At 39.6% G+C, this 57,671-nt stretch carries 57 protein-coding genes, 2 tRNA genes, 1 pseudogene and 1 riboswitch (2 of these 61 running past the window's edge); of the genes and pseudogenes, 30 read left to right on the top strand and 30 right to left on the bottom strand.

Going from position 1 to position 57,671, the window contains the following annotated elements:
* Positions 1–569: the 3' portion of a TorF family putative porin gene (locus tag AS4_RS20430; protein WP_004816545.1), read on the top strand. The gene continues 202 nt to the left of window position 1, outside the view; only the last 569 of its 771 coding nucleotides appear in the window; its start codon lies off the left edge, out of view; its stop codon occupies positions 567–569.
* A 64-nt stretch (positions 570–633) separates the two neighbouring features.
* Here AS4_RS20430 and AS4_RS20425 read toward each other — a convergent pair.
* The 3 genes and pseudogenes from AS4_RS20425 to AS4_RS20415 form a co-directional block, all read right to left on the bottom strand.
* Positions 634–1,142 (bottom strand): annotated as a pseudogene (locus AS4_RS20425) (GNAT family N-acetyltransferase).
* Between the two features lie 33 nt (positions 1,143–1,175).
* Entirely contained in the window at positions 1,176–2,663 is a 1,488-nt protein-coding gene (locus AS4_RS20420) for a YifB family Mg chelatase-like AAA ATPase (protein WP_096735325.1), read from the bottom strand.
* Between the two features lie 71 nt (positions 2,664–2,734).
* The gene (locus AS4_RS20415) at positions 2,735–2,962 is read right to left on the bottom strand and encodes an accessory factor UbiK family protein (RefSeq protein WP_004725282.1); all 228 of its coding nucleotides are present in this window, start codon (positions 2,960–2,962) and stop codon (positions 2,735–2,737) included.
* Between the two features lie 291 nt (positions 2,963–3,253).
* On the opposite strand from AS4_RS20415, the gene glnK reads away from it, so the two are divergent.
* The 9 genes from glnK (at position 3,254) to ftsW (ending at position 12,354) form a co-directional block, all read left to right on the top strand.
* The gene (glnK, locus tag AS4_RS20410) at positions 3,254–3,592 is read left to right on the top strand and encodes a P-II family nitrogen regulator (RefSeq protein ID WP_004725283.1); all 339 of its coding nucleotides are present in this window, start codon (positions 3,254–3,256) and stop codon (positions 3,590–3,592) included.
* Positions 3,593–3,659: 67 nt separating this feature from the next.
* A complete protein-coding gene (locus AS4_RS20405; protein ID WP_004816553.1) occupies positions 3,660–5,066 on the top strand; it encodes an ammonium transporter in 1,407 nt (468 codons plus the stop codon).
* A 144-nt stretch (positions 5,067–5,210) separates the two neighbouring features.
* Positions 5,211–5,675 (top strand): transcriptional regulator NrdR, encoded by a 465-nt coding sequence (gene nrdR / locus AS4_RS20400; protein WP_004725286.1) that lies wholly within the window; start codon positions 5,211–5,213, stop codon positions 5,673–5,675.
* Positions 5,676–5,708: 33 nt separating this feature from the next.
* The gene (ribD, locus tag AS4_RS20395; RefSeq protein ID WP_004725287.1) at positions 5,709–6,821 is read left to right on the top strand and encodes a bifunctional diaminohydroxyphosphoribosylaminopyrimidine deaminase/5-amino-6-(5-phosphoribosylamino)uracil reductase RibD; all 1,113 of its coding nucleotides are present in this window, start codon (positions 5,709–5,711) and stop codon (positions 6,819–6,821) included.
* Positions 6,818–8,122, top strand: a complete 1,305-nt coding sequence (locus AS4_RS20390; protein ID WP_004725289.1) for a DNA adenine methylase — start codon at positions 6,818–6,820, stop codon at positions 8,120–8,122. The genes ribD and AS4_RS20390 overlap by 4 nt, the downstream gene beginning before the upstream one ends.
* Before the next feature lie 91 nt (positions 8,123–8,213).
* Entirely contained in the window at positions 8,214–8,873 is a 660-nt protein-coding gene (locus AS4_RS20385; RefSeq protein WP_096735324.1) for a riboflavin synthase, read from the top strand.
* A gap of 109 nt (positions 8,874–8,982) precedes the next feature.
* Positions 8,983–9,528 (top strand): VTT domain-containing protein, encoded by a 546-nt coding sequence (locus tag AS4_RS20380; protein WP_004725292.1) that lies wholly within the window; start codon positions 8,983–8,985, stop codon positions 9,526–9,528.
* A gap of 259 nt (positions 9,529–9,787) precedes the next feature.
* A complete protein-coding gene (murD, locus tag AS4_RS20375) occupies positions 9,788–11,134 on the top strand; it encodes a UDP-N-acetylmuramoyl-L-alanine--D-glutamate ligase (RefSeq protein WP_096735323.1) in 1,347 nt (448 codons plus the stop codon).
* Positions 11,135–11,157: 23 nt separating this feature from the next.
* Entirely contained in the window at positions 11,158–12,354 is a 1,197-nt protein-coding gene (gene ftsW / locus AS4_RS20370) for a putative lipid II flippase FtsW (RefSeq protein WP_004725295.1), read from the top strand.
* A gap of 61 nt (positions 12,355–12,415) precedes the next feature.
* Here ftsW and AS4_RS20365 read toward each other — a convergent pair whose 3' ends face one another.
* The 8 genes from AS4_RS20365 to AS4_RS20330 form a co-directional block, all read right to left on the bottom strand.
* Positions 12,416–12,841, bottom strand: coding sequence for a hypothetical protein (locus AS4_RS20365; RefSeq protein ID WP_096735322.1), 426 nt, complete (start codon positions 12,839–12,841; stop codon positions 12,416–12,418).
* 55 nt (positions 12,842–12,896) lie between these two features.
* Positions 12,897–13,811 carry a tRNA glutamyl-Q(34) synthetase GluQRS gene (gene gluQRS / locus AS4_RS20360; RefSeq protein WP_096735321.1) on the bottom strand — a complete coding sequence of 305 codons (915 nt, stop codon included), beginning with the start codon at positions 13,809–13,811 and terminating at the stop codon, positions 12,897–12,899.
* A gap of 4 nt (positions 13,812–13,815) precedes the next feature.
* Positions 13,816–14,343, bottom strand: a complete 528-nt coding sequence (gene dksA, locus AS4_RS20355; protein WP_004725300.1) for an RNA polymerase-binding protein DksA — start codon at positions 14,341–14,343, stop codon at positions 13,816–13,818.
* 208 nt (positions 14,344–14,551) lie between these two features.
* Positions 14,552–15,361 (bottom strand): 3',5'-cyclic-AMP phosphodiesterase, encoded by an 810-nt coding sequence (gene cpdA, locus AS4_RS20350; RefSeq protein ID WP_004816563.1) that lies wholly within the window; start codon positions 15,359–15,361, stop codon positions 14,552–14,554.
* Between the two features lie 9 nt (positions 15,362–15,370).
* Positions 15,371–15,991, bottom strand: coding sequence for an NUDIX domain-containing protein (locus AS4_RS20345; protein ID WP_096735320.1), 621 nt, complete (start codon positions 15,989–15,991; stop codon positions 15,371–15,373).
* Between the two features lie 75 nt (positions 15,992–16,066).
* Positions 16,067–17,962, bottom strand: coding sequence for a phosphomethylpyrimidine synthase ThiC (gene thiC, locus AS4_RS20340; protein WP_034612636.1), 1,896 nt, complete (start codon positions 17,960–17,962; stop codon positions 16,067–16,069).
* Positions 17,963–18,097: 135 nt separating this feature from the next.
* Positions 18,098–18,231: riboswitch (TPP riboswitch) on the bottom strand.
* Between the two features lie 53 nt (positions 18,232–18,284).
* On the bottom strand, positions 18,285–19,337 hold the full coding sequence (locus AS4_RS20335; protein WP_096735319.1) for a hypothetical protein: 1,053 nt from the start codon (positions 19,335–19,337) through the stop codon (positions 18,285–18,287).
* A 65-nt stretch (positions 19,338–19,402) separates the two neighbouring features.
* The gene (locus AS4_RS20330; protein ID WP_096735318.1) at positions 19,403–20,608 is read right to left on the bottom strand and encodes a hypothetical protein; all 1,206 of its coding nucleotides are present in this window, start codon (positions 20,606–20,608) and stop codon (positions 19,403–19,405) included.
* Between the two features lie 262 nt (positions 20,609–20,870).
* Between AS4_RS20330 and phoU the strand changes: the two genes are divergently transcribed.
* Positions 20,871–21,593, top strand: coding sequence for a phosphate signaling complex protein PhoU (gene phoU / locus AS4_RS20325; protein ID WP_004725313.1), 723 nt, complete (start codon positions 20,871–20,873; stop codon positions 21,591–21,593).
* A 74-nt stretch (positions 21,594–21,667) separates the two neighbouring features.
* Here phoU and AS4_RS20320 read toward each other — a convergent pair whose 3' ends face one another.
* A complete protein-coding gene (locus tag AS4_RS20320; protein WP_004725315.1) occupies positions 21,668–22,945 on the bottom strand; it encodes an O-acetylhomoserine aminocarboxypropyltransferase/cysteine synthase family protein in 1,278 nt (425 codons plus the stop codon).
* Positions 22,946–23,186: 241 nt separating this feature from the next.
* Here AS4_RS20320 and AS4_RS20315 point away from each other — a divergent pair, with 241 nt between their 5' ends.
* From AS4_RS20315 to ettA, 3 genes are all read left to right on the top strand, one after another.
* Positions 23,187–24,761, top strand: coding sequence for an esterase-like activity of phytase family protein (locus AS4_RS20315; RefSeq protein ID WP_096735317.1), 1,575 nt, complete (start codon positions 23,187–23,189; stop codon positions 24,759–24,761).
* Between the two features lie 69 nt (positions 24,762–24,830).
* Positions 24,831–25,703 (top strand): hypothetical protein, encoded by an 873-nt coding sequence (locus tag AS4_RS20310; protein WP_096735316.1) that lies wholly within the window; start codon positions 24,831–24,833, stop codon positions 25,701–25,703.
* Positions 25,704–25,883: 180 nt separating this feature from the next.
* Positions 25,884–27,545, top strand: coding sequence for an energy-dependent translational throttle protein EttA (gene ettA, locus AS4_RS20305; protein WP_004816581.1), 1,662 nt, complete (start codon positions 25,884–25,886; stop codon positions 27,543–27,545).
* Positions 27,546–27,588: 43 nt separating this feature from the next.
* Here the strand turns inward: ettA and AS4_RS20300 are convergent, their stop codons facing one another.
* Complete coding sequence (locus AS4_RS20300) at positions 27,589–27,903, bottom strand: tetratricopeptide repeat protein (protein ID WP_227504220.1); 315 nt, start codon at positions 27,901–27,903, stop codon at positions 27,589–27,591.
* A 451-nt stretch (positions 27,904–28,354) separates the two neighbouring features.
* The gene (gene hisF, locus AS4_RS20295; protein ID WP_004725324.1) at positions 28,355–29,113 is read right to left on the bottom strand and encodes an imidazole glycerol phosphate synthase subunit HisF; all 759 of its coding nucleotides are present in this window, start codon (positions 29,111–29,113) and stop codon (positions 28,355–28,357) included.
* Between the two features lie 113 nt (positions 29,114–29,226).
* Between hisF and AS4_RS20290 the strand changes: the two genes are divergently transcribed.
* The 3 genes from AS4_RS20290 to AS4_RS20280 are packed head-to-tail and all read left to right on the top strand — an operon-like array spanning position 29,227 to position 31,261.
* Positions 29,227–30,177, top strand: coding sequence for a homoserine kinase (locus tag AS4_RS20290; protein WP_096735314.1), 951 nt, complete (start codon positions 29,227–29,229; stop codon positions 30,175–30,177).
* A gap of 21 nt (positions 30,178–30,198) precedes the next feature.
* The gene (locus tag AS4_RS20285; RefSeq protein WP_004816587.1) at positions 30,199–30,837 is read left to right on the top strand and encodes a DUF1294 domain-containing protein; all 639 of its coding nucleotides are present in this window, start codon (positions 30,199–30,201) and stop codon (positions 30,835–30,837) included.
* Between the two features lie 31 nt (positions 30,838–30,868).
* On the top strand, positions 30,869–31,261 hold the full coding sequence (locus AS4_RS20280; RefSeq protein WP_096735313.1) for a DUF4870 family protein: 393 nt from the start codon (positions 30,869–30,871) through the stop codon (positions 31,259–31,261).
* An 83-nt stretch (positions 31,262–31,344) separates the two neighbouring features.
* Here the strand turns inward: AS4_RS20280 and AS4_RS20275 are convergent, their stop codons facing one another.
* Positions 31,345–32,280, bottom strand: a complete 936-nt coding sequence (locus AS4_RS20275; RefSeq protein WP_096735312.1) for a DMT family transporter — start codon at positions 32,278–32,280, stop codon at positions 31,345–31,347.
* A 152-nt stretch (positions 32,281–32,432) separates the two neighbouring features.
* Between AS4_RS20275 and AS4_RS20270 the strand changes: the two genes are divergently transcribed.
* Positions 32,433–32,726 (top strand): antibiotic biosynthesis monooxygenase family protein, encoded by a 294-nt coding sequence (locus AS4_RS20270; RefSeq protein ID WP_096735311.1) that lies wholly within the window; start codon positions 32,433–32,435, stop codon positions 32,724–32,726.
* A gap of 89 nt (positions 32,727–32,815) precedes the next feature.
* On the opposite strand, the gene hisA is transcribed toward AS4_RS20270, so the two are convergent.
* Both hisA and AS4_RS20260 read right to left on the bottom strand, forming a co-directional pair.
* Positions 32,816–33,547, bottom strand: coding sequence for a 1-(5-phosphoribosyl)-5-[(5-phosphoribosylamino)methylideneamino]imidazole-4-carboxamide isomerase (hisA, locus tag AS4_RS20265; RefSeq protein ID WP_004725338.1), 732 nt, complete (start codon positions 33,545–33,547; stop codon positions 32,816–32,818).
* Positions 33,548–33,624: 77 nt separating this feature from the next.
* Complete coding sequence (locus AS4_RS20260; RefSeq protein ID WP_096735310.1) at positions 33,625–34,287, bottom strand: 3'-5' exonuclease; 663 nt, start codon at positions 34,285–34,287, stop codon at positions 33,625–33,627.
* A 124-nt stretch (positions 34,288–34,411) separates the two neighbouring features.
* Here AS4_RS20260 and AS4_RS20255 point away from each other — a divergent pair, with 124 nt between their 5' ends.
* Positions 34,412–34,813: a transcriptional regulator gene (locus tag AS4_RS20255; RefSeq protein ID WP_096735309.1), complete on the top strand. Its 402-nt coding sequence runs from the start codon at positions 34,412–34,414 to the stop codon at positions 34,811–34,813.
* A gap of 41 nt (positions 34,814–34,854) precedes the next feature.
* On the opposite strand, the gene AS4_RS20250 is transcribed toward AS4_RS20255, so the two are convergent.
* The 3 genes from AS4_RS20250 to hisB form a co-directional block, all read right to left on the bottom strand.
* Positions 34,855–35,391 carry a DUF805 domain-containing protein gene (locus tag AS4_RS20250; RefSeq protein WP_096735308.1) on the bottom strand — a complete coding sequence of 179 codons (537 nt, stop codon included), beginning with the start codon at positions 35,389–35,391 and terminating at the stop codon, positions 34,855–34,857.
* 193 nt (positions 35,392–35,584) lie between these two features.
* Positions 35,585–36,202, bottom strand: coding sequence for an imidazole glycerol phosphate synthase subunit HisH (gene hisH, locus AS4_RS20245; protein WP_096735307.1), 618 nt, complete (start codon positions 36,200–36,202; stop codon positions 35,585–35,587).
* Complete coding sequence (hisB, locus tag AS4_RS20240) at positions 36,202–36,795, bottom strand: imidazoleglycerol-phosphate dehydratase HisB (protein WP_004725347.1); 594 nt, start codon at positions 36,793–36,795, stop codon at positions 36,202–36,204. Before hisB ends, hisH begins: the two co-directional genes overlap by 1 nt.
* A gap of 102 nt (positions 36,796–36,897) precedes the next feature.
* On the opposite strand from hisB, the gene AS4_RS20235 reads away from it, so the two are divergent.
* From AS4_RS20235 to AS4_RS20215, 5 genes are all read left to right on the top strand, one after another.
* Positions 36,898–37,275 carry a GNAT family N-acetyltransferase gene (locus AS4_RS20235; protein ID WP_004816597.1) on the top strand — a complete coding sequence of 126 codons (378 nt, stop codon included), beginning with the start codon at positions 36,898–36,900 and terminating at the stop codon, positions 37,273–37,275.
* A gap of 349 nt (positions 37,276–37,624) precedes the next feature.
* A tRNA-Phe gene (locus AS4_RS20230) sits at positions 37,625–37,700 on the top strand.
* A 132-nt stretch (positions 37,701–37,832) separates the two neighbouring features.
* Positions 37,833–37,908 (top strand) — tRNA-Phe (locus tag AS4_RS20225).
* A gap of 201 nt (positions 37,909–38,109) precedes the next feature.
* Positions 38,110–38,871, top strand: a complete 762-nt coding sequence (locus AS4_RS20220; protein WP_096735306.1) for a class I SAM-dependent methyltransferase — start codon at positions 38,110–38,112, stop codon at positions 38,869–38,871.
* Positions 38,872–38,956: 85 nt separating this feature from the next.
* The gene (locus tag AS4_RS20215; RefSeq protein WP_096735305.1) at positions 38,957–40,228 is read left to right on the top strand and encodes an OmpP1/FadL family transporter; all 1,272 of its coding nucleotides are present in this window, start codon (positions 38,957–38,959) and stop codon (positions 40,226–40,228) included.
* Between the two features lie 45 nt (positions 40,229–40,273).
* On the opposite strand, the gene AS4_RS20210 is transcribed toward AS4_RS20215, so the two are convergent.
* Entirely contained in the window at positions 40,274–40,693 is a 420-nt protein-coding gene (locus tag AS4_RS20210; protein ID WP_004725355.1) for a GNAT family acetyltransferase, read from the bottom strand.
* A gap of 213 nt (positions 40,694–40,906) precedes the next feature.
* Between AS4_RS20210 and AS4_RS20205 the strand changes: the two genes are divergently transcribed.
* Positions 40,907–42,553: a GMC family oxidoreductase gene (locus tag AS4_RS20205; RefSeq protein ID WP_034616844.1), complete on the top strand. Its 1,647-nt coding sequence runs from the start codon at positions 40,907–40,909 to the stop codon at positions 42,551–42,553.
* 107 nt (positions 42,554–42,660) lie between these two features.
* On the opposite strand, the gene AS4_RS20200 is transcribed toward AS4_RS20205, so the two are convergent.
* From AS4_RS20200 to ompR, 3 genes are all read right to left on the bottom strand, one after another.
* Entirely contained in the window at positions 42,661–44,184 is a 1,524-nt protein-coding gene (locus AS4_RS20200; protein WP_004816606.1) for an acetyl-CoA hydrolase/transferase family protein, read from the bottom strand.
* A 205-nt stretch (positions 44,185–44,389) separates the two neighbouring features.
* On the bottom strand, positions 44,390–45,850 hold the full coding sequence (locus tag AS4_RS20195; RefSeq protein ID WP_004816608.1) for an ATP-binding protein: 1,461 nt from the start codon (positions 45,848–45,850) through the stop codon (positions 44,390–44,392).
* 378 nt (positions 45,851–46,228) lie between these two features.
* A complete protein-coding gene (ompR, locus tag AS4_RS20190) occupies positions 46,229–46,993 on the bottom strand; it encodes an osmolarity response regulator transcription factor OmpR (RefSeq protein WP_004725363.1) in 765 nt (254 codons plus the stop codon).
* Between the two features lie 183 nt (positions 46,994–47,176).
* On the opposite strand from ompR, the gene AS4_RS20185 reads away from it, so the two are divergent.
* Positions 47,177–47,596: a hypothetical protein gene (locus AS4_RS20185; protein ID WP_096735304.1), complete on the top strand. Its 420-nt coding sequence runs from the start codon at positions 47,177–47,179 to the stop codon at positions 47,594–47,596.
* A gap of 108 nt (positions 47,597–47,704) precedes the next feature.
* Positions 47,705–50,077 carry a Tex family protein gene (locus AS4_RS20180; RefSeq protein WP_096735303.1) on the top strand — a complete coding sequence of 791 codons (2,373 nt, stop codon included), beginning with the start codon at positions 47,705–47,707 and terminating at the stop codon, positions 50,075–50,077.
* Positions 50,078–50,122: 45 nt separating this feature from the next.
* Here AS4_RS20180 and AS4_RS20175 read toward each other — a convergent pair whose 3' ends face one another.
* Positions 50,123–50,500 (bottom strand): MerR family transcriptional regulator, encoded by a 378-nt coding sequence (locus AS4_RS20175; RefSeq protein WP_004725368.1) that lies wholly within the window; start codon positions 50,498–50,500, stop codon positions 50,123–50,125.
* Positions 50,501–50,599: 99 nt separating this feature from the next.
* Here AS4_RS20175 and AS4_RS20170 point away from each other — a divergent pair, with 99 nt between their 5' ends.
* On the top strand, positions 50,600–51,691 hold the full coding sequence (locus tag AS4_RS20170; RefSeq protein WP_096735302.1) for an SDR family oxidoreductase: 1,092 nt from the start codon (positions 50,600–50,602) through the stop codon (positions 51,689–51,691).
* Between the two features lie 38 nt (positions 51,692–51,729).
* Here the strand turns inward: AS4_RS20170 and AS4_RS20165 are convergent, their stop codons facing one another.
* Positions 51,730–52,485 carry an SDR family oxidoreductase gene (locus tag AS4_RS20165; RefSeq protein ID WP_004816617.1) on the bottom strand — a complete coding sequence of 252 codons (756 nt, stop codon included), beginning with the start codon at positions 52,483–52,485 and terminating at the stop codon, positions 51,730–51,732.
* A gap of 105 nt (positions 52,486–52,590) precedes the next feature.
* Here AS4_RS20165 and AS4_RS20160 point away from each other — a divergent pair, with 105 nt between their 5' ends.
* Positions 52,591–53,508, top strand: coding sequence for a LysR family transcriptional regulator (locus AS4_RS20160; protein WP_096735301.1), 918 nt, complete (start codon positions 52,591–52,593; stop codon positions 53,506–53,508).
* Positions 53,509–53,537: 29 nt separating this feature from the next.
* Here AS4_RS20160 and AS4_RS20155 read toward each other — a convergent pair whose 3' ends face one another.
* The 4 genes from AS4_RS20155 to AS4_RS20140 form a co-directional block, all read right to left on the bottom strand.
* On the bottom strand, positions 53,538–54,281 hold the full coding sequence (locus AS4_RS20155; RefSeq protein WP_096735300.1) for a hypothetical protein: 744 nt from the start codon (positions 54,279–54,281) through the stop codon (positions 53,538–53,540).
* A complete protein-coding gene (locus AS4_RS20150; protein WP_096735299.1) occupies positions 54,281–55,207 on the bottom strand; it encodes a DUF2167 domain-containing protein in 927 nt (308 codons plus the stop codon). The genes AS4_RS20155 and AS4_RS20150 overlap by 1 nt, the downstream gene beginning before the upstream one ends.
* Before the next feature lie 212 nt (positions 55,208–55,419).
* The gene (locus AS4_RS20145; RefSeq protein ID WP_034616823.1) at positions 55,420–56,307 is read right to left on the bottom strand and encodes an SDR family NAD(P)-dependent oxidoreductase; all 888 of its coding nucleotides are present in this window, start codon (positions 56,305–56,307) and stop codon (positions 55,420–55,422) included.
* 357 nt (positions 56,308–56,664) lie between these two features.
* On the bottom strand, positions 56,665–57,018 hold the full coding sequence (locus AS4_RS20140) for an SEL1-like repeat protein (protein ID WP_004816626.1): 354 nt from the start codon (positions 57,016–57,018) through the stop codon (positions 56,665–56,667).
* A 267-nt stretch (positions 57,019–57,285) separates the two neighbouring features.
* Here AS4_RS20140 and AS4_RS20135 point away from each other — a divergent pair, with 267 nt between their 5' ends.
* A protein-coding gene (locus AS4_RS20135; protein WP_096735298.1) for a cation transporter crosses the window boundary here: on the top strand, positions 57,286–57,671 show its 5' portion. It continues 91 nt past the right edge of the window; only the first 386 of its 477 coding nucleotides appear in the window; its start codon is at positions 57,286–57,288; the stop codon falls past the right edge of the window.

The following is a 57,671-nucleotide window of genomic DNA, read 5'->3' as shown; positions in this document are numbered from 1 at the left end:
CAGGTTTATATGCGGCTCTTTGGGGTTCAAATGTAAATTTTGGTGAGGCAGATCCACATTTAGAATTAGATCCATCTATTGGTTATACAACAGCATTGGCATTATCTCCAACCTTTAAACCGACTTTGGATGTTGGTGTTGTTGAATATAATTATCCAAGTGCAAGCAGTGATTTTAACTGGACTGAGTTTTATGCAAAATTAATATTTGCCGATGTCTTGGTTAAAGGCAGTAGTTTATTGACCAATGTGAACTATACCAATGACTGGGCAGCAGTTGGTGGGAACAGTTGGAATTTTAACGTTGGTTATTCAGCGCCATTTGGTGATACAGGGTTTGGCGGGCTTGCCAATGTTGGTTATACCACAATGGATAAAAAAGCATTACCTGATGGTAAAGACAATTATGTCGACTGGAAAGTTGGGGTGAACTATGCAGTTAAATCTATTCCAGGAGTAACAGCGGAACTTGCAGCAGTCGGAACCAATATTGATACTGATGGATTCACTAATTCTGGGAAACGTGGTGTTGAAACAGGTGCGGTGTTTACTTTAACTAAAGCGTTCTAAGCGCAAATTAAAATCTATAAAGGTGACCTTGAGTCACCTTTATTTTTTGCGATTTGGAAATAAATTAGGCTTTCACTTCAAATGCTGGATGATATTTTACCGTTCCTTGTGGAATGCTTTGATTAAAGCTAAGGGCTTGAAAATATTCAGCAGACACACCTTCAAGGATCAAACTGTCATGTGGCTGAAAGCCAAATTTTGAATAATAGGCAGGATCTCCAAGCACCACACATCCTGCGACATTGAATTGTTGTAACTGCTGTAATGCGTGGTGGATTAAAGCTTTGCCAACCCCTTGTTGTTGATATTCTGGTGCAACTGAAATTGGACCTAAACCATACCAATGTTGTGCACCAGAAGAAATCTCCACAGGTGAAATTGCCACATGCCAATAATCTGCTGATCCAATTCAGCAACAACTGAAATGGTTAATTGATTTGCCTCTCTGAGTGCATTGACGATCAAGTGTTCTGTATGGTCGGTATGCGCTGCATTTAGAAAAGCCAATTGAGTGAGATTGAAAATATTTTCAATGTCGTCTGCATGTTCGTTGCGTAGGGTTAGATTTAGCATGCTATTTATCTTCTATACGTCATAGTTTGGATTCTAAGATTGAGTTCCCCGATATGACAAGGCTTCGGTTAAATGGGCACTTTGGATTTGCTCACTTTGAGCCAAATCTGCAATGGTCCTTGAAACACGTAAAATTCGATGATATGCCCGCGCAGATAAATTTAAACGTTGTTGTGCCATTTCCAGCATTCGCTTGGATGTTTCATCTAAAATCACATATTTTTCTAAGTCTTTTGGCGATAAGTTGTGATTTAAATAGCCTTGTCTTTGAATTTGAAAATCGCACGCATCAATCACCCGTTCCCGTACTGTTGCTGAATCTTCGACAGGCGTTTGATCCTGTAATTCTTGGGCTTTTAATGGTGGCACATCGATATGTAAATCAATGCGATCCAATAATGGACCTGAAATTCGGTTTTGATAGCGTTTAATTGCTTCAGCCGAACATTGGCAGCGACTGTCTTGGTTAAATGCATAACCACAAGGGCAGGGGTTCATTGCTGCAATCAATTGAAAGTTGGCGGGAAATGTAATTTGGCGTGATGCTCTAGAAATAACGATTTCTTTAGATTCGAGAGGTTGCCTTAAAACTTCGAGCACTTTTTTGTCAAACTCAGGCAGCTCGTCTAAAAATAGTACCCCTAAGTGCGCAAGCGTAATCTCTCCGGGTTTTGGATTTGAACCGCCACCGACAAGAGCGATTGCAGATGCAGTATGGTGCGGGGCGCGAAATGGGCGCTGTCCAAAATGGTGTTTGGTCTTGGCAATTGAATAAATACTGGCAACTTCAAGATTTTCTTGTGGATTTAAGGCTGGCAGAATACTCGGTAAGCGTGACGCTAACAGGGTTTTACCTGTACCCGGTGGGCCTTTAAATAAAAGGGAATGTCCACCTGCTGCTGAAATTTCTAAAGCGCGTCGTGGGCGTAATTGCCCTTTGACATCTGCCAAATCAAATTTGTAGGTATTGTCTTGCGGTATTTTTTGCCGAGCAGTTGCATCAATTTTTTGTAGATTTAAGAAATGCTCACAGACTTGTTTTAAGTGCTGTGCAGCAAATACCTGAAACTCAGGCAATTGCGCTGCTTCAGCGGCATTTTCCTGCGGCAACATCAATTGATGCTTGGCCATTTGACATGCCATTGCAATGGTTAAGGTCCCTGTAATTGGTCTTAAGTGTCCATCCAGTGCTAATTCACCAATAAACTCAAAATGATCTGTGACATTTTCAGGAAGTTGCCCTGTGGCAATCAAGATACCGAGTGCAATGGGCAGATCTAAACGAGAGCCATCTTTGGGCAGATCCGCAGGTGCGAGATTGATGGTTAAGCGTTTGCTTGGGAATTGATAACCACTGTTAATGATGGCAGATCGAACGCGATCTTTACTTTCACGAACTGCAGCTTCAGCTAAGCCAACAATTGTTAAAGAAGGCAGCCCTGCACTAACATGGACCTCCACTTCAATTAAAGGTGCATGCAGCCCGAGCAAACCTCGGGTATAAATTTTGGCTAAAGACATTGTTGTTTTCCACTTGTGCTTTATTTTTAATCATTATTATATTTTTTGCACCAATAATGTGCAAATTTAGTTTATTTTTTATCCTGAATCAGCACCTCAAGTGCTTTGACCTGTTCTTGTAAATCGGTCAAACGTAAATTGGCATTATTTAGTGCAGTCTTTTGACGTTCAATTTCGTCTTTTGAAACGATATCCATTTTAGAAATGGCTTCATTCAGCAAGGCGCGTAAATTATGTTCTATGTCTTTCTTAGGCTGATCAACCTGTTCCAAAATTGCTTGTAATAATGTTTCAATCATGAGGAATCCAAATGAGTAATGTTCTTTGCCTAGTGTAACATCGCGTATTGATTTTATTTAAGTAATTTTTTATCCGATGCGTAAAGCATGATGTCTCCTATAATTTAGCAATGAAATCTAAAAAAACACGCAATATTATGTGTTTTTTAAAGTTGCAACTTCACCTAAGTATATACAATAGGTTATAAAGGCAATGCATGTTGATTGAATTAATCACCCCAACCATTAATAAGATTGGCATGAAAATTGAACATAAAACCTTACTGGTGAAATAAGCCGAAGGAAAACAATATGAAGCTCGTAACTGCAATTGTAAAACCGTTTAAATTAGATGACGTGCGTGAAGCACTGTCTGATATAGGCGTTCAAGGGATTACCGTAACTGAAGTTAAAGGTTTTGGTCGTCAAAAGGGGCATACTGAACTTTATCGTGGCGCTGAGTATGTTGTTGATTTTCTGCCTAAAGTGAAAATCGAAATCGCAATCAGTGATGACATGGTAGATTCAGTGATTGAATCTATTACACGCGTTGCTAGCACTGGCAAAATTGGTGATGGAAAAATTTTCGTGACTAATTTAGAGCAAGTAATTCGTATTCGTACAGGTGAAACAGGTCCAGACGCTGTTTAATTTGGCACGAAGATTGCTGGTTATGTATATCAATACATAACTCACAAAATTAGGTTGGGGGATACGAATGAAAAAAATGCTATTAGCGCTCAGCCTGTCTGGCGCACTTCTTGGCGGATCAGTTGCGTGGGCAGAAGAAAACGTAGCTGAGCCTGCATCTACAGCTGTTGCAACGGCAAGTGATGTGACTGCAACAGTCGCCGATACATCGGCAACCGTTGCGCCTGAAACGGTGACTGCCACAGCTGCGCCAGCAGCAGAAGCAGAAAAACCAACTTTAAATACAGGTGATACAGCGTGGATTCTTGTATCTACAGCACTTGTATTGCTAATGACAATTCCCGGTTTAGCATTGTTCTACGGCGGTATGGTTCGTAAGAAAAATGTGCTTGCCACCATGGCGCAAAGCTTTACTGCCGCAGCAGTGGTCAGCATCGTATGGGTGGTCATTGGTTATTCACTTGCATTTGGTTCTGGTAATGCTTTTATTGGTGGTTTCGATAAAATCATGTTATCTGGAATTACAACAGATGCGCTGAGTGGCACAATTCCAGAAATTCTTTTCGTTATTTTCCAAATGACTTTTGCGATCATTACCGTTGCCATCATCAGTGGTTCTGTGGCTGATCGTATGAAATTTAGTGCTTGGATCACATTCATTACGATTTGGGTCATTATTGTTTATGCACCGATTGCACACTGGGTATGGGGTGGTGGCTGGTTAATGAATGATGGCGCGCTTGATTTTGCTGGTGGTACGGTTGTTCATATTAACTCGGGTGTTGCCGGTTTAGTTGCTGCGTATTTACTGGGTAAACGTATGGGCTTAGGCAAAGAATCTATGGCACCACATAACTTAACCTTAACTGTATTGGGTGCAAGCTTGGTATGGGTCGGTTGGTTTGGTTTCAATGGTGGTTCTGCTTTAGGTGCCAATGGTTCAGCAGCGTATGCTTTGGTCACAACTCAAATCGCAGCCGCAGCGGCAGCAATTGCTTGGTTAGTGGTTGAAAAAATTGTTCGTGGTAAAGGTTCAGTATTGGGTGCAGCATCGGGTGCAGTTGCTGGTCTGGTTGTGATTACGCCAGCGGCAGGTTTTGTGACAGTAAGCGGTGCGTTGATCATGGGCTTAATCGGTGGTGTAGTGTGCTTCTGGGGGATCTCTGGTCTTAAACGTATCCTTAAAGCAGATGATTCATTGGATGCATTTGGTTTACATGGTGTAGGTGGTATTGTTGGTGCGATTTTAACAGCAGTATTTGCCAGCTCATTCATTATGGGCGACAAAGCACCGACAGATGTTATGCATCAATTATGGGTACAAGTTGAAGGTGTGTTAGCAACAATCGCATACTCAGCAGTTGTGACCTTTATCCTACTTAAAATTATCGATGTTGTGATTGGGATCCGTGTTGAATCTGATGATGAGCGTATGGGTCTCGATTTAAGCCAACATGGCGAACGTATCGAATAATCAATCTAATTAGAATAATAACTATATATAGTATAAAACAGTCCGTAAGGGCTGTTTTTTTTCCATATCTTGCGAAAGGCTCAACAAAATCAGGTTTTTTTGCTACACTAGCTGAAATCATGAATTTTGTTCAATAAAACCACTATGCATTGTCCATTTTGCAACGCTGCAGATAGTAAAGTAATCGACTCTCGTTTGGCCGCTGAAGGTAGCCAGATTCGTCGACGTCGTGAATGTATCAGTTGTGGCGAACGTTTTACGACATTTGAGAGTTATGAAGTGGTCATGCCACGCGTGACCAAGTCAGATGGTAAAAATGAACCGTTTGACGAAGCAAAATTACGACGTTCTTTAATGCACGCTTTACAAAAAAGACCCGTGACTCAAGAACAGATTGAAACCGTCATTAGTGATATTCAATTGCAAATTCGCCGCCTCGGTGAACGTGATGTACGTTCACGCACCATTGGTGAAATTGTCATGAAATCGTTGTTTGCATTGGATCATGTGGCTTATGTGCGTTTTGCATCGGTGTATCAAGATTTCCAAGATATTGATGCGTTTCGTCATCAAATTGAACAAATGCAAGATCGTGGGCAAGACCACTAATTTTATTTTTGAACGTTATTGATTAGGAATTTTATGTCTGAGTTTGATTCAAATTCTAAACCCGAAGATTATGTCAACATAGATCAGGTTTGGATGCAGAAAGCAATTGAGCTCGCGAAGCTTGGACAATATTCCACACGACCAAACCCGAACGTCGGTTGTGTCATTGTAAAAGATGGGCAATGGGTGGGAGAGGGTTTTCATCCTAGAGCTGGTCAGCCACACGCCGAAGTTTTTGCCATGCGTCAAGCAGGCGAGTCTGCCAAGGGCGCAACAGCGTATGTCACTTTGGAACCTTGTGCGCATTATGGCCGTACACCACCTTGTGCTAAAGGCTTGGTTGAAGCGGGTGTCAGCAAAGTTGTTATTGCATGTGCTGATCCAAATCCTTTGGTGGCGGGAAAAGGCGTGGATATTTTACGCCAGGCAGGGATTGAGGTTGAAACAGGGGTTTGTGAGCAACAAGCGGCTCAACTCAATCAAGGCTTTTTAAAAGCAATGGCAACGGGTGTGCCTTATGTGCGGTTAAAGGTTGCGTCAAGTTTAGATGGCCGTACAGCAATGGCGTCTGGTGAGTCTAAATGGATCACTGGGGCTGAATCACGTCAAGATGTTCAGCATTGGCGGGCTATTTCAGGTGCAGTGATTACCGGGATCGATACCATTTTGGCAGATGACCCTCAATTAAATGTGCGTTCATTGGGTGATATTGATATTGCAACGATTGTCCAGCCTAAGCGGGTGATTTTAGACCGACAAGGGCGTTTGCCACTCAATGCTCAAATTCTTAGCGCGCCTGAAACAGTGATGGTCATGGGACCATTTCGTCAAGAACTTGCCAAGCTGGGCGTGGTACAATTAGAAGTACAATCTTTAAAAGATTTGCTTACGACTTTAAAAGATTTCCAAATTTACGATGTGTTGGTTGAAGCAGGTGCGACATTATCCACTGCATTTTTGCAGGAAAAACTGGTGGATGAATTAATCAGTTATGTTGCGCCAACCTTTTTAGGACAATCAGCACGTGCCATGTTCAATGCCGAATTTGAAACGATGGCACAACAATTACGTTTTAAGTTACAAGATGTTCATCAGTTTGGTGATGACATTCGCTTAAGACTTATCCCTTCACAAGAGTCAGTATGAATCCAGAGTCAACATCATCGGTTTACCATAAACGTCGTCATGCTGCGCGTACAACAGATGAATATCTTTTTCATCAGTTGGTTCCCTATCTGGGAAACAAACGTCGTTTGTTGCATCTGATTCTTGAAGCGCTTGAAATCACAGGTACTTTGAATCCTAAGGGTAAACGCGCCCCGATTTTTGCCGATTTTTTTGCAGGCAGTGGGGTGGTTTCACGTTTAGCACGTCAAAATGGCTATCGGGTGATTGCCAATGATTGGGAACCGTATAGCCATGCATTAAATCATGCCATTTTGGCATGCACAGATGCACCTGCATTTAAAGAATTGGGTGGGTATCAAAAAGCCATCGATTATTTAAACCGCTTGCCTGAAGTGAAAGGATGGGTTACGCATAACCTTTGTCCGCGGAATGATGAAATTTATGACCCTGCACGAGACCGTTTGTTTTTTAAACGCCGTAATGGGATGCGTATAGATGCAATTCGCCAGCAAATTGCCACTTGGCAAGCACAGGGTGCAATTGACGATGTAGAAATGAGTGCGTTATTGGCACCTTTGCTCTATTCAGCAAGTTTTGTCAGTAATACCAGCGGTGTATTTAAAAGCTTCCATCACGGTTGGGGTGGTAAAACCCAAACTGCGTTGGAACGGATTGAGTCTTTATTATGGCTTACACCGAGTCGCTTTAGTGAAGTCGGGCAAAATAAGCAGAAAACCCCGATGGCAGAAGTGTGGTGTGTAGATGCACAGCACTTGGCAAATCAAATGAGTGGTTTTGAAGTCGATGTGGCTTATTTAGATCCGCCGTATAACCAACATGCCTATAGTAGTAATTATCATGTACTCAACTCGTTAACACTGTGGGATCAAGTTGATTTACCGACACCAGATACCAAAGGTTTTAAAAGTGGGATTGACCGTGCGTGGCGTAAAGAACGTCCAAGTCCTTATAATTCTTCTAAGCATGCACAAGAAGCTTATGAGAATTTGTTGGAAACTATTAATGCACGTTATATTCTCACCAGTTACTCAACCGATGGAAATATTGAGGCCAAAGACTTATTGGCGGCCAATCTGAAACGTGGCAAAGTCACCTTATTGACTCAGGATGTGCCTCGTTATCGTGTCAGTAAACAGCGTCAGTCTGAACGCGCACGTGTGCTTGAGTTTATTGTGATCACTGATACCCATGCCAAGTCTGGACCACCATTGCGTCAGCTGTTGGGACAACTTTATCATTTTGCGGAATTGGGTGGTGTGGATACTTCGGGTGTAAGTACACAACTGGCCTTATGGTAACAACTCGCCTTTACCATTAAAATATGGGGCGAGTGCAAATAAACACGATTGAACTTCATCAGTTCCTCTCACTGCAGCAGTAGGTAGAATTATGTTCACAGGTATCATTGAAAGTTTGGGTAAAGTCGAGAGTTTACAAAATGTAGGCGGTGATGTGCGCTTACGCATTCAGACAGACTTGGATATGTCTGATGTACATTTGGGCGACTCTATTGCAACCAATGGCATCTGTTTAACTGTGATCGACTGGGGTGAAAATTGGTACGCAGCTGATGTATCCCGTGAAAGCTTAAATCGTTCGACTTTAGCGAGTTGGAAAGCGGGACAAGCGGTCAATGTGGAAAAGGCAATGTTGCCGACAACACGCTTCGGTGGACATATCGTCAGTGGACATGTCGATGCCGTGGGTGAAATCACTGTAGTGCGTTCAGATGCGCGTTCGCTATATTTTGAAGTCACTGCACCTGTTGAAATTGCTAAATATTTGGCTGAAAAAGGGTCTGTGACTGTAGATGGAATTAGCCTCACCATCAATCATTTACGTGGAAATATCTTAAGTTTAAATTTAATTCCACACACTGCTGAACGGACCAATATTGCAACGTGGAAAGTGGGCTCTCAAGTCAATTTAGAAGTCGATGTATTGGCACGGTATATTGAAAGATTGTTGCTTGGTGATAAAGCTGCTGAGCCAAAAGCAGAGTCTAAACTCAGTATGGAATTTTTGGCAGCCAATGGTTTTTTAAAGTAAATAAAAACCGAACCCGATTAAAAAAGCCTAATTTATTTAGGCCTTTTTAATATATACATGATTAAATTAGGCTAATATATCGTGAATTCTTCTGTAAGAGAGTTGAGTATTGCTTGAATTTTTATTGCATTTAGAACAATTATTGCCCACTTTTTTAGAAAATTACGGGCTGTGGATTTATGCCATTTTGTTTCTAATCATTTTTGCAGAAACTGGCTCAGTCTTTATGTTTTTTCTCCCAGGCGATAGTCTATTGATCGCTGTTGGTGCTTTATGTTCTACCGCTGAATCTGTGCATTTGCACTATATGGGTGTGTTGCTGATTATTGCTTCAATTTTGGGGTATATGGTGAACTATTATACGGGACGTGCGCTGGGTTTTAAGTTTTTCCACGCGCATTCACGTTGGTTTAAGCCTGAATATATTAAAAAAACCAACCATTATTTTGAAAAGCATGGTGGGAAAACCATTCTGGTTGCCCGTTTTGTACCTTTTGTTCGTTCTTTTGCTCCTTTTGCAGCGGGTGCAGGGCATATGAAAATGCCAGTATTCATGTTGTATAACATTTTAGGCGGATGGATTTGGATTGCGCTGTTGCTTGGTGCGGGTTATGGCGCGGGCAATTTATTATCTTTGCTGCTCGATTCATTTTAATCAGATTCAAACCGTCATAAACCGCCCTGATGAATAAGCCGAATGCTGATCCTCAACATTCGGCTTATTTATATTGAGAATAGAATAAAACCATGAGTGGTTTTATTTAAAAAATCAGCGGTATTGCTCAAAATAATCTGCTGCTATTTTTACGCACTGACACAAAAAAATAGCCAGAAAGTGCAAACAGAAAAAGCTTTCAAATCGCCAAAGTGCTAACATTTTGCAAGTTTTAAAATCTTAATGCTGGTGAGCAAAAATGTTAATACAACGTGGTGGGTTAAAAGTTGTGGCTGGGCTTGGAATTTCAGGCGTTTCAGCCGTAAATTTTCTTCATGAAAATGGCTACCGTGTTGCAGTCACAGATTCTCGTGAAGTTCCACCAGGACATGAGCAAATTCCAGCAGCAGTTCAAACCAGCTTTGGTCAACTCGATCAAGATTTACTTTTACAAGCTGAAGAAATTGTCATTAGCCCCGGGTTAGATCCTCAGTTGCCAGCAATTCAAGCTGCGATTGCAAAAGGTATTCCCGTTATCAGTGAAATACAAATTCTCCGCCGTGCTACAGATAAACCGATTGTGGCGATTACTGGTTCAAATGCAAAAAGTACCGTGACCACTTTGATTGGTTTAATGGCACAAGACGCAGGGGTTAAGGTTGCGGTAGGGGGTAACTTGGGGCGTCCAGCTTTGGATTTAACCCATGATGATCCAGACGTTTATATCCTTGAACTTTCCAGCTTTCAATTGGAAGCAACCTCAAGTTTAAATGCAGAAGTGGCTGTGGTCTTGAACATGAGTGAAGACCACTTGGACCGTCATGGGGATATGGCAGGTTACCATGCGGCAAAACATCGTATTTTCCAAGGTGTGAAAAAAGTCGTATATAACCGTGACGATTCATTGACGCGTCCATTGGTGCCAGATGTCACACCAATGCAAAGCTTTGGGCTTAATGCACCTGATTTAAAACAATACGGTATTCTAAGAGAAGATAACGGTACGATTTGGTTAGCGCGAGGTCGTGAGCGTTTACTTAAAAGTTCAGAGATGTATATCCAAGGAACACATAATGTTGCCAATGCTTTGGCATGTTTAGCTTTGGGTGAAGCGATTGGTTTACCAATGGACAAAATGCTTGAAACCTTAAAAACCTTTAAAGGTTTAGAGCACCGTTGCGAATTCGTTAAAGAAGTGAATGGCGTTCGTTATTATAATGATTCTAAAGGCACCAATATCGGTGCAACTTTAGCAGCATTGGACGGCTTAGGTGCTGCAATTGAAGCTCAAGGTGGTCAGGTTGCAATTATTTTGGGTGGTCAGGGCAAAGGGCAGGACTTTACTGCACTACGTGAGTCTCTGCAAAAATATGCCAAAGTTGCGGTACTGATGGGTGAAGATCGCGCAATCATTGAAAATGCCATTGCAGGGACAACAACGCTGCTACATGCAGCATCTTTGCAACAAGCTGTAGAACTTTGTCAACAACATACGCATGCGCAAGATGTAGTGCTATTATCACCTGCATGTGCAAGCTTTGATATGTTTACAGGCTATCCTGAGCGTGGTCATCGCTTTGTTGAATATGTAAATGCTCTAAACTAAAAAGAATCATAAGGAAATAAAGTATGGCTGGGTTAGCTCAGACGACTATAAGTAAGATTCACCAAGTGTATGATCGCTGGATGCCAAAATTGCCGGCAGAGATTACACCGCGTAATGTACTGATATTTTGCGTCATTTCATTGTTGTGTATTGGTACGGTGATGGTGGCTTCGGCTTCAATGCCTTATGCAGAACGAATGCATGAAAACGAATTTCACTATGTGATTCGTCATGCAATTTCGATCGTGGTGGCTTTTGTTGCGGCAGCAATTACCTATCGAGTTTCACTCAACCTTTGGTTTAAAAATACCTTTCCATTGTGGTTGATCACCATTGCTTTATTACTTGCCGTCTTGGTGGTGGGTACAGAAGTCAATGGTTCAACACGTTGGATTCGTGTAGGTGGATTTACCTTGCAGGCAACCGAAGTCGCCAAGGTGATGATGGCCATATTTACCGCAGACTATGTGGTTCGTCGTGCTGAAGAAGTCCGTAATAATATTAAGGGCTTGGTACGTCTAGGTGTGGTGATGTTGCTGACGGTCGGACTGATTATTGCAGAGCCTGACTTAGGGGCAACAGTGGTAATTGCTGTTTCGATGCTGGGTGTGTTCTTCTTGGCTGGTGCACCCATGATCCAGTTCGGCTTTGCATTCGGTGCGATTCTGGTGGCATTTGTATCCTTAATCGTGTTTGAACCATATCGTTATGAACGCTTAATGTCATTCTCAAACCCTTGGGCCGATCCTTTAGGCTCAGGTTATCAATTGTCGAATGCCTTGATGGCTTTTGGTCGTGGTGAATGGTTTGGGGTGGGCTTAGGACATAGTATTCAAAAAATGTCTTATTTGCCTGAAGCACATACTGACTTTATGTTGGCAATTTTAGGTGAAGAATTCGGTTTCTTTGGTATTTCGACCGTTTTGTTACTCTCATTTGTGATGTTGATTTGTTGTATTCGTATTGGTCAGCGTGCGCTCAATCATCAATATTTGCGCGCAGGTTATTTGGCTTACGGGATCAGTATTATTTTCTTATTACAGATCTTGGTGAATGCCGGTATGAATATGGGCATGTTACCGACCAAGGGGCTAACGCTTCCATTTATTAGTTATGGTGGTTCATCTTTAATTATGTGTGCGGTGATGATCAGTTTAATTCTCAAAATTGATGCAACCACCAAGGATGCCAATCCAGCGCGAGAAGAGTCTAGTTTTTAATTTTTTATTGCACTTAAATAGACAAGCCATTTGATCACAAATGGCTTTTTTTATGGGTAATTTAGTTTGGATTTTGCGTATTGCAATATTTTAATGCCGACTGGGTGGTCTTAAATTTTACCCAATCCCAAGTTTGATAACCGGACTCACTCAGTCCTAATACATCTATCGCTGTTGGGGAATAATAAAACGAAGTTTCCAATACACCATTGGCATAAATCTTGATCTGATGTTTTCCAGAGGTATTTGCAAGTTTAAGTTTGATTGGGGTTTTGTGATCGACCTTGATGATTGCAGAGTGATCAACTTGAACTGAATAAGTTGGTAATGGTTTACCCCATTGTTCACGTGGCGCGCCACTCATTTCATCAACAACAGCAGTTTTAGAAATCGGGGAAATACATAAAATTGCCATTTGTGCATAGACCTGTGTAAGGCCCATGAGCATGAGAAAACTCAGCGTTATTAGATTTTTTAAAAGGTTCATCTCAATCCTGAATGATGTTGGTATTCTTATGTTGGTATTGTTGCTTAATCAGGGATTACTGATAAATGGATTGTAGCGTTGTCCCTTGAGGAATGCGAGAGATATCCCATTGAGCGACAGCTTGAGCCAACATGAGATCTGGCTGATCTAGGTCTACTGGAGCTTGTCCAAGTGCTATAATCGCTTGTAACAGCAATTCAGGTGCATGTTTGAGATCAAGTGCTTGTGCAAGGTTTTGTTTAGAGAGTTTTTGCCCCAAATGATTCATGGCGAGGGGTAAGTGCATATATTCAAGAGCTGGATAACCCAAAAGCTGTCCTAGCCAAATTTGACGTTCAGTATTATCCAATAAGTCCGCACCACGCACGACATGGCTGATTTCTTGTAAATAATCATCGACAACGACTGCCAGTTGATAATTGATAATGCCATCACGACGCTTTAGTACAAAGTCACCTAAATCGCGTTGTAAGTTCGCGCAATGTTGTCCTTGCAAGCGGTCATTGAAACAAATGTTTTGATCAGAAACTTTTACACGAATGGCTTGGTCTTGAAAGTCGAGCTGTTTGTCTCGGCAGGTGCCAGCATAGATATGATTTGAGCCTAATATTTTACGGGTACATTCACAGGCATAAACGAAATGTTTTTGTTTGAGTTGTTCGATTACAGATTGATAAATGTCTAAGCGATGTCGTTGATAAATGATTTCAGCATCGGATTGGAAGCCAAAAGCATCTAGGCACTTTAAAATATGTTGTTCACTATCTGGGTAAATACGTGGGATATCCGTATCTTCGATGCGGACGATCCATTGCCCATGATGCGCTTTCGCATCGCAATAGCTCGCGACAGCGGTCACTAAGGAACCAAAATGTAACGGCCCTGTGGGAGAGGGTGCAAACCGACCTTTGTATACGGTACTCTTCCTCCCTCCCTTTGGAAAAGAGAGGGTTGGGGAGGAATTTGACACAGTATTAACCGTTATTTTGCTTCTCTTTGATCTCTGCAAGGGTTTTACAGTCGATACATAAAGTTGCAGTTGGTCGTGCTTCTAAACGGCGTAAACCAATTTCGATACCGCAAGTTTCACAGAAACCATAGTCATCATTTTTAATCGCTTCAATAGATTGCTCTATTTTACGAATAAGTTTACGTTCACGGTCACGGGTACGTAATTCGATGGCAAACTCTTCTTCTTGCGTCGCACGGTCATTTACATCAGGTAAAGAAGAAGATTCATCTTGCATTGTATTTAGGGTGCGATCCACTTCCGACATCAATTCTGCTTTCCATGCCAGCAAAATTTTACGAAAATGTTCGAGTTGCCCCTCAGACATGTATTCTTCATTTTTCTTTGGCTGATAAGGCTCGATACCGAATAGACTTGCTGTAGTACCGTTTTCATTGGTCTTCGGCTTGGTTTTACGCACTCGCTTTACAGACTTATCATCTGCAATTGCTGTTTGTTCTTCCAAGACTTGATTTTGGTTGTCATTCGCCATAAAGGGCATTCCTCATCATATACGTATTATCTATACGCAAAAAATATGGTGATATGCAAGTATTTTTATCACTACCAACAGAATGAATCTATCGGGGGCGTCATCATATAGATTTTTTTACCAAGATGAAAGTCACCTAACCCTGAATTCGACTTTCTGCATATCTCGTTGGACGAATAACTTAATAGAAAAAAACCAAAATGAAAAGCTAGTAACCTGAAATTTCTTCATTAATTGTAACTTTGAAGTGATCCAAGCGGTGTACAGAGGTCTCAAATTCACCATTGGCTTTTAAATGTAAGCAACGGTAACCAGGCGCAATCGGATCAAATGAAAACTCTTGGCTGAGGGGTTTAAATTGTACACACGTGGCAGGAGTAGAAATAAACTGTATTCCATTCCACAGGTTATAGGATTCTTGATGAACATGCCCATGTAACACGGCTTTGATGTTATCAAAGGGTTCGAGTACGGCCTTTAATTCATCGGCATTTTTGAGCTTATGTTGATCGAGCCATTTGGAATGCATATCAAAAGGATTGTGATGACAGGCGATAAGGATAAACTTGTCACGCAATTGTTCCAATAGCCGTTTTAGATGGACCAATTGTTCCGTTTGAATATTTCCATCGGTACGTCCACCCACAGCACTATTCAACAAAATGATACGCCATTGATCTAACTCAATCACTGCTGGAATAGGTTCTGGCGAATGGAACGGGAACAAGTTTATATTGTCGTGATTTCCCGGAATTTGGTAGAAATCGACACCAAAACGCTGCATATATTCTAAATAGCGCGCATAAGTTTCTGGAAATGCAGCTTGAGCCAAATCACCAGTATGTAAAATCAGATCGATATTTTTATAACGTTGCTGAATATCATCCATGACGGCATGAAAGCTTTCTTCAGGATTAATCCCGACAAACTCTGCATCCGGTTTATCCATCAGGTGTGTATCTGTGATTTGGATAATCACTCTATCTTTATCTGTTTGCGGCAATATCTCTGATTGCATGCCTTTCCCCTAGACATCTTCAAATGCATGCAAGTGCTGTTGTAGCCATTGCAAAGCCATAATCACAGGTGCATTTTTTAAACGATTACTTTTTAATAATAGACTCAAATCTGAATAATCAATGATATGAAGTTGGATATTTTCACCTTCATCTGGCATACCAAACACACCACCTTCAGCAGGTAATGCGGCTTGTGCTACATAGAGATGAAAGATTTCATCACATGCGCCAGCAGATGGATAGAAGCTAAACAGGTGTTTGATTTGGTTTAATTCACATCCAGATTCTTCGATGCTTTCCCGTCGAATGCAACTTTCTGGAGATTCATCTCCATCAAGTACGCCTGCAATGATTTCGAGTTGCCAAGGTGAAATTTCATCATCAATTGCCCCTACACGAAACTGTTCAATCAATGCAAATTTTTGTTGTTGATCATTATAAATCAGTACACCAGCAGCTTCTTTACGACGAATTAATTCACGGTGAATGGCTGAGGTATATTCAGTTTGATTAAATAATCGGTGTCGCAAGCTCACTTTTTCGACTTGAACAAAACCTTTAAAGGCATATTCACGAGATTGTATTTCTACATCATTATGGGTGTAGGTTGCTTGCTGAATGATGTTCATGTGCACAGTTAGGATGAAACATATTCACTTCATCCTAACTGAGAAATAGTGAAAGACAAAAGTTTTTTTTAATCTTTACACTTTATGGTACAACTTTTGCCCTTGTTCCTGATAAACGGATTTCATGGTTTTGAGACCATCTTCTATAAGCGTTTCGCTATTTACAGGGTGGGCTGCATTTTGTTGATTTTGTGCATAATCTCGCACGTTTTGGGTGATTTTCATCGAGCAGAACTTAGGTCCGCACATTGAACAGAAGTGCGCAGACTTATGTGCTTCTTTAGGCATCGTCTCATCATGCATCGATCTAGCAGTATCTGGATCTAAGCTGAGATTGAATTGATCTTCCCAACGGAACTCAAAGCGTGCCTTAGATAAAGCATTGTCACGAACTTGTGCGCCCGGATGACCTTTGGCTAAATCCGCTGCATGGGCTGCGATTTTATAGGTGATAATCCCGTCTTTAACATCTTTCTTATTGGGCAGACCCAAATGCTCTTTGGGAGTCACATAACATAACATTGCAGTGCCGTACCAACCAATCATCGCTGCACCAATTGCCGAGGTAATATGGTCATAGCCCGGAGCAATATCGGTGGTGAGCGGACCAAGGGTATAGAAAGGTGCTTCCTGACAAACTTCAAGTTGCAAGTCCATATTTTCTTTGACCATATGCATTGGAACATGGCCTGGTCCTTCGATCATGACCTGAACATCATGTTTCCATGCCCGATGGGTCAGTTCACCTAAAGTGCGTAATTCTGAAAATTGCGCTTCATCATTGGCATCCTGAATACAGCCCGGACGTAAACCATCGCCTAAGCTGAAAGACACATCATAGGCTTTCATGATTTCGCAGATTTCATCAAAATGCGTATAGAGGAAGTTTTCTTCATGATGCGCCAAACACCATTGCGCCATGATCGAACCACCGCGTGATACGATCCCTGTTAAACGATTGGCTGTCATCGGTACATAACGTAATAAGACCCCAGCGTGAATGGTGAAATAATCGACACCTTGTTCAGCTTGTTCAATCAGGGTGTCTTTAAAGATTTCCCATGTCAGGTCTTCAGCAACACCATCGACTTTTTCAAGTGCTTGATAAATTGGTACCGTACCAATTGGAACTGGTGAGTTGCGGATAATCCATTCACGGGTTTCATGGATGTTTTTACCCGTCGATAAGTCCATGATGGTGTCAGCACCCCAACGGGTTGCCCAAGTCATTTTCGACACTTCTTCATCGATCGATGAACCCAAAGCTGAGTTGCCGATATTGGCATTGATTTTTACCAAGAAATTACGCCCAATGATCATGGGTTCGCATTCAGGATGGTTAATATTGGCTGGAATAATGGCACGACCTTCAGCGACTTCTTTACGCACAAATTCAGGGGTAATCTCCATGAGGTTGTGTGCACCAAAATTTTGCCCTGCATGCTGGCGCATATCGACACCTTCATGCTGGCGCTGATTTTCACGAATCGCAATGTATTCCATTTCAGGCGTGATGATGCCTTGTTTGGCATAATGCATTTGTGTGACATTGTTGCCTGTTTTTGCACGACGTGGTTTTTGAATATGGGCAAAACGGATTTCAGCAGTACGAATATCTTTCAGACGTTCTTGGCCAAATTTAGAGGTTAAGCTGGCTAAATGTTCAGTATCGGCACGTTCTTCAATCCAAGTTTCACGGACATTGGGTAAGCCTTTATTCAAATCAATGTGTACGTTGGGATCGGTATAAACACCTGAAGTATCATAGACCATAATTGGTGGATTTTTTTCACCACCAAGGCCTGTCGGAGTATCCGTGAGTTCAATTTCACGCATCGGTACTTGAATATCTGGGCGTGAACCTTGAATATAAACTTTTTTAGATGCGGGTAAAATTCGAGTCAGATCTTTGGCTTCTTGCTCGTGTTGAGCCAATTGATCAGCAGGGGATAGATTCGTTAATTGGTTCATTACAATGATCCTTATGAATGACATCAACGAATCAAGCACGACCAAAAACGGTGGCAAATTTAGTCTATTTTATCTGCTAAATCCATCATCAGAATAAAGCGCTATTGCGAAAAAATAGATAAACTATGGGCTGTCAGTTTTTAGATGCTTGATTCCTACGCAGGTCTTAACCTGATCAGGTTCAACGGTACTTTAGTTTAAGTTTTGGCAAGGAGATGCAAAACTGACTAAATCTCAGCGAGGAATTACTCGCGCTCCGTCAAGCGATGTTTAAATCTTAGCATGTTCTCATTAAAAATATGCTGGCATGCAGATATCAATTTCAATTATTTTTTTGAGTCAGAATTTCCTCGACAGATTTTCTAATTTTTTGTTCAAATGCTTCACGTTGTGCCCTGATCTCTTGCTGTTCAGGTGAGTTATCTTCAGGATACTGTCTAGATGGTTTTGGCATTTGCTGCCAAAGCGTTTCACTTGCGTTGATTAAATTCACAAATTTCTGTGCAGTTTGGCTACTTGCAGTTTTACTTTTTGCAATTTTTTCAATCGCTTTGATTGCTTGTTCATCTGCAATTTTATCGTCATCGAACCAGAGCGTACGGGTGTTGTCGTCGCCTTGAAAAAGTGCACTACGGTATTGTTCAATGTTCTCTACGACTTGAGGTTTAAAATGGTTGTTGGGGTAATCTTTATTGAATTTTTCCCAATATAACAGTCGATTGGCCACTTCATCAAAACTAATTGCTAGCCCTGCGTCCATAATATAGTTGGCACCTGTATATTCTTTACGGATCTGTTTAAAGTAAACCTGATCTGATTTTTCTAAATAGGGTGCAAAAATATCCAGATCATATTGTGGATGCTGTACAAAGGTGTATTCACCTTCACCGATATAAAATTTTGCTAAATATAAGTCCTTTGCGTGATCAACTAAATATTTCTCACGTGGTTTTAACTTTTTATACAGTTCTTGTTTTTGTTGAGCGGTCATAGACTGACCGTCTGCAAGTGTGTCGGTCATATATTGAAAGACTTCAGGCGAGGCATCCGCGATGAGTTTTTGATATATGCCTTCAATTTTTGCTTGCCATTGATAACGTGTTTTTAGCGGCGCAGATGCGAGGCATTTTTTGAGTAATTGATTGAGGTCATTTAAATCTTCAACGATGACCGTTTTTTCTAATTTTTTGATGCTTGTATCTATCTCGTTACAGTCTTGTGGAAACGCTGGTATTTCAGCTGTACTGGTCTGAGTCGCTTTAGAAGCTGCTTTAGTTGTCTCAATTGTTTGATTGTTCTCGTGCTTTTGGCAAGCGCTGAATAGGGTACACAGGCAGAGTGTTGTGAGTGATAGATGTTGTTTTAAAGCTTTCATAGTATGACTGTTGTTGTGTATTTTTGAATGTCACAAGGATAATAAAAATTGAGCTAAAATAACATCTAACTGTTAGAACAAATCGCATCACTAAAGCAATCTTTTTTAACATGCTTAAAGTCGATCGGGCTTAAATTTAGATATTGATTGAGCTGGGACAGCGCCAATAATTGAGGGATATTTTCCAGTTTAGTGCGTTCTTTTTCACTAATTTGAATTTTTTGCTGTCTTTGCTCTTTGCTCATCGCTAAAAAATGAACAAACTTCTTGGCCTGAGCTGAAAGCTCACCATCATTGGATTTTGCCAAGCGTTCAATCACCAACCAGCTGGCTGCATCGATATCAGTTTGATTTTCAAAACTGCTCGATATAGGTGCTTCTTCAGTGCCTAAAAACAATAAACTGCTATAGGCATTTTTTAAGAACTGCGCATCATGTAAAAAAGGGCTATTGGGATAAGTTTGCAGATATTCTTGCCAAAACTTAGCTCTTTTTGCAATTTCTTCAGCCTCAATATCGGGTTTATGGTTTTTAAAAAGCGGTTGGGTATTTTGTTGTGCAAGATTTTCGATAAAAACTTGTTCAGGCGCAGTTAGATAGGGTGCGAAAACTTTTGCTAAATATTGCGGGCTTCTTCGATAGACAATTTTATCATCTGTTTGTTCGCTCAGCTCAATATACGCTTGGCCTTTGTGACGTAATAAATATTGGTCACGCAGATTAAGTTGTTCAAATTTACTCTGTTGAATGGTCGGGTATGCAGCTTGATCTAAAGCATAGTTTTCAAATGCTTGCTGTTGTTCTGAAGTGCGCTCAATTTGTAAAAATTGTTGATACATACGTTTCGACTGATGCATCAATTCCATTTGTTCCGCAGGTTTCATCAAGGGCAAACACATACGAATATCTTGATTGACTTGTTCTATCGCAAGTGTGGTTCTTTTTGCATTGATTGCCAGCATCTCATTTTTGAGATTCTGGCAAATTTGCGTTAAATCAGGAATTGGATTTTCTTTTTGCGGCGCTTCTTTGGATTCTTTGACAATGTCGGTTGTGGGTTTTTGACACGCGATAACCACCATGCAACTCAAGATAACGAGTATGCCTGAAATGAGAAAATGAAGGATATTGCGAGGAAATTTCATTCGACCAGCATTTAAAAGAAGCTCAGTTTTGTTCGATGCCATTGTCGCTGAATCGAGGCTAAATAAATGAAATATTTTGTAGTTTTGTGATAATGAAACGTTACTTTTTGCAAGAAACTGAGTCATGTGTCTGATTTAAGATCTGCAAAAATTAAGCTGAGTACAGCATCGTGAATTTGCTGTAAACGGATGCTCACAGCAAAGTGACATATGTAAATTCAGCAAATTGTAGTAGTATCTTTACTCTAAATTGCTTTGATCAGAAGTGAAATGAGCGATATTGAGAAATTCATTTGAAAGAAAAATACTTGTCATAAAACATTCATAATGAATATGCTTTAATATTAACCCATGAAAATAGTTTTTGTTGCGTGTGGAGCATCTGACCTTGAGCCCAAGTAATCCTGTATTAAACCATCATATATCTTCTCAATTTAATGAGGACTTACAGGATGTGAATACCAAATTTATGACCATGGGTGGTTTGGTAGAACAACAAGTCGCAAATGCAGTGCATGCTTTATTGGATACCAATGCCAATATGGCGATTGATGTTCAATTTCAAGACAATACAGTCAATCGTTATGAACGAGAAATTGATGAAGCACTGACTTTGATTTTGGCGCGTCGTCATCCAGCTGCAATCGACTTACGTATGGTGATTGCCATGAGTAAAGCCAATACCGATTTAGAACGTATTGGTGATGAAGCTGCAAAAATTGCCCGTATTGCACAGACTTTATGTGAAGAGGGTGAATCGCCACGTGGCTATATGGAAACACGGCATATTGGCAATCAAGTGCGTGTCATGATTCATGATGCTTTAGATGCTTTTGCGCGTGTGGATGCAGAACAAGCATTAAAAGTTTTGTTGGCCGATGCAGATATTGACCGTGAATATCAATCCGCGACACGTACACTGATGACCTATATGATTGAAGATCCACGTCATATTAGTCGTGTCATCAATGTGATGTGGGTATTGCGTTCACTGGAGCGAATTGGTGACCATGCCCGTAATATCTCAGAACAAGTCATTTATATGGCAAAAGGTTTTGATGCGCGACATACCAGTGTTGAAGAGATTGAACAAAAAGTTCAAGGTAAATAATTGAATTTATAAATAAAAAGATCTGAATGATTCAGGTCTTTTTATTTGGAAAATTTAAGATCACAAAAATAAAATTACACTTGAGCAAGTGCTTGTTCTAAATCAGCAATCAAATCATCAATATGTTCAATCCCCACAGATAAACGCACCATATCAATACTCACGCCTGCTGCTTTTAGCTCTGTTTCATTCAGTTGACGATGAGTGGTAGTTGCTGGGTGACAGGCTAAACTTTTTGCATCACCAATATTCACTAGGCGAGTAAACAGCTGTAATGCATCGATAAAACGGGTGCCACCTTCACGACCATCTTCAACACCAAAGGACAGAATTGCAGACGGTTTACCTTTGACGTACTTTTGTGCCAAAGCATGTTGTGGATGATCTTTTAAACCTGCGTAGTTGACCCATTTTACTTTTGGATGTGCCTGTAAATATTCAGCAACTTTTTGTGCATTTTCAGTATGGCGTTCCATACGCAAATTGAGTGTTTCTAAGCCTTGTAAAATTAAGAATACGCTGAGCGGGCTGATCGCTGCGCCTGTATTTCTTAATGGAACAACACGTGCACGGGCGATATATGCCGCTGCACCTAAAGCTTCTACATAGTTCACCCCATGATAACTTGGATCAGGGGTATTTAAGACTTTGAAGCGCTCGGGATATTTGCCCCAAGGGAATTTACCACTATCGACAATCGCACCACCAATTGAATTACCATGACCCCCAATATACTTGGTCAATGAATGCACCACGATATCTGCACCATGTTCAAAAGGTTTCAGTAGGGCAGGTGTTGCAACGGTATTATCCACAATCACAGGTACACCATATTCGTGTGCGATTTTAGCAATGGCATCTAGGTCAATAATATTACCCAGCGGATTGCCAATTGACTCAACGAAAACCAACTTGGTTTTTTCATCAATCAAGCCGCGTAATGCTTCAGGATCTTGGTAATCAAAGAAACGCACTTCAATACCTTGTTTTGGCAAAGTGTGAGCGAATAAATTATATGTTCCACCATAAAGTGTTGAAACCGATGCAATATTGTCACCCGCTTCTGCAATGGTCTGGATAGAATAGGTGATCGCAGACATACCCGAAGCCAATGCTAAAGCACCAATACCGCCTTCAAGCGCACTCAGACGTTGCTCAAGCACAGCGGTCGTTGGGTTCATGATCCGTGTATAAATATTACCCTGAACTTTGAGGTCAAATAAATCCGCACCATGTTGGGTATTATCAAAGGCATAAGAGGTAGTCTGATAAATTGGAACGGCGACCGCTTTAGTGGTTGCTTCTGGTTCATAGCCTGCATGTATGGCAAGAGTTTCGTCTTTATATGTCATGTTCTTCCGTCAACTTTTTATTAAATTTCAATAGAGTGTAACAAATAAATATATGAAGTAAACAAGGGTTTATATATTTTAAAATCATAAAAACAGATAAAGCCAACAATGCAGCCTGAGATAAATTGAGTATCAACGAGGAAAAATAGACTGAATATCGCTGAGTTTGTGAGCTGTCATTGTGGTGTCATTTGCTGAAACTAGCATAACAAATTCCATAAATTCAGTTATTAAAAACACAATGAAAAAAGCAGCAATAAATAAACTGACCCGCCATAAAAGCACTTTAACTTTAGTCCTCTGTAGTTTACTGGGTTTGACCGCATGTTCTGATGATGATCAAGATTCAACATCACAGAAGACCTTAACCCAAAATATAACATTGGCATTTGGTGATGAAGCCTGTGTAATGGGGGGAACACGTATGCAGAGCGGTTTAGATCGCAATGGCAATGGCAAACTTGAAGCCAGTGAAATCACTAAAACCGAAAACAGTTGTAAGCCCAATTTGTTTGCACAAGGTGTAGCATTGCCGTTTAATGTATTGGGACGATACCCTGCGAATGGTACGACCATTGATAGCACATTTGATATTCGTCAGGGTGGTTTTGGTTCTGATGTTGCTGCACATCCAAGCAATAAAAAACAATTCTATGCATTGACCGATCGGGGGCCAAATGCAGACTTTACTGATAAATTATATGGCGCAGGTAAGGTTTTTGCCATTCCAGACTATGTGCCGAAAATTGGTTTATTTGAAGTTCAAGACAATGGTACTGTGAAATTAATTAAAACCATCAATTTAAAAGATATTAATGGAAAAGACATCACGGGACTACCCAACACTTCTGCTTTAGGTGGCACTGGGGAAACACCATATGATGTCAATGGGAAAGTGATTACTGTAGATCCAACCAAGCTTTACGATGTGGTGAATAATCCAATTCGATTGGATGATTATGGCTTGGATAGCGAAGGGCTCACTGCACTTAACGATGGAACGTTCTGGGTCAGCGATGAATATGGACCGCATATTGTGCATTATGATGCCAATGGTAAAGAAATAGGGCGTATCAACCCATTTAAGGCTGATAAACGCAACAATTGGACTTTACCGAATGAGTTTAGCTATCGCCGTGCCAATCGAGGGATGGAGGGCTTAACCATTAGCCCAGACCAAAAAACTTTGGTTGGGATTATGCAATCGACCATGAGTTTACCGAATAAAAATGTCAATAAATCAACGTTGACGCGTATTGTGACGATTAATCTTGAAACAGGCAAAGTCGCACAATATTTATATCAGCAAGAGATAGCTGAAAATTCAAACTCTGCCATTATTGCCCTCAGTGCAACACAATTTCTGGTTTTAGAACGAGATGGATTGTTTTATAAAGATACGCCCAATGTGATGAAAAATGTCTATCGTATTGATTTAAGCAAAGCCACCAATTTAGAAGATATTCAAACACAAAATGATGTCAAACAAGATGAAAAGCTCGGTTTAACCATTGCGGGCAAGACCTTAGAAGAATACCAATTGGATAAAGGCTGGGACGGTTTAAAAGCATTTAATATTGTTCCAGCACCTAAAACATTGGTACTGGATATGGGGAAAGCGGTTAAATATCCACATGATAAAATGGAAGGTCTGTGGTTGATCAATAGTACGACACTTGGGATTTTAAATGATGACGATATGGGACTTTGGAATAATGCCAAAGGTATGGAGCCAAAGTATCTGGATGCGGCGCGTACACGTATTGATATCAATACCTTATACATCATGGATAAATTAAATTTAAAAGGCCAATAATTGCATAGCAACAGCCGCCCAAGAGGCGGCTTTTTCTATAACCATCATTTAAAAATAATAGGTTCCTCAATGAAAAAAATAGCAATTCTCACCGTTCTAACAAGTTTAATCACTACAACTGCTTGGTCTGTACCGCAAGTGACATCGCGTGAATATAAATTGTTGTTACAGCCAGACAAATTTAGCTATGCTAATGAGTCCGCTAACGTAAATAGCTATATGCAACAAGCCAAAACGGTTATTGCACAACAAATTAACCGTACAGTTTCAGGAACGATGCGCTTAGACAAGCAACGCCAGATACGTTTTTATGATTCACCCAGCAGTTGTCTACTCAATAATATGGGCTATAGCTTTCGAGAACGGATTGAAAGCGGGGCATCTGAAGTGACGCTTAAATTTAGAAGCTATGACCATTATCTTTCTGATTTTTCCGATTTGAGTAGCTCGACTGCGGGAGCCAAAACCAAGCTTGAAGATGATATCACGCAAACAGCAACACAAGGATTTTTGGTGGGTTCCAGTAAATCCACCACAGTGGCAAATACACGGACAATCAATAAGTTTTTAGACATCCATACGCATTTTCCAAAATTTAAAGAAACTTTTGCTATCAGTGATAATCAGCTGTTATCACCTGTAGGTGGACTCACCATTTATGAACGAAGTTATCGTGGGGTTAGCATTGATTTAGGCGAGTTTGATGCAGAGGTAGATATGAGTTTATGGTATACCCAAGCACCCTATGCAGGATTAAAACCTACCGTAGTTGAAGTCTCGTTTAAGTACCAAGACCCAAATGCAAATTACACCAATAAGGTTGTACAACGTGCTGCCATTAGTTTTTCTGCTTTGAAATCATTGTCAAACTACAATGCACCAAGTTCAACTCAGACCAAGACGCAATTTGTATATCAGTATCAGCCGAATTTTTGTTCGTGATCATGTTTGAGATCGCGATTTGATTACCTGTATTGGTGTGGAAAAATGTTTTCTTGATGCTTTTAAAATATCTCAATCAATTGGACAAATCTGAACAAAAATAGATAAATTCAGCGTATAATTGACGGTATTTATTTATTCGCATTTTGCGAATTTCTATTCATTATAGAGGAGTCCTACGTGGCCCAATATATTTACACGATGAACCGTGTGTCGAAGATGGTTCCGCCTAAGCGCGAAATCCTAAAAGACATCTCTTTATCATTTTTCCCAGGTGCAAAAATTGGTGTACTTGGTTTAAACGGTGCAGGTAAATCTACCCTACTCCGTATTATGGCTGGCGTAGATAAAGATTTCTCAGGTGAAGCTCGTGCGCAACCAGGTATTAAAATCGGTTATCTAGAGCAAGAACCACCATTAGATCCAAATAAAGATGTGCGTGGAAACGTTGAAGATGGTTTACGTGAACCATTAGATGCATTGGCACGTTTAGATGAAGTTTTTGCTGAATATGCAGCTGAAGATGCTGACTTTGATGCACTTGCAAAAGAGCAAGAGAAATTAGAAGCAATTATTCATGCTTGGGATGCACACAACCTTAGCAACCAAATGGATCAAGCTGCAGCAGCATTGAATCTTCCAGCATGGGATTCTGACGTAAGCTTACTTTCAGGTGGTGAACGTCGTCGTGTAGCATTGTGTCGTTTGTTATTGTCTAAACCAGACATGTTATTGCTGGACGAACCGACTAACCATTTGGATGCAGAATCTGTATCTTGGTTAGAACGTTTCTTAAAAGACTTTGCTGGTACAATCGTTGCGATTACCCATGACCGTTATTTCTTGGATAACGTTGCAGAGTGGATTCTTGAGCTTGACCGTGGACATGGTATTCCTTACCAAGGTAACTATTCTTCTTGGTTGGAACAAAAGAATGCACGTTTAGAGCAGGAAAATAAACAAGAAGAATCTTTTGCTAAAGCATTGAAAAAAGAATTGGAATGGGTTCGTTCAAATGCTAAAGGTCAGCAAAAGAAAAACAAAGCACGTATGGAGCGCTTTGAAGAGCTTAACTCACGTGAGTTCCAACAACGTAATGAAACCTCTGAAATCTATATTCCACCTGGTCCACGCCTAGGGAATAAGGTTGTAGAAGTTGAAGGCATCAGCAAATCGTTTGATGGCCGTCTACTCTATGAAAACTTATCGTTCACAGTACCACCAACTGCGATTGTTGGTATTGTTGGTCCAAACGGTGCGGGTAAAACCACTTTATTCCGTATGATGACAGGCGAACAGCAACCAGATACCGGTACAGTTGTATTGGGTGAGTCTGTAAAAGTTGCTTATGTTGGTCAGATTCGTGACACTTTAGATAACAATAAAACAGTTTGGGAAGAAGTTTCTGGCGGTTTAGATATCTTAAGAATTGGCGAATACGAGATCGCATCTCGTGCCTATATCGGTCGCTTTAACTTTAAAGGTCAAGATCAGCAAAAACGTGTTGGTGAATTGTCAGGTGGTGAACGTAACCGTTTACAACTTGCGAAGATCCTTCAGATGGGCGCCAACGTAATCTTACTGGATGAGCCATCAAACGACTTGGATATTGAAACTTTACGTGCGCTAGAGGATGCAATTCTTGTATTCCCTGGTACTGTCATGGTGGTATCGCATGACCGTTGGTTCCTTGACCGTATTGCTACACATATCTTGTCATTTGAAAATGAACAGCCAGAATTCTACGAAGGTAACTATGCTGAATATGAAGCATATCGTTTAGCGCGTTTGGGTGATGCTGCTGTGCAAAAACGTACCAAATACAAAAAAATTGGTGGTTAATCACTAATTTTGTAGATAAAAAACCAGCTTTCGAGCTGGTTTTTTATTGTAAATAAAGCCGATAAAGTTGGTGTTGTGCTTCGAGATGACCTTGATTGGCGGCAAGCAACAACCATTTGTATGCATTCTTTTTATCTGGCGATAGGCCGAGCTGGCCTTGTAGGTAAATCATGCCCAATTTATATTGTGCTGTGCTATATCCTTTAAGTGCTGAATGTAAAAAATACCAAATCGCGTTGCGTTGGTATTTTTGGATTTTTTCATTTAACAGCTGATCTAAATCAAGAGGGTCACGCTGGTTAAGCGCCAGATGTTCATAACTGGTTGCACGGTGGTAAGTATGCATTGATTCAGACATTTTAAATGCATGATAGGAACTGGAATAATGGTATTTATGGCTGACGATTTGGTTGAGCTTCCGTATTATTTTTATTAAATCCATATTGATTCACGCTTATTTTTATGAAATTACCCTTACAAGATTAAAGCAAATAACCAGAATAAGTAATCCCAATAACCATGATTTTTTTTCATATAAAAGTATTGCTAAACTGATTCGAGATCAATCATTTGATCTCTTTCATAAATCAAAAAGTGATTATGTTGAGTGAATCATATGGGTATTTAAAGTTCCTTCTTCCTCTGGGAGAAGGCTAGGATGAGGGCGATTTTATGTTGATTGATCAGTTTTATCTTGGTGTTTTAATTCTCGGTATTTTAATTTTTGCTATTTGAATCAGACTAAATCAATTGCATATATAAAAGAATGCCAAAATAACATTCTTCTATATATGTGCGCTCACAATTAATTAAAGACGCATTTCAATCCCTTGTTCAGCAAGGTATTGTTTCGCTTCAGGAATAGAGTATTGACCAAAATGGAATATCGAGGCTGCCAATACAGCATCGGCACCACCTTTTAAAATACCATCTGCTAAATGTTGTAAATTACCCACACCGCCTGATGCAATGGTCGGAATGGTGACACGATCATTGATTTGACGCATTAGACCAATGTCATAACCCGCTTTCGTCCCATCTGCATCCATAGAGGTAACCAACAATTCACCTGCACCGAACTCTGCCATTTTGACCGCCCATTCAATTGCATCTATGCCTGTTGGTTTGCGGCCGCCATGGGTGAAAATTTCCCATTTATTTTCACCCGTTCTTTTCGCATCGATTGCTACAACAATACATTGTGCACCAAAGCGCTGAGACGCTTCTTGAACGAACTCAGGATTAAATACCGCAGCGGAGTTGATGCTGACTTTATCTGCGCCTGCATTTAATAACAAACGAATATCTTCAACTTTACGAACACCACCACCGACTGTAAGTGGAACAAACACACTTTCAGCCATACGTTCAACCGTACGGTAAGTGGTATCTCGGCCATTTGATGTTGCGGTAATGTCTAAAAAGGTGATTTCATCTGCACCTTGCTCATTATAACGACGGGCAACTTCTACAGGATCTCCTGCATCACGGATATCCAGAAACTGGACACCTTTCACCACACGACCATTATCTACGTCCAGGCAAGGAATAATACGTTTAGCGAGCATAATTTTTTCCAAAAATAACAGGCGATTATGAAAGTTCGTGACTTAGGTGCTACACCTCGATAGTCGAAGCGGTTATTCTATCAAACTTATGTAAGTTTTTTCGCAGGTTTTCTATGTCGGTTTATACCACTTTGAGTTTAAAAGAAGTTCAACACTTTACAGCACCTTATGGATTAGAGGTGGTTGAACTTAAACCAATTCAAGGCGGTGTGCAAAATACCAACTATTTTATCATTTGTGCTGATGGAACACAGTTTGTATTAACATTATTTGAAAATATGGATGCACAAGCAGCAGGGGAGTTAATTCCTGTCTTAGAACACTTGGGGCAACAAGGTTTGGCAGTTCCTGTTCCGTTAAAACATAGCGGTCAGTCGATTCATAGCTTAAAAGATAAACCTGCACAAATTGCGCCACGGATGTCAGGTAAACATCCGATGCCTTCTACAATCGCTCAAGTTGAGCAAATTGCTGTAGCACAGGCCAAAATGCATGTGGCGTTACAAAACTTCCCATTACAGCGTCAAGTGGCGCGTGATCATGCCTATTGGTATAACGTTGCTCAACAAATTAAACCAACGTTGGATGTGGCTGATAGCGCTTTGCTGAATAACCTTTTAGGTTTATATGAAGCACTGACCATGATGTATCCAAATCGACCGAAAGGTTTTATTCATTCAGATTTGTTCCGTGACAATACTTTGTTTGAAGGCGATGAGTTAAAAGGCATTCTTGATTTTTATGAAATGAATCAAGATGAATTACTTTTTGATATTGCGATTACCTTAAATGACTTTTGCACAGAATATCCGAGTGTTCGCTTGAATGAAGCCAAAGCAACGGCTTTCTTAAATGCATATACTTCGATTCGTCCTTTGACTGAAGATGAAAGAGCTTGTTTAGAGTTATATTTGGCGATGGCCGCAGGTCGCTTTTGGATGATGCGTTTACAAATCGCTCAGATGAATGCCGCTGAAGCACGCACAGGTGATGATATTTTGCAGAAAAATCCGAAAGAAATGCGTAATATGTTGATTGAAAGATTAAAGTTCGTGACTGCTTAATAGTTTTTTGTGGGAAATAAAATGCGTGATCAAGGTCGTTTAGTTGAATGGTTCGATGATAAAGGCTATGGCTTTATTCAACCAAATGATGGTGTAAAAGATCGCGTATTTTTACACATCAAAGATTTTGCACAAAAAGGGCCACGCCCAATCGTGGGCTGTGCCCTTGAATATGTGGTGCAATTAGATGGTCAAGGGCGTTATAAAGCAAAACAAGTCACGTATTTAAAAGCCACACAAATGGCGAAAGTGACAAGCCAGCAAGCGGCTAAAGCCAAGCAGTTGCATGCAGCAAAGCAGGCTAAATTACAGCCGATGCAAATTCTGTGCGCTGTTTATATTATTGCTTTGGCAATCTTGACCATAAGCGGTTTGCTCAATGGCATGTTTATTCTTTTTGTCAGTATTATCAATGTGATGACCTATTGGTTTTATGCACAAGATAAAGAAGCCGCGCAGAGCAATCAGCGTCGTGTTCCTGAAAATACCCTGCATATTTTAGCTTTTTTAGGTGGTTGGCCTGCAGCTTGGTTAGCACAGCAACGCTTACGACATAAAACACAAAAACAACCCTTTAAAAAGATTTATTTGTGTACCATATTCTTTAATATTTTATTGATTTTATGGTTAATTTCGCCTTTGAATATGTTTAAGATTTAAACGGGCGTTAGCAAATTGAAAAGGGCTTACAATGAATAATTATGTTGATCCAAATAATAGTAAATCTCTGACTTTAATTTTATATATCCTTTATATTGTTGCAATTTTTTCTGCGGGAATTCTTGCAATCATTGCATTGATTATCAATTATGTAAAATTGAATTCAGTCCGTGGTACGATTTTCGAAAGTCATTTTAGATGGCAAATTCGCACTTTTTGGTGGTATTTAGTCTGGACGGTAGTTGCATTTATTCCGTTTATTTTTCTATTTTTCACCATGGATAATGTCAATGCCTTTGCGGGTGTTGCCGTGGGTGCTACGATTTTTTGTGCTGCCACTTTATTTATTTCTTGGATATGGATTGTCTATCGCGCCATTCGAGGCATTATTGCGCTGAATGATGATCAAGCCTTACCAATATAACTGAATTAATAATGCTTGATGGATTTTGTTGCCGAACAATACAGCTTGATCAAAGTGTAATTTTAGTGAAAACAGCGTTCTGATTAAGAACGCTGTTTTTCTATCTCAACTGAATTTTCTTTAAGCTGTCGTGTGTATAAAAATTTGGGTCTCCATTCACTGATGATCACCCCCAATACCACAAGTAAACCACCAAAAAGAGCCAGCAAAGGCAAGCGTTCACCTGCAATTCTTCCAAATAAAGCTGCCCAAACTGGTTCGCCAGCATAAATCACGGCCGCTTGAGAAGGATCGACAGAGCGTTGTGCCCAATTCATCGTTAATTGTAATAAAGCACTGGTTAAGCCCAGTCCAACTGCAAGCATCACCAATTGCCATGAAAAGACTGGAATATGCAGCTCACCGACAAAAGGCATACTGGCAAATGAAATCAATGAAGCAAAGGCAAGTTGAATCACCGTTACACGCTGAATATTGACCTTCCCTGCAAAGTGCCCGATGAGAATAATCTCCATAGCAATTGCAAACGAACCAACCAATGTAACGATTTGCCCCGTATTTAAATCAATGTGATGAAAACCATTTCCTGTCAAAAAAATTAAACCGATAAACGCCAGTAAAACACCGAGCCAAGTCATGATATGTGGTCTTTTGCGAAAAAGCACCCAGATAAGAATCGGTACAAGGGGGACATATAATGCTGTTAAAAATGCAGACTCACTGCTGCTGATGGTTTGCATACCGACAGTTTGCGAGCCATACCCTGCGGCAATCATGCCGCCAATCAGTGCACCAGCGATGAGTTCTTTTAAATTGATACCTTTTAGATATTTATAAGACAGTAAGCCAACTGCAATGGTTGCTGCAGCAAAGCGACAACCGACAAAAAACATAGGGGAACTATAGTTTAGGGCATAATGTACAATGACAAATGTACCACCCCAAATCATGGTCATCAGGATCAGTGCAATTTGAGGCGTTCTGGACTTTAAAAATAAAGCGAGGGGAGAGGAAGACATAAAATAAAGTAATGTAGAAGAGCAGGGCTATTTTACGCGAAAGCACAGTATTGTGCAGATGTTAAGCTGAGTAATCGGGTATTTAAATCACTCAATTGTCATGCAGTCGTGCTAGCATATTGGATTAAAATTTTGATAAAGAGAAATAAATCATGGTGATCGAACAAGCTTTATTTCATATTGTTGATGGTCAACAAATGGCTTTTGAAAAGAAATTTTATGAATTATCAGACACTTTCCGGAATGCCCAAGGTTGTGAAAAATTTAAATTGATTCGTGGTATAGAAGACAATCAAAAATACATACTACAAATTCACTGGATTGATCTTAAAACCCATACAGATGTTTTTATGAAAACAGATGAATTTAAACAGTGGTTTATGGCAATGAAGCCCTTTTTAGCAAGTAAAATTGAAATGCAACATTTTGAAAAAACATTGGTTTAAATCTGGATGTAGTGATTTAAATACCTTGTTTAACGCATAAAAAAGAGAACATCTCGGTTCTCTTTTTTAATCCAATCTAGGCTGGGAACTTAAAAGCCTTGTTCATCCAATAACAGCTGCGCTTCACGTAGGTTTAATGTGCCTTCATAAATTGCACGACCTGTGATCGCACCTAAAATACCTGGTTTACCTTTTAAATTACGCACATCATCCAGATTGGTTACACCGCCTGAGGCGATCACTGGAAGACCTGAGTATTGCGCAAGGTTTACTGTCTGTTCAACATTGACACCCTGCATCATACCGTCACGTGCGATATCGGTATAAACAATACTCGATACACCAGCATCTGCAAAACGTTTTGCAAGATCAGTGGCTTTTACATCAGTGACATTTGCCCAGCCATCAGTTGCAACCATACCATTGATCGCATCAATACCGACAATAATGTGTCCCGCAAACTTCTTACAGGCTTCTTCAACAAATTCAGGATTTTGAACTGCTTTGGTCCCGATGATGACAAAAGAAACGCCCGCATCTAAATAATGTTCGATTGTTTCCAAAGAGCGAATACCACCGCCAATCTGGATTGGCAGTTCAGGCTGTGCTTTTGCAATTGCTTCAACAACAGGTTTATGAATTGGTGTTCCAGCAAAAGCCCCATTCAAATCAACCAAATGCAAACGACGAGCGCCTTCATTTACCCAATGCTGTGCTGTTGCAACAGGATCATCAGAAAATACGGTATCGTCTTCCATACGACCTTGTTTTAAACGAACACATTTACCATCTTTCAGGTCAATTGCCGGGATGATCAGCATGCTTTCGCTCCTTGCTTAATCTCAATGAAGAATTTATTGATCTTCATCTTAGCAAAAACTTGATCAATTTCTAAGTGTCAGTTTCGGCTTTTATTGGCGCGAATGCTCAATTTAAGCTGAGTATGTGCAATCGTGTCAGGTATTAAGTCTAAATCCAGTAAGGCTTCGAAAATTAAGAGTGCGGCATAGGCATCGGCTGCAGCATATTCAATTTGTGGTGTTGTGAGGATTTTACGTGCCCAATTTGAGGTGCTAATTGATTTACTTTTAGGGAAATTGACTTGGAATAGCAATGCCATAGCATTTTTAATTCCTAAAGGATTATTGAAGCCAAAACTCGAAAAGCATTTTGAAAGTTCGATGACACTGTTGAGTTGCATGCCTTTTTTACGGAATAAATGTGCATCATTTTTTAAGCCAAAACCAACTTTAATCTGATCAGGATTTTCAAAAAAGGTCGCTAGAAAAGCCAAAATATCTGGGGAAACTTGAAATAAATAGGCTTTTTCAAATGTCGCCAATTGAATAAGATGTGGGCCAGTTTGAATTTCACCTTTGTTAAAGGTAGGTTTGGACTCAGTATCGAAACCAAAAATGTGCGCCGTTTTTAATTCTGCTTCAATCGCTTGGCATTGTTGCAAGCTATTGACTACAACAATGTTACTCAAAGGCAAATTTTGAAAACGGGGAAAGCTCTGAATTTGTTCTTTACTAGGAAGTTGCTGAGTTTGAATATTCACAAATTTAAGCTCACAAATTTTAGTCGACCAGTTTAAGCATTAAAAATATTAACCATATTGTGTTATAACAAACTTTGAATAAAAGATGATAGTTTTGTGGGTCAAAAACACAGGAATAAATTGTATGGTTGAAAAAGATGATGATCTTTTTATAGAAGGCGCCAAGCGTTTAAAGCAATTAATTCAGGATAAAAATATAAAAGCCAGTGATATTGTTAACGTACTCGAAACTTCAAAAGGAACCATGACCAAATGGTTGCAAAACTCAACACCGTCGAGTGCGCAAAGCTTAATTGAATTGGCGCGTTTAGTTGGGATGACTGAACGCTGGAATATGGAATCTAAACAGCAAGATAAAGCAGATCTAGTGACCAAAGCATATGCTGAGTCTGAATTGGATTTAAGCCATGTCACCATGGAACAATTGATCAACGAAATTAAAGACCGTTATGCAGCTTTAAATTTAAAAGCGGAGATTAAAATTAGTGTTGAGCCATTAGAAGGTGGTTTTGTCACCAAAGAGTAAAATAACCACCTTATAAAAATAGGGTGGTTATTTCGGCTGATTTATTCAGATTGATTGATTTGTTGTTGATATTGCTGAAATTGTTGCGCTTGGTCAAGGTAACTTTGATATGCTGGGATTGCTGTAACTGCAAGAATTAGAATACTAATCGGGAAGATCACAATATAAATCCAAGCCAATACTTTTTCCCAACCACGAGTCATTCGAGGTGCGCCATAGTTATTTGTCCCAGCATCTCCTTTTGCACAGCTTAAATAAACAAAAAAGAATAAATTCACCAAAGGTAAAAGCATAAGAAGAGATAACCAGCCACTTTGGTTTTTGTCATGTAAGCGACGGATTGTAAAAATAAAACTGAAGTAGATCACTGCGATATAAATAATAATCGCAACTGCGCCGAGTATAAAGATGAGCGTATTTGAAGGTGAGTTACTTAAAGCTGGGATGAATAGTGCAGCGATAATACCCAGTACAAACATAGATAGACCCAACAGCATATTCCAGCCCAAATAGGATAATCGACCAAAACGTCCACTGGCACTTAAAGCTGAATCATGGGTTTGAAAATTAGAAGACATTGTTATGTTCCTAGAATGAATTAAGGTTTTTAAATCAATTTTTAAAATCAATTGTTGGATTTTTATTCAATTTGGTTGAATCATAATAAACAGACGATAAAAAATAAAGTCCAAATAAAATAAAAAAATCAAGCCAACTGCAATTGACTTGATTTTTAGAGATATAAATCGGGATGAAATTGACCTGAATAAATCAGATTTTCCATTCCACAAAGTTTTTCAGTAACTGTAAACCTGCTGTATGGCTCTTTTCAGGATGGAACTGTGTCGCAAATAAATTTTCTTTATGAATAGCTGTACAGAACTGCAAACCATAATCACATGTTGCAGCAACAAGAGACGGGTCTTTGGGTTCGACATAATAGCTATGTACAAAGTAAAAACGGCTATCTTGATCAATATCTTTCCACATTGGATGATTTGGATCTGCCTGATGGACTTGGTTCCAGCCCATATGAGGGACTTTTAAGCCGTCCATATCTGGAAAATGTTTTACCACACCTTCAAAAATACCCAGTGCTTGAGTGCCTGCATTTTCTTCTGACGATTCAAGCAAAGCTTGCATGCCAACACAAATGGCAAGTACCGGTTTATTAAACGCAGCATGGCGCACAACCTCATCAATACCTGCTTCATGCATCCCCTGCATACAATCACGCATTGCCCCTACACCTGGAAATACGATTTTATCTGCCTGAGCGATTAATTTTGGATCATTTGTGACATCTACAGTTGCGCCAACATGTTCGAGTGCTTTGGCTGCTGAATGAAGATTTCCCATGCCATAGTCAAGAAGGGCAATACGGGTCATTACAAGGTTCCTTTCGTCGATGCAACAGTATTTTCTGCACGCGGATCAACTTCACAGGCCATGCGAAGCGCACGTGCAAATGCTTTAAAAACACTTTCAATTTGGTGATGGCTATTTTTGCCTTTTAAATTGTCAATGTGCAAAGTCATTAAAGCGTGATTTACAAAGCCTTGGAAAAACTCGGAAAATAGATCCACATCAAAACTGCCGATACGGGCGCGTGTAAATGGGATATCCATCCATAAACCTGGACGACCTGATAAATCAACCACGACACGGCTTAAAGCTTCATCAAGTGGTGCATAGAAATGACCATAACGTTTTAAGCCTTTTTTATCACCGAGTGCTTGCGCAAATGCTTGGCCTAGTGTGATTCCACAGTCTTCTACAGTATGGTGATCATCGATTTCTAAGTCGCCATCACAATGAATATCGATGTCAAATAAACCATGACGCTTGATTTGATCAACCATATGGTCTAAAAAGGGAACACCTGTATTGAGCGTGCCTTGACCAGTACCATCAAGATTCACACGAACTCGAATTTTAGTTTCGTTGGTGTTTCTTACCACTTCACTGATACGTTGCGCCATAGACACGTTCCTCAAAAAACGTCAAAAATTAAAAGTTTGATGTAAAGATATTTCGCTGTGACGAAAGTGACAGCATATTAGATTGCTCAGGAGGGTTAATCAATGCCTATTACCGTACATGCTAAAACTTCACTAGAAAATGAAGAAGTTCGCGATCAGCTTGAGCGATTATATGACACCAGTCCCGAGTTTGGGGATGGTCATGATGCCATAGAACAACTTGAGCAAAACTTGGCTCATTATACCTTACTTTATGTCGCAGAATTTAATACAAAGATTATTGGTGCGTTATGGTGTACAGGACAAGGTGAAAGTCGGACTTTGGAAAATATTGTGGTACATCCTGCTAACCGCGGACGTGGCGTTGCAGAGCGTTTGGTCGAAGAAGTTTGTCGTATCGAGGAAGAAAAGGGCATTAAAAACTTTGAGCCGGGCTGTGGAGCAATCCATCGTTGTTTAGCTCACTTAGGTAAAATCTAGGATGATCTTGGATCTTTGACCAATTTAAGCAACCTGATCAGGTTGTTTTTTTATTTGGCTATTTTTCCATAACTATAACGTTAAGCTGATCTCAGTAGCATATAGCAGTCATGACCAAAACACTTTGGGGAAAAATTAAATCGAGTTTGCAAAACTTAAAGCAAGGAGGAGTACCTTCGCTCAGCAAATTGAGCGTGCCAAAATTTGTGTTCTAAAGCTGAAAAATGTATAAAAAACAGCCTTATTTAGAATAAATAGGCGGTTTTTGTTGTAAAAATAAACTATTGAATGATTTTAGTGATTTCAATGCTTGACGACTAAACCATTAAATTGTTTAATACGCCCCATCGGCGTGATAGCTCAGTAGGTAGAGCAACGGATTGAAAATCCGTGTGTCCCCAGTTCGATCCTGGGTCTCGCCACCATATTTAAAATCTTTGAGATTTCAATCCCTGATCCCATCAGGGATTTTTTTTGGGTAAAAAATATTCGGTTGAATAAAAAAGTCATGATTTTTATTGACTATTGAACTGAGATACGGCTTAATACACCGCATCGGCGTGATAGCTCAGTAGGTAGAGCAACGGATTGAAAATCCGTGTGTCCCCAGTTCGATCCTGGGTCTCGCCACCATATTTGAAAAACCTCAAACATTGTTTGGGGTTTTTTATTGCCTGTTTTTTATCTTCAATTCAGAAATTGATGTTCATCATTAAAACAGCATGTCATTTTGAATGCGTAAATTGAACCCATTGTCTTACAAAATATCTTGCCATGGACTATAAATATCGTAAGATAAACCTTTGGTAAGTGAAATAGATTGTTATAAGAACAATGAAAGATTTATTTTCATCAGGCAGCCAGCTTTATCAGCAAGCTCGACCGAGTTATCCGCAAGAAGTGGTTCAGGAAATTTTAAATCATGTTCCAGAGCGCGGTTTTGCTTGGGATTGTGGTGCGGGTTCAGGTCAATTTACTCAATTGCTTAGCCCTTATTTCGATCATGTTGTTGCAACGGATATGAGCGAAAAACAATTAAACCTTGCGCCTTATTTCGACAATGTCAGCTATCAAGTCCAATCTGCTGAACAGACTTCATTTACAGCACAGAGTTTTGATTTGATTTCAGTGGCTCAGGCCATTCATTGGTTTGATTTTGATGGTTTTTATAAAGAAGTTGAACGCACATTAAAACCACAAGGTATTCTTGCTGTGATCGGTTATGGCTTAATTCATGTCGAAAATCCAGCCATCAATACCATGATTCAAAACTTATATGCTGAAAAACTAGATGGTTATTGGGATGCGGAGCGCCGTTATATCGATGAAGAATATAAAACCATTCCCTTTCCTTTTGATGAAATAAACGTTGCTGAGTTTAAGATGCAGTATCAGTGGTCCTCTGCACAACTGTTAAAGTATTTATCTACTTGGTCTGCAATTAAACACTATTGCGAAAGAAATCATGATCATCCATTACTTGATCTAGCTGAAGCATTAACCAGCGAGTTTGCAGATTTAACCATCACATTCCCAGTTTTTTTAAGAGTGGGTAAAATTAAAAAATCAAAGAAAAAATGCTTTATGCACAAATAAAATAAGGATCGCATTTTATCTTTGATTACAACAGATATAGCTAACAATATACTTACTTATATATTATTTAAAAGTAAGATAAATCATGAAAGCTCCAGTTAAAATATTATCCATTGCTGTATGGCTATCGGCATTCAGTTCTACCGCTTTTGCAACGACAGGCTATTTTATGCATGGCTATGGGGTAAAAGCCCAAGGCAATGCAGGGACTTCAATCGCTCAATTTCAAGATGCATTAACGATTGCCAATAACCCAGCAGGCTTAAGCTGGATTGGTGATCGTATTGATGTGGGTGCAACCGTGTTTTCACCTGATCGTTCAGCTGAGATTACTGCGAATCAAATGCCACAAGCTTATCCCAACGCCAATGGTCGATATGATGGCAATGGACGCAAATATTTTGTACTCCCAGAGCTTGCATTCAACCATCAAATCAATGACCAAGTTGCTTTAGGTTTAGCAATATATGGGAATGGTGGAATGAATACGGGGTATAAAAATAATCCATTTGCAGCATTTGGCAACAGTGGAACAGCAGGAGTGGATTTAACCCAGGTTTTCATTACTCCAGCAGTTGCTTGGAAATATGCAGAAAATCAATCTATCGGCATTGCAACCAATATTCTCTACCAACGTTTTGAAGCACGGGGAATTGCTGGGTTTAGCGGATTTTCAGCCGATGCTTCAAATTTAAGTAATCGTGGTAAGGATTCTGCGACTGGCATTGGTGCACGTATTGGTTGGGCTGGAAAATTCTTTGATCAACGCTTAACCTTAGGCGCAAATTATTCTTCAAAAATTAATGCAGATCGCTTTGATCGATATCGTGGATTATTTGCTGAACGAGGTGACTTTGATGTTCCTGAAAGTTATGGTGTGGGTGCAGCTGTCAACATCACACCTCAATTAACAGTGGCTGCGGATATACAACGAATTAACTATTCGGATGTGAAATCGGTAGGAAATCCTTTTGATCTTGCACAATTACAACAAGGTCATGCTTTTGGTACATCACAAGGGCCAGGATTTGGCTGGAATGATATCAATATCTATAAACTGGGTGTGTCTTATCAAGCCCATCCAAAACTCACACTAAGAGCTGGTTATAGTCATAATGATCAACCGATTCCAGACAGTGAAGTGTTTTTAAATATTCTTGCTCCTGGGGTAATTCAAGACCACCTCAGCGTGGGCGCAACTTGGAATCTCGATCAACATCAAGAAATCAGTATTGCCTATACACATGCCTTGGAAGATGAAGTAAAAGGCAAAATTTCCCCTGCGTTTGGTGGGGGTGAAGCGAAACTCAAAATGAGTCAGGATATTTTAGGGCTGTCGTATGGCTATAAATTCTAAGTTTTTCTGTCAATCGCCATGAAAGCAGATGGATTCGACAGATTTTTAATCTGAAATAAGACGTTTACCCAAACACACGACTTCGATTTCTTCATAGCCGAGTTGCTCATAAAAGCTTTGTACATCAATATTATCCTTACGGATTAACAGTTGCAGTTTGGGGCAACCTAATGCAACTAAACGCTTTTCAAGTTGTTGTATCAATGCAGTTGCAACACCATTACGTTGATCATGAGGGTGGACAGCAAGATAATTGACCCAGCCCCGATGCCCATCATAGCCCCCCATAACCGTAGCGATCAATTGTTCATCTTTGACCGCCAATAGAAACAATCCGTCTTTTTGTGCGACTTTACGGAAGATATCAATTTCTGGGTTGTTCCAAGGACGGGTTAAATCGCAGACTTCCCACAGTGCGATGACTTCGTCTAAATCGGTTTCCTGAAACTGTCTGATAATAAACATAGAATTTTTATCTCTTGTTTTTTAAAACAATCTTTACAGCAGATTAATATAAAAAACCGCAGTTGATAAGTTTATTTTTTAGACAATGCGTAAATACTTTTTGCTGAGTTTGTTAACTTATAAAAACGCTATAGGCTGAGAATAGTGATTTTTTATTGATTGAAAGTGTGCATAATAATGGAGGCATAATTTAAAACAAAAAAGGAACTTCACGTGAATAAACAGGAATTTGATTATATTATTATCGGTGGTGGAAGCTCAGGCTGTGTGTTGGCTGGGCGTTTATCAGAAAACCCGCAAGTTTCTGTTTGTCTGCTTGAAGCTGGGGGCTCAGGAGAGGGTTGGAAAGTAGAAGTTCCTTGTGCAGCAGTGATTAGCATTCCAACCAAGATCAATAACTGGGCCTTTGAAACTGTACCGCAAAAGGGCTTAAATGGTCGTAAAGGTTATCAGCCTCGTGGAAAATGCTTAGGTGGTTCGTCGGCAATTAATGCCATGGTGTATATCCGTGGACATCGACAAGATTATGATGATTGGGCAGCCTTAGGCAATACCGGTTGGTCATATGATGAGGTCTTGCCTTATTTTATTAAGTCTGAAAATAACCAAAGAATTAAAAATCAATATCATGGTAATGCTGGCCCACTTTCAGTTATTGATTTACGTAGTGATAATCCCTTACAGCAAAAATATATCGCAGCTGCCAAAGAGCAGGGTTATCGAATTCTGGATGACTTCAATGGAGAAGAGCAGGAAGGTCTAGGCGTTTATCAAGTGACCCATATCAATGGGGAGCGTTGTAGTTCTGCGCGGGCTTATTTATTTCCACATCGAGATCGTAAAAACTTAACGGTGGAAACCCATGCACAGACTCAGCGAATCTTGATTGAAAATGGCGTGGCTGTTGGGGTGGAATACAAGCAAGGCGGTCAGCTGAAACAAATCTTTGCACGTCGAGAAGTGTTATTGAGTGCGGGAGCGATGCAGTCGCCACAGATTCTGATGCTGTCAGGTGTTGGCGACCAACAAGAACTTGCGCAACATGGCATTGAGGTAAAACAACACTTGCCTGGTGTGGGTAAAAATTTTCACGATCATCCTGATTTTATTTTTGGTTATAAAGTCAGTGAAATTCAAGGCACCTTTGGCTTATCTATTCCAGGTTCAATTGATTTATTTAAACAAATTGGACGTTATCGTAAAGAACGCCGTGGTTTGTTGACTACGAATTTTGCTGAATGTGGCGGCTTTATTAAAAGTTCAAATGAGCAAAGTCTACCGAATTTACAATTACATTTTGTGATTGCACTGGTGGATAACCATGCGCGAACCATGCACACAGGGCATGGTATTTCTTGTCATGTCTGCCTTTTAAATCCAGTCAGTCGTGGTTCGATTAAGATAAGTGGGCCAAGTATCGATGATCCTTTATTGATTGATCCGAATTTTTATGGTGAAGAATCTGATTTAGAAGAAATGGTAAAAGGCTTTAAACTCACCCAGAAATTAATGCAATCTGATGCTTTTAAAAGCATGATTAAAGAAGATTTATTTACAGCCACAGTAAAAACAGATGAGGACATTCGCCAAGTTTTAAGAGATCGCTCAGATACCGTTTATCACCCTGTAGGAAGTTGTAAAATGGGGGTAGACGATATGGCTGTGGTTGATCCACGGTTACGCGTTTATGGTATTCAAAACCTGCGTGTGGTCGATGCGTCAATCATGCCAAAAGTGGTGAATGGCAATACCAATGCCCCAGCAATTATGATTGCAGAGAAAGCGGTTGAGATGATTAATCAGGACCAAGCTGGTGTGGCGTTTATTGAAAAGAAAGATAAAGTGCGTGTTGCAATCTGAGTCTTTAGATATTTAAAAGATGATTGGGTGGGCATTCAAACCCAAATAAGCCCATAAAAAAAAACGCCCTGAAGGGCGTTTTTACTTTTTACATCAGATTTAAAATCTTATGCAGATTTTTTAGCTTGATCTTCTAAAGACGCAAGCATATGGCCTGTTTCTTCAAAGTTATAGTGCCAAGAAAGAGCTTCGCGAAGAATATGCGGCGTTTGACCACCTTTTTCACATGCACGATCAAAGTAATCATTCAATGCATCACGATACATTGGGTGAGCACAGTTGTTGATGACTGCACGAGCACGTTCACGAGGCGCTAAACCACGTAAGTCAGCAAGACCTTGTTCAGTCACAAGAATATCAACATCATGCTCAGCATGGTCGATATGTGAAGCAAATGGAACAACAGAAGAGATGTCGCCACCTTTTGCAATCGATTTGGTCACGAAGATTGCTAAATGTGCATTACGTGCGAAATCACCTGAACCACCGATACCATTCATCATCTTGGTACCGCAGACATGGGTCGAGTTGACGTTGCCGTAAATATCGAACTCAAGTGCAGTATTGATCCCGATGATGCCTAAGCGGCGAACCAATTCAGGATGGTTTGAAATCTCTTGTGGACGTAGAACCAGTTTGTCTTTGTATTGTTCTAGGTTGTTAAATACTTTTTCGCCATATTTAGCAGAAAGGGTAATTGATGAACCTGAAGCAAACTTCATTTTACCCGCATCAATCAATTCGAAAGTACAGTCTTGCAGTACTTCTGAATACATCACCAAATCTTCAAAGTTAGAATCTTTAAGACCGGTTAATACCGCATTGGCAATCGAACCGATGCCTGCTTGTAAAGGACCAAGATTCGAAGGTAAACGACCTTCTTCAACTTCTTTTTCAAAGAATGCGATTAAGTGGTTGGCAATACCTTGAGTTTCATCATCTGGTAGTGTCACTGTTGATGGAGAATCATGATATTCGTTGTTAATTACGATACCCACGATTTTTGCAGGATCAATATTGATTGCAGGTGTACCAATACGTTGATCAACATGCGTCAAAGGAATTGCTTGACGTGTTGGACGGTAAGTTGGGATATAAATGTCGTGTAAGCCTTCAAAAGCAGGGCTTAAGTTGGTGTTGATTTCAACAATCACTTTTTCAGCAAAAATTGCAAAGCTTGCAGAGTTACCCACAGATGTTGTTGGAATGATGCCACCATCTTCAGTAATCGCAATCGCTTCAATCACCGCAACATCAGGTTTTTTCAATTGAAGGTTACGCATTTGCTCAACAGTTTCAGACAAATGCTGATCGATGAACATTACTTCACCGTTGTTGATAGCTTTACGTAAAGTGTTATCGACTTGGAATGGTAAACGACGCGCAAGTACACCAGCTTCAGTTAATTGTTTGTCTAGGTCATTACCTAAACTTGCACCTGTGATTAAAGTAATCTTCAACGGATTCACTTTGGCTTGTTTTACCAGCGCTAAAGGTACAGCTTTTGCTTCACCTGCACGAGTAAATCCACTCATCCCCACAGTCATCCCATCTTGGATAAAAGTTGCAGCTTGTTCTGCGCTCATGACTTTGTCATGGAGAGATGCTAAACGAATACGATCTAAAGACATGGTTTACGCTCAATTCTTGTTCAAAACTAGACGGATTGTACCGCCCTCAAACTGAATTGTGCATGCCTCTAATGCTAAGGTCTAATTTTTTCAATAAATGCAGGTATAAATTCTGATGATGGTTTTTAAGTTATTATTTATTAATAAAATAATGATGGCTGTTTGTTAAATAAACAAAGTTAAGTGTTGGTTTATTGAGCAATCACTAAAAGTGATCACTCAAGCTTTGTTTGATTTTTTGAATTGGATTTGTAGGTATCGGTTCTTCCTCAACTTTTATTGAAGTTGGTAGTGAAATGATGGCTTGTAGCCCGCCTTCAGGGCGGTTGGAAATCAACAGTTCACCTTGATGAATATCAACAATTCGTTTGACAATGGCCAAACCTAAACCACTCCCTTGCACCGTACGTGCAGCATCACCACGCACAAAAGGTTGCATAAGTCCTTCAATTTGGTCTTCGGGAATTCCTTCACCATTGTCTGCTACACAGATTTTAATATGCTCATCTTCAACAAAAGCACTGAGTTCAATGGGTTCTGCGCCATAGCGTTTTGAGTTGTTGATGAGATTACCAATCAAACGTTTTAACGACAGTGAGCGCGCGGTAATGACGGGTAATTCTTGCGGCGTGAACTGAATATCTAAGGGTTTAAACTGAATGATCAGTTCTTGTAGCAAAGCATTGATATTGGTGTCTTGAAGCTCTTCATCTGAGCCATCACGCATATAGGAAATAAACTGGCTTAAAATGGCATCCATATCATCGACATCATAAATCAAACCTTCTTTTAAGAAGTCATCATCAGACATCATCTCAGCGCTTAAACGGATCCGTGTTAGCGGTGTTCTTAAATCATGCGAGATACCTGCCAACATGATTTGGCGATCACGTTCAGTTTGTTCAAGTGTATAGATCATCTGGTTAAAAGCTTGGTTTACCTCACGGATTTCTTGTGGTCCATGATTGGTTTCCAAGTAGGGTGCTTTCCCTGTTTTACTGTAGCTATTCGCAGCATGTTGTAAGCGACGTAACGGGCGATTAAGCTGTCTGACCAGTGTCAGGATGATCGCCGCAGCAATCAGTGGAATACCCAATAACCAAGCTAAAATGAGTTCAGGACTATAGTTGGCATAGGTATTCAGAGGTTCACGGACCCAATTGCCATTCATTTCAGGAGTTTGGACCCAAATGCGTGGACTGGGTTTAAACTGGAAATAAACTGTCACATCTTTAATTTTTAATTCTTCTGCAAGCTGATTCTCAATACGATTGGTAAAGAAATCTGCAATAATTTTATCTTTTACATTTGGGTATTCTTTGGGATCTGTAACATATTCGACCCCAACCCGTTGCTTTAACCATTCGTCAATATCGAGTTGGATTTCGTCATGGTAAATCTGCAAGCGCGGATTATTAACCATTTCCAGCTCAACCGCCAAAAAACGTGCATGCTGTTGAATTTCAGGTAAATAAAGTGTTTTCCAGAAAAACCACAATGACATAAACAGGCTAAAGAACACCACGAATACCACCAATACCGTAGTACGCATTGCTGCCGAGCGCGGTTTAACTTTATCGAGGAAGCGTTCCCAAGGTGTACGTTTGCGTTCTTTGTAGCTGACAAAGTCGGTAAATTCTTGTGGGTCTATGGGTTCTAATTTCACAGGAGCATTCCAATCTGTGCGATATTGTTAATCTATGGATTTTAGTTTAAAGGATGGCAGATTTATCGCAATATTAAAAATGTTAGGTTACTCGGCTTTAACTTATTTATGGTCATAAATACTTAGATTTAAAATATTTTAAACTCAACAAAATAAGAGATGCATGGCATTGAGATCACACCTTTTTTGTAGAATCGCCAAATATGCTTATATTTAAAATACCAGTGAAATCATCAGTAAAGCATCGCTCTAGGGCAAAGCCATCAAGACTATTGTTTTGGATGAATAAATATGGATAAAAAAATACTGGTCACATGCAAAACCAAGTATGTGACCAGTACTTTTGAAACTGATTCATGCTATCGAATCAAGATCTATTTATTCCGCACCATCTGGAACGAACACATAACCTACGCCCCAAACTGTTTGAATATAACGTGCACGTGCAGGGTTTTCTTCAATCAGACGACGTAAGCGAGAAACTTGAACATCGATTGAACGTTCCATAGCACCCCATTCACGACCACGTGCAAGATTCATCAGCTTGTCACGTGTTAATGGTTCACGTGGATGCTGAACTAATGCCTTCAAGACCGCAAACTCACCTGTGGTTAATGTGACCACTTGCCCTTCACGCGTCAGGGTACGTGTTGATAAATCTAAAGACCAAGGGCCGAAAGACACAACTTCTACGTTTTGACTTGGTGCACCTGGAACTTCACGAACCTGACGACGCAGTACGGCACGGATACGTGCTAATAACTCATTTGGATTAAATGGTTTTGGCAAATAATCATCCGCACCAGCTTCTAAGCCAGCAATACGGTCAGAGTCACTGCCTCGTGCGGTCAGCATAATGACAGGTGTATCTATATTTGATGAGCGTAAACGTCTACAAATACTTAAACCATCTTCTACAGGAAGCATAAAGTCTAAAACGATGAGTGAAAATAACTCACGTTGTAATAGGCGATCCATCTGCGTTGCGTCGTGGGCTGTTTTTACCACAAAGCCTTTATCTTCAAGGAAACGCTGTAAAAGGGTACGTAAACGCACATCATCATCGACCACTAAAATGCGTTCGACGCGGTCAGTTTCGTTATGTACGATATCTGTATTTTCAGCAGGTACAACCAAACTCATGATGTACTCCCTTAATGTTGTAAATTATAAATATTCGTCAATCTCAGTATACTGCCTAAGCTCTTGTTAAGACTATGTATCAAATTGCTCAAAAATACAATTTTCAGGCTGTTTTGAAACCAAAAAACAACATCTATAACGATTTAAGATGATTCTATGTTTATAAATAAAAAGATATACCATATGCAAATGAAAGTTTTATGTATTTTGGCAATAAGTTTTGCTTTAAGTGCATGTATTAGCCGACTTTCCAGACCTGAAATCTCAGGACAAGTGATTGACCAATTTGACCAACCGATTGGTCAGGTCCGAGTTGGTGAAACGCAAACAGATGTGCAGGGTAACTTTCGACTCAAGGAGCGACGCTATGCTGCATTTTTGCTGAAAGAAATCATGTATATGGAAGCGCCACCAATATTTGTACAAGAACGCCTCAGTAAACAGGGGTATCAGCCGTGTGATTTGCAATATTTCAATTCTCATGGCGGTGGGCAGCGCAAAGGTGCGCAGTGGAAAGTTGGAAAAATTATTTTACAAAGCAATTTAAATACAGCAAAGCAGGATGAAATACACGATTGCACTGTAAAAACTCAAGAAAAATGATCTTTTATCACTTTTTTCACTGCTAATTTGCAAAACAATTGTGGATTTTATGGTCTTGGTCTTTATAATCACTAACTTTTAGTCCTTATCCTTGTGGAATTAAACACGATGACTGACTTAGTTCAGCAGTTGGCAAGTGAACTTGCCGTACGTCCAAACCAAGTAGAAGCTGCCATTAAACTGATAGATGAAGGCTCTAGTGTTCCATTTATTGCACGTTACCGTAAAGAAGTAACGCAAGGCTTAGACGACATCCAATTACGCCAACTTGATACACGCCTTGTTTATCTACGTGATTTATTTGAACGCCGTGAAAAAGTAATCGAATCATTAAAAGAACAAAATAAGCTCTCTGATGACTTACTTGCTCGGGTAAATGGCGCTGAAACAAAAAATGCATTAGAAGAACTTTACGCACCGTACCGTCCAAAACGTACCAGTAAATCATTCAAAGCGAGAGAAGCAGGTTTAGGGGAATTTGCTGAGAAAATTATCGCAGAGCAAATTGATCCGACTGAAGCTTTGGCTGGTTTTAGCCACGAAGAATACCCAGATGTTGAAAGCCAATTAGACGCGATTCAACACATCATCATTGATGACTGGGCACAAAATATTTCATTAACCACGGAACTTAAATCAACATTTGCCAAAACAGCGGTGTTAAAAAGTTTAGTGGCGTCTGATGAGAAAAAAGAAGTCGGTAAGAAATTCCGTGATTACTTTGATTTCTCTGAAAATTTAAATAAAGTGCCTTCGCATCGTTTATTGGCAATGCTACGCGGCCGCCAAGAAAATGTATTGGGTCTTAAAGTTGATGGTGATGATCATGCACCACTTGCACGTATTGAAACTGAATACGCGCTTGAAAGTGTGCAACCACAAGCACGTCAAGATTTCTTAAAGCAAATCGCAAAGCTGTTTTGGTTAGGTAAAATTCGCCCAACGATTGAGCATTCTTTGTTGACTGAAAAACGCCTTGCAGCTGAATCAGAAGCAATGGATGTGTTTGCAGAAAACTTACGTCATTTGTTGCTTTCTGCACCTGCAGGTTCGCGTACAACTTTAGGTGTTGACCCTGGTATTCGTACAGGGGTAAAACTGGCGGTTGTTTCAAATTCAGGTGATGTGCTTGCACATAGCACGATTTATCCATTTGCACCAAAAGAAGATAAAGCCGGCTCGATTGCTGAACTTGCACGTCTTTGCCGTGAATTTAATGTGGATTTAATCGCGATTGGCAATGGTACTGCGAGTCGTGAAACTGAAGCTGTTGTTGCAGAAATGATGGCTGAAAATGCGGATCTTACATTAACGCGTGTTTCAGTAAGTGAAGCGGGTGCATCTGTTTACTCCGCATCAGAATTGGCTTCTGCTGAACTGCCTGAGCTTGATGTTGCGATTCGTGGCGCTGTTTCAATTGCCCGCCGTTTACAAGATCCATTGGCTGAACTGGTAAAAATTGACCCTAAATCTATTGGTGTAGGTCAATATCAGCATGATGTGAATCAAACCAATTTGGCAAAAACATTAGATGCTGTGGTTGAAGACTGTGTGAATGCGGTAGGTGTAGATGTAAATACAGCCTCTCCAGCAATCTTGGGCTATATCGCAGGTTTAAATAAAGCCATTGCGCAGCAAATTGTAGATTATCGTAAAGAAAATGGTCGTTTTGACAATCGTCAAGCATTGAAAAATGTACCACGTTTAGGCGAGCGTACCTTTGAGCAAGCTGCGGGTTTCTTACGTATTCAAGATGGTTCAGAACCTTTAGATGCATCATCTGTTCACCCTGAATCGTATGGTTTGGTCAACAAAATTGTTGAAGCAAAAGCGACCACAGTGAAAGATATCATTGGTAATACTGAAATTATTCGTCAAGTGAAAGCAGAAGATTTTGCTGACGACAAATTTGGTCTACCCACAATTCAAGACGTGTTAAGCGAGTTGGAAAAACCAGGTCGTGACCCTCGTCCAGAATTCCGTACAGCAAAATTCCGTGAAGATATCACTGAAGTCAGTCAATTGACTGAAGGAATGCAGCTTGAGGGTGTGATTACCAATGTGACTAACTTCGGTGCATTCGTCGATGTTGGTGTACATCAAGATGGTCTAATACATATTTCAGAACTTGCCAATGAATTTGTTTCTGATCCACATAAAGTGGTGAAACCAGGGCAAATCGTACAAGTACGTGTATTGACTGTAGATGCTGAGCGAAATCGTGTGAATTTATCGATGCGCCCAGAAGGTTCGGAAGCACCAGCTAAAGCACCACGTCAAAAGCGTGAGTTCAATAACAATGATCAACGTGGTGAGCGTAAGCCTCAGGGTAAACGTCCACAGCAAGGTCGTCCAAACCATGATAATAAAGACAAAGCACCACGTCATGACAAGAAACCACAAGCAGCTAAACCTCAAGAAAACAAAATTGGTGGTTTAGGTGCGTTGTTATTACAAGCAGGGATTAAAGGGTCTAAATAAGCTCTAATCCATAAAAAAACCGCCGTAAGGCGGTTTTTTTATGGATTAGACAATTGCAGAAAGATCACAATCTTTTTTAAATGGACATGCTTCTCCGACCACAAGATTTTCAAGTAGATTCTGAATATTCTGTAATTGGAGAATTTTTTCACCAATGACACTGAGCTTGTCTTTTAAAATCATATGAAATTGTTCTGCTGGAATTTCATTAACGTTGACCAAGTCTAAAATCTGTTTAATTTCAGCCAAAGTAAAACCTAGATTTTTAGCGACTTGAATCAGTTGTAATTGCTGTAAGTCTTGTTTTGAATAATCCTTATAACCATTATTTCGTGTCAATGGGCGGATAAGATCAAGCTTTTCATAAAAACGAATGGTATCCCGACTGAGATTTAATTGCTCTGATAATTCACCGATTAACATCACTTGCTCCAAATTTTATGTATTTGCAAGAAACACTTGACTGTGGAGTGTACTCCATCCTTTAGCTTAAGTGCGAGCATATAAAGGGTGTATAAAGTGATGCAAAATAATCAAAGTGTAGAAAAAGTTGCCTTGGTGGTTGGTGCAACAGGGTTTATTGGTAAATTTCTTGTAGCGCGATTACTTCAAAGCAATGACCAAGTTTTTGCCTTGTGCCGTCGTCTCGATCAGCAAGAGCCGAGTTTGAGAATGTGGCTGGAAAAACAAGGAATAAACCATCAAAAATTATTCTGTCTACAAGGCGATGTTACCTTGCCTGATTTGGGTATTTTAGTTGAAGATTGGAAACGGCTTGCTGAGGTAAATTATTTATTTAATACCAGTGCATTATTTGCATGGAACCTTTCAATACAACAGGCAAGGGAAGTCAATGTTAAGGGTTTAATCAATTTACTTGAATGTGTGAATGAACATTGCCAATTGAAACGGGCAATTCATCTTTCTGGCTATATGTTGACACTCACTCAGCACTTACAGGATGCTGGAGTCTGTTTAGAAAATATCGAGAGTACGAATTGGAGGCAGGTGTACCAAAAACTGGGTGCTTATGAGGCTTCTAAAATTGAAGCTCATTTTGCGTGGGTGAAATGCGCTCAACAGTTGAAAATTGACTGGACAGTGATTCATCCTGCAACAGTGGTAGGGGATGAAAATTCTGGTGAAATTGCAGACAACCAGCCAATTGCTCACCTGATTACCCAGCTTAAACAGGGTAAAATGACCGCAATTCCTGCAACCCCTCAGCATTATTTACCTTTGGTTTCCGTGACAATGTTGGTCAATGCGATATGCAAAGCATCACAGGATCAACTTGCAAGTCACCAAGCTATATTGATTGCCAATCCCACTCAGATTTCTTTACAAGCGCTTATTCATAATGCAGCTCACAGATTAAATCTAAAAGCACCGCAATATTTCGTCTCGCTGAGCATTTTAAAAGTGATTTTAAAATGGAAGTGGCTTGCTCAAAAGCTGGATCTATCTGCTGAGATGTTGAATTTCATCCGAACTGAGCAATTAAATATGGATCAATTTTTAACATTAAATCAGAAATGGCAAATACCAGAAACCAATCTTAAACAGAGCATTGCACTGACTGCAGAATGGGTGGATCGGAATCATCAGATCTAGCAATAAATTGCCCATTTCAATAAATGGGCAGTTTATGATTAACGTGTTGTATAACCACCATTGGCAAAAATAGTCTGACCTGTAATCCACCAACCCTCTGTCACTAAAAAGCGTACCAAAGGTTCAATATCTTCAATCTTGGTTAGACCACCCAGTGCAGAGGCAGATTTATGATAGGCCACCGCTTCAGGCGCTTCTTGACCGTAGAAAAATGGCGTGTCCATTGGACCAGGTGCAACAGCAGTGACGGAAATACCGCGATCGCCGTACTCTTTCGATGCTGCACGTGTATAGTGCTCCACAGGTGCTTTTAAGCCTTCATAGGTTGAATATAATCCTGTGTAGGCTGCTAAAAGACTGGTCACGATAGAACAAATTTTTCCACCATTGTTAAGATGTTTACCCGCAGACTGAATGAAGAAATAGGCAATTTTATTGTTAATGTCATTCATCGAATCAAACTCTTGTTCAGTTGTTTCAATCAATGGTTTTTTGAGTACTCGCCCTACGGTATTAATCGCGATATCGACCCCACCAAAGATTTCTTTGGCTTTGATGAACAATGTTTCGATATTTTGAATATTAGAGAGGTCTGCTTGTATCAAGGTTGCATTAACGCCAAGTTGTTCAACGGCTTTTAGTGTTTCTTCGGCATCTCTTTGGGTTTCTAGGCTGTTGTAGTGAATGACAAGATTTGCACCTTGTTCTGCAAATTTACGTGCGATCAAACCACCTAGGTTTTTAGCACCACCTGTAATAATCACTGTTTTGTCTTTTAAATTGTGCTGTGCCATTGTTATTTTCCAGTTTCGATAAATGATGCTGAAATTCTAAAAGCTATTTTTTATTCTAAATAGTGATTAGAATCGAATAGATTGTTTGAAAAAATTGAATAATAAATGGATAAAATTGAACGGCTAAAAATTTTTTGCTTAGTTGCAGAAAAGCATTCATTTGCCCAAGTTGCTAAAGCACTGGATCTGCCACGTTCAACAATTACCTATGCAATACAAGGCTTAGAAAAAGAATATCAAGTATTGTTGTTTAATCGGACCACGCGAAAAGTTAACTTAACCAATGATGGGGTTCAGTTTCTTAAAGAAGTTCAACAATTGATTTTTCAGGCTGAAGGGCTGAATAAGTTTAAATTAAAAAACCGTCAATATAAGGGGCAAGTTAAAATTGGCTTACCATTAAGAATTGCAACCCAATATCTTCTCCCTAATCTGCATGAATTTTATGCAAAATACCCCAATATTAAAGTCTCAATTTATAGCCACGATCATTATTCAGATTTAATTGAACAACGACTAGATTGTGTGCTTCGTGTTGGAAATGTGATGAATGAAAATCTAATTGTGAGACCCATCGCAAACGTTGATTTATATACGGTTGCTGCTCCAGAATATTTAAATACATTGGAGAACGCTCTAGAAACAGCGCCGTTAAATCAGCATATTATGATTGGTTATCAAATGAAAAATATGGATTCAGATTTTGGAAGTCTGGTATTTAAAGATAGCCAGATCAAACTTCCTTACCAACTTTCAGTTGAGGATACCGAAAGTTATTTACATGCGGGTTTGCAAGGGTTGGGGATTATTCAGATTCCAGCTTTTGATGCAATCCCGTTTATCGAGACCAAAAGATTAACCAGAATATTTGAGCACGAAGCATGTCTAAAAATACCCATCAATTTTCTTTTTTTAGAAAGAAAATATCGACCCGTATATTTTCAATTCTTTATTGATTGGTTAGAGAATTTACTGAAACAGAAGCTTGCGAATCATACTGAGCTGTTGTCGTTTAAATCGTGAAAATTGTTGCTGAGTAATAGCTTTGGTACTCAAGGTGGGCTTAATAGATTGGTCAGGTAGTTTTGTTTAAGTGTTAATTGTTCAATGACCACTTGTTCTGAGTCATGATTATTTTTGAGTAATTCAATATCTGCAATCGTTTGAGACAACAAGGCTTGAAAATCATCTGCTTGTAATAAATGTTGAGAGAGGGTAATTGCATCTGTCTTAAAATCATAATTTAGACTAATCTTTTGCAGGAGGTTTAATGCAAAAGGCGGACAAAGTAGTGCATCGATGAAAAGATAGCTGAATTTTAAGTTGGACAAGTGTAGTTGTTTTCGTTGAATAAAAATCCAAGTGATATTGATCAGGTTAATCGCATAAATGCTCAGGATTAAAATTGCTAAATATAGATAACTGCTTTTATAAATCAATGCAATAGGTAATAAAACCAGTGTTAACACTGTATTTAAATAAATCATCGGCTGCAACGGTTTTAAGATCTTTTGTAGATTTAGAATAGCCCCGATCTCGTTGTCCGCAACTTGTTGCTGGTCTTGATGATGGGTCAGTTGCCAGCGAACTTTAAAGCATAAATAATGTGGGCAAAATGGCTGAGGAATAATCAGAAATTTTTTGAAGATGCTGATGTGATTGACCAGCATCTGTGACTTAAACTTTGCGGTAAAACCGTTGAGAAGATAAAATTCATTATAGAAACAAAGTTTAGCCGAATCATAGAGATAAAATCCGACTAAACCCAAAATAATAAGATAATCAAATGCGATCATTATTCTTTATTTCTTTTAAAAATCTTCCCGATAAAACCAATGCAAGCAGCAACGCCAACAAGGATAAACTTCCAAGTCGCTGCAAAGAAAGCAGCAATGACCGCCCAAAAACCTTTTTTAGTCGCAACGGCGGCAGCACCACCTACCACTAAAGCGGCTAGACCATATTCTGCTACTTTGTCGCCTGCTTGGAATTCGGTATAACGTTCGCCTGAGTTATATTGGAAGCCTTTGATGGAATTTTTAAAGGCTTGAATATTTCTATCTAGATTTTCAGGATCAGATACCAAGGTTGCACTCATTACACCGGTACGCCCCAGAAGACGTACGGTATAGTTTATGGTTTCCATATTATCTTCACCACGGACTTTTAATGCCCATTCAAGATGTTTAGATACAGGATCATATTTTGGAGGGACAGCCCAACTGTCTGTATAAAGTTTATCAAGCCCTAAACGCACTCGTTCAGCATTGGCTGCTTCATCATAAGATTTTAATTCTTTTAACAATGCATCAGCATCAATTTTCTCATCATCTTTGACGTAGCCTGACGGTTCAAAGTCAAAGGTCGCCCACCATGAATCATCCTCTGCGACCAGTACATTGGTACTGCCTGAAGTGAGATTACCAGTAAGCTCTAAAAATTTATCTGAATTTGAAATATCAAGAAAACCATCACCTTTAATTGTGTTTAGGGTGGCGACGTCAGCAAGATTTTCCTTTTTGGGTCCAATTTGCCAATTCAGTTTGGAATACGGGCTTTCTTGTTGGGTTTGTGTACTTTGGTCAGGTGTCGTGCTTTGTTCTGTTGTGGTCGTTTCCGCATAACTATAAACAGGTATGAGTGTGCTCGTGCTTAAACTTAGACAAAGCAAAACGGCATAGGTAACAGGTTGAAGCTTTAAGTTAAATTGTTTTTTTAACATGGTGGTCTCATTTTCTAATTGGTTATGTCTCTGATTATTTGAATAGCTTCGTGTTGTTAAATTTAAAATCAATGATTTTTTCTTTAATATTGAATGTGTGAAGTTATTCTTAGTGCTTAGTTTTTCTAATATTATTTTATTTATTCAAGGTTTTCAATATTTGTGTTTGAACGGATAGTCTACTCAGTAAAATATCCGTTCAGTGGCTTAAATTACCAATGTTCACCAGGGAACAAACGAGCATATGCTCTTTGTACCAGATTTAATTTTTGTTGCTCACCTACAGATGCCGTCGAACTTGGGAACAAATTAAAGCCAATCGACATTAATTTATTATTGATTCCAGGTGCAATCGAATACGTAATAGAGGCTAAACGGCCTAAGTTTGTCGCAACTTTCTTCGGACGTTTCACAATCGCATAAGCCACTAAATCTGCTGCTTGTTCAGGCGAAAGTGTTGGTACATATTTATAAATTTTAGTCGGTGCAATCATCGGCGTACGCACTAAAGGCATATAGACTGAAGTAATTGCAATTTTATGTGAATGAACTTCCGCAGATAAACAACGGCTAAATGCATCCAATGCTGCTTTTGATGCAACATAAGCAGAGAAGCGAGTTGCATTTGCCAAAACACCAATTGAACTGATATTGATAATTTGACCGTCTTTGCGAACCATCATTTGCGGTAAAATATTCAAGACTAAACGAACTGCACCAAAGTAATTTAGCTGCATCGTACGTTCAAAATCATGGAAACGGTCAACAGACTCATGTACCGCGCGACGAATTGAGCGTCCTGCGTTATTGATCAAAATATCAATATGATCAACAGAGGCAATGATTTGTTTAGACACTTCATCAATTGCATCCATATCATTTAGGTCGCAAGGGAAAATATCAGCCTGTCCACCTTCAGCCTGAATTTCAGCTTGGACTTCTTTCAATGTTTCTTCAGTACGAGAGACTAAAAGTACATGCGCGCCTGCTGCTGCGAGTTTTTTTGCAACCGTTAAACCGATACCACTAGATGCACCTGTGATTAGTGCAATTTTACCTTGAACCTTTTTTTGAAAAAGTTGCTCTAATTTTTGATTCATAGCTATTTTCCTGATTCTACTGGCATAAATATATGCTGTATTTTTTGTTTCGGGTGATTGGGTCTTTGTTTAAAAGATGATCACTTTTGTTGGAAGGCAATAATATACAAAAAAAATAAAAATACTAGTATTAAGTGACTGAATTTATAAAATATTTTTAGAGTAAATACTCTATTATATTTTTACTTATTTCGTGATTTTTACCATATAAAAATGAGTATTAAAAGCAAAAAATCAATCTTGTTGTATAAAACATAACCAAATAAATTCACTTGAAAATTTGAATATATTTTTAAGTAAACAGAGTTGATTTCAACTCTGTTTATAGATGGATATATGTAATATTTTTATCATGATTTATGAAAAAGCAAGCTCATCATATGCTTTTTTTAATTGTTCTTTGGCGTGGGTATGACCTTGATGTGCAGCTTGTTCAAGCCACTTTTCTGCATGACTATAACTTCGGTCTAACCCAAGTTGTCCATTTAAGTAGCTGAGTCCCATTTTATACTGAGCTTCTTGATCTCCACGCAAAGCAGCTCTTAAATAGCACCACATCGCATTACGATTTGCGATTTCATCTAAACTTAGATTTTGATCTTCAAAATGATGTGCTTGCGCTTTTTCGAGAGCAGCTTCGGAAGCATTCTGTTCAAATGCTCGACGAGATGTTGAATCTCCTAAAAAACGGTTAAAAATATGTACCAACATATACAACCTCCTTGCTAATCCATTAACAAAGTAAAAGAGACTGCTAATCACAAAAAAATGATTAGATATAATTAATCTAGCTGATTTTTTACACTTTGCAAATAGTTAAATGTAATTTGTCAATTGCGATTTTTACACATTTGTTAAAAAATACATTATTTAACAAACCAACAATTTTTATTTAAATGATTAAATCACGCACTGTAATTTTATTACATTGAGAAAATTTGCTATATTTAGGTTGTTTTTTGATTTCGGATAGAATCTGTGAAACGCTCAAGTGTTTTCATCACAGTCTTGCTTAGTTTGTTTATGTTCCAAAGTCTTTGGAATGTAGCGGCAGCTTTTTGTGATCATGAAAGCACTACACTTCCATCGCAAAGTCTGATGAATCAGCATTTTGGACACCATAATGCACCTGATTGTACTCAGGATCAGCAGCAGCATCCGCAGCTATTGGATGTGTATGGGATAGATAAACCGATTTCAGATCAGTCCGCATTCAAACAATTATCAGCACACCAACATGATGTGCGTTCCAGTGATTTCCTGAATCATATAAATGATGATCATCGTGACCATTTGCCTTCCTTTGCGCATTTTATTGTGGTTGATGATCAGCAACAAACAGCGCAGCCTAAGTTTATAGGCTA

The sequence above is a fragment of the Acinetobacter guillouiae genome (assembly GCF_002370525.2).
Lineage (GTDB): Bacteria > Pseudomonadota > Gammaproteobacteria > Pseudomonadales > Moraxellaceae > Acinetobacter > Acinetobacter guillouiae.
This window is presented reverse-complemented; position numbering and strand designations above follow the sequence as displayed.

Coding starts and splice junctions, on each gene's coding strand:
- AS4_RS20420 (WP_096735325.1), bottom strand. CDS start 2,663: ATGTCTTTAGCCAAAATTTATACCCGAGGTTTGCTCGGGCTGCATGCA.
- AS4_RS20415 (WP_004725282.1), bottom strand. CDS start 2,962: ATGATTGAAACATTATTACAAGCAATTTTGGAACAGGTTGATCAGCCT.
- glnK (WP_004725283.1), top strand. CDS start 3,254: ATGAAGCTCGTAACTGCAATTGTAAAACCGTTTAAATTAGATGACGTG.
- AS4_RS20405 (WP_004816553.1), top strand. CDS start 3,660: ATGAAAAAAATGCTATTAGCGCTCAGCCTGTCTGGCGCACTTCTTGGC.
- nrdR (WP_004725286.1), top strand. CDS start 5,211: ATGCATTGTCCATTTTGCAACGCTGCAGATAGTAAAGTAATCGACTCT.
- ribD (WP_004725287.1), top strand. CDS start 5,709: ATGTCTGAGTTTGATTCAAATTCTAAACCCGAAGATTATGTCAACATA.
- AS4_RS20390 (WP_004725289.1), top strand. CDS start 6,818: ATGAATCCAGAGTCAACATCATCGGTTTACCATAAACGTCGTCATGCT.
- AS4_RS20385 (WP_096735324.1), top strand. CDS start 8,214: ATGTTCACAGGTATCATTGAAAGTTTGGGTAAAGTCGAGAGTTTACAA.
- murD (WP_096735323.1), top strand. CDS start 9,788: ATGTTAATACAACGTGGTGGGTTAAAAGTTGTGGCTGGGCTTGGAATT.
- ftsW (WP_004725295.1), top strand. CDS start 11,158: ATGGCTGGGTTAGCTCAGACGACTATAAGTAAGATTCACCAAGTGTAT.
- AS4_RS20365 (WP_096735322.1), bottom strand. CDS start 12,841: ATGAACCTTTTAAAAAATCTAATAACGCTGAGTTTTCTCATGCTCATG.
- dksA (WP_004725300.1), bottom strand. CDS start 14,343: ATGGCGAATGACAACCAAAATCAAGTCTTGGAAGAACAAACAGCAATT.
- cpdA (WP_004816563.1), bottom strand. CDS start 15,361: ATGCAATCAGAGATATTGCCGCAAACAGATAAAGATAGAGTGATTATC.
- AS4_RS20345 (WP_096735320.1), bottom strand. CDS start 15,991: ATGAACATCATTCAGCAAGCAACCTACACCCATAATGATGTAGAAATA.
- thiC (WP_034612636.1), bottom strand. CDS start 17,962: ATGAACCAATTAACGAATCTATCCCCTGCTGATCAATTGGCTCAACAC.
- AS4_RS20335 (WP_096735319.1), bottom strand. CDS start 19,337: ATGAAAGCTTTAAAACAACATCTATCACTCACAACACTCTGCCTGTGT.
- AS4_RS20330 (WP_096735318.1), bottom strand. CDS start 20,608: ATGACTCAGTTTCTTGCAAAAAGTAACGTTTCATTATCACAAAACTAC.
- AS4_RS20320 (WP_004725315.1), bottom strand. CDS start 22,945: ATGACATATAAAGACGAAACTCTTGCCATACATGCAGGCTATGAACCA.
- AS4_RS20315 (WP_096735317.1), top strand. CDS start 23,187: ATGAAAAAAGCAGCAATAAATAAACTGACCCGCCATAAAAGCACTTTA.
- AS4_RS20310 (WP_096735316.1), top strand. CDS start 24,831: ATGAAAAAAATAGCAATTCTCACCGTTCTAACAAGTTTAATCACTACA.
- AS4_RS20300 (WP_227504220.1), bottom strand. CDS start 27,903: ATGTCTGAATCAATGCATACTTACCACCGTGCAACCAGTTATGAACAT.
- hisF (WP_004725324.1), bottom strand. CDS start 29,113: ATGCTCGCTAAACGTATTATTCCTTGCCTGGACGTAGATAATGGTCGT.
- AS4_RS20290 (WP_096735314.1), top strand. CDS start 29,227: ATGTCGGTTTATACCACTTTGAGTTTAAAAGAAGTTCAACACTTTACA.
- AS4_RS20285 (WP_004816587.1), top strand. CDS start 30,199: ATGCGTGATCAAGGTCGTTTAGTTGAATGGTTCGATGATAAAGGCTAT.
- AS4_RS20280 (WP_096735313.1), top strand. CDS start 30,869: ATGAATAATTATGTTGATCCAAATAATAGTAAATCTCTGACTTTAATT.
- AS4_RS20275 (WP_096735312.1), bottom strand. CDS start 32,280: ATGTCTTCCTCTCCCCTCGCTTTATTTTTAAAGTCCAGAACGCCTCAA.
- AS4_RS20270 (WP_096735311.1), top strand. CDS start 32,433: ATGGTGATCGAACAAGCTTTATTTCATATTGTTGATGGTCAACAAATG.
- hisA (WP_004725338.1), bottom strand. CDS start 33,547: ATGCTGATCATCCCGGCAATTGACCTGAAAGATGGTAAATGTGTTCGT.
- AS4_RS20255 (WP_096735309.1), top strand. CDS start 34,412: ATGGTTGAAAAAGATGATGATCTTTTTATAGAAGGCGCCAAGCGTTTA.
- AS4_RS20250 (WP_096735308.1), bottom strand. CDS start 35,391: ATGTCTTCTAATTTTCAAACCCATGATTCAGCTTTAAGTGCCAGTGGA.
- hisH (WP_096735307.1), bottom strand. CDS start 36,202: ATGACCCGTATTGCCCTTCTTGACTATGGCATGGGAAATCTTCATTCA.
- hisB (WP_004725347.1), bottom strand. CDS start 36,795: ATGGCGCAACGTATCAGTGAAGTGGTAAGAAACACCAACGAAACTAAA.
- AS4_RS20235 (WP_004816597.1), top strand. CDS start 36,898: ATGCCTATTACCGTACATGCTAAAACTTCACTAGAAAATGAAGAAGTT.
- AS4_RS20220 (WP_096735306.1), top strand. CDS start 38,110: ATGAAAGATTTATTTTCATCAGGCAGCCAGCTTTATCAGCAAGCTCGA.
- AS4_RS20215 (WP_096735305.1), top strand. CDS start 38,957: ATGAAAGCTCCAGTTAAAATATTATCCATTGCTGTATGGCTATCGGCA.
- AS4_RS20210 (WP_004725355.1), bottom strand. CDS start 40,693: ATGTTTATTATCAGACAGTTTCAGGAAACCGATTTAGACGAAGTCATC.
- AS4_RS20200 (WP_004816606.1), bottom strand. CDS start 44,184: ATGTCTTTAGATCGTATTCGTTTAGCATCTCTCCATGACAAAGTCATG.
- ompR (WP_004725363.1), bottom strand. CDS start 46,993: ATGAGTTTGGTTGTACCTGCTGAAAATACAGATATCGTACATAACGAA.
- AS4_RS20185 (WP_096735304.1), top strand. CDS start 47,177: ATGCAAATGAAAGTTTTATGTATTTTGGCAATAAGTTTTGCTTTAAGT.
- AS4_RS20180 (WP_096735303.1), top strand. CDS start 47,705: ATGACTGACTTAGTTCAGCAGTTGGCAAGTGAACTTGCCGTACGTCCA.
- AS4_RS20175 (WP_004725368.1), bottom strand. CDS start 50,500: ATGTTAATCGGTGAATTATCAGAGCAATTAAATCTCAGTCGGGATACC.
- AS4_RS20170 (WP_096735302.1), top strand. CDS start 50,600: ATGCAAAATAATCAAAGTGTAGAAAAAGTTGCCTTGGTGGTTGGTGCA.
- AS4_RS20165 (WP_004816617.1), bottom strand. CDS start 52,485: ATGGCACAGCACAATTTAAAAGACAAAACAGTGATTATTACAGGTGGT.
- AS4_RS20160 (WP_096735301.1), top strand. CDS start 52,591: ATGGATAAAATTGAACGGCTAAAAATTTTTTGCTTAGTTGCAGAAAAG.
- AS4_RS20155 (WP_096735300.1), bottom strand. CDS start 54,281: ATGATCGCATTTGATTATCTTATTATTTTGGGTTTAGTCGGATTTTAT.
- AS4_RS20150 (WP_096735299.1), bottom strand. CDS start 55,207: ATGTTAAAAAAACAATTTAACTTAAAGCTTCAACCTGTTACCTATGCC.
- AS4_RS20145 (WP_034616823.1), bottom strand. CDS start 56,307: ATGAATCAAAAATTAGAGCAACTTTTTCAAAAAAAGGTTCAAGGTAAA.
- AS4_RS20140 (WP_004816626.1), bottom strand. CDS start 57,018: ATGTTGGTACATATTTTTAACCGTTTTTTAGGAGATTCAACATCTCGT.